Genomic DNA, 56,242 nt, shown 5'->3' with positions numbered 1-56,242 from the left:
CCGCAATTCGCGACCCATAACGCCCATACCGTCGCCGCCGTTCTGGAAATGGCCGGGGGCATCGAATACGAATTCCAGCGCCTGCATGGCATGGGCGAGCGTCTGCATGACATCGTCCTGCGCGAGAACAAGGGCCGCTGCCGCATCTATGCGCCCGTCGGTGCGCATCGCGACCTGCTGGCCTATCTGGTCCGCCGCCTGCTGGAAAACGGCGCGAACTCGTCCTTTGTGAACCAGATCGTCGACGAATCGATCTCGCCCGAGGAAGTGGCGACCGATCCGATCGCGGCTCTGGCCACGGCCCGTGCCCCGGCCAGTCTGGTTGCGCCGGACGCGATCTTTGGCAAGGGCCGCCCGAACTCGCAGGGCTTTGACCTGAGCGACCCGGCCGTTCTGGCCCATATCGATGCGGCGCGTGACGTGGCGCTGCCGGATGCCGCGCCGATCACCGTCTCGGCCGCCACCGGCGAGACTGTCGCGGTGCTGAACCCGGCAACCGGCGAGGTTGTGGCGCAGGTGCTTGAGGCCGACGCCAAGACCGCCGTGCAGGCCATTGCCGACGCCCGGATCTGGGACGCGGCCCCCGCCGAGCGCGCCGCGGTGCTGCGCCGCGCCGCCGATCTGTATGAAGATAACTTCGGCCCGATTTTTGCGGCACTTGCCCGCGAAGCTGGCAAGACCCTGCCCGACGCGGTGGGTGAGCTGCGCGAGGCCGTGGACTTCCTGCGCTACTACGCGACCGAGGGTGAGAACGTGGACCGCGCGCCGCGCGGTGCGGTCGTGGCGATCAGCCCGTGGAACTTCCCGCTGGCGATCTTCACCGGCCAGATTGCGGCTGCGCTGATGGCAGGGAACGCGGTTCTGGCGAAGCCCGCCGAGCAGACCCCGGTCATCGCCGCCATCGCCGTCCGACTGCTGCATGAGGCGGGTGTTCCCGCCGCGAGCCTGCAACTGCTGCCGGGGCAGGGCGCCTCGGTCGGTGCGGCGCTGACCTCGGATGCACGGGTCAAGGGCGTGGTCTTTACCGGCTCGACCGACACCGCCCGCATCATCGCCCGCGCCATGGCTGCCAATATGGAGCCGGGCACGCCGCTGATCGCCGAAACCGGCGGTCTGAACGCGATGATCGTCGATTCGACCGCGCTGCCGGAACAGGCGGTGCGCGATGTGGTCAACTCGGCCTTCCGCTCGGCTGGTCAGCGCTGCTCGGCGCTGCGTTGCCTGTACGTGCAAGAGGACATCGCCCCGCATCTGATCGAGATGATCAAGGGCGCGATGGATGAACTGCGCGTCGGCAACCCGTGGTCGGTCACGACCGATGTCGGCCCGGTCATTGACGCCGAAGCGCAGGAGGGCATTCGCGCCTATCTGAGCCAGAAGCGCAGCCGCGTCGCCTATGCGCTGAAGGCCCCCGAGGGCGGCCATTTCATCGCGCCGACCATGCTGACGGTGAACGGCATCGACGATCTTGAGCGCGAGATCTTCGGTCCGGTCCTGCATGTCGCGACCTTTGCCGCCGGTGAGATCCCTGCCGTCGTCGATGCGATCAACGCGCGCGGCTATGGCCTGACGTTCGGCCTGCACACCCGGATCGATGCCCGCGTGCAGGAGGTCTCCGAGGCGATCCATGCCGGCAACATCTATGTCAACCGCAACCAGATCGGCGCGGTCGTCGGCTCTCAGCCCTTCGGTGGCGAGGGGCTGTCGGGCACCGGTCCCAAGGCGGGCGGTCCGCTGTACCTGCAGCGCTTCTATGCGCCCGCTTCCGCCGGTGCCGCGCCCCGTGCCGATGGCCAGTCGGTCGAGCAGTTCATGCCCGGCCCGACTGGTGAGCTGAACCGCCTGCAACTGACCGTGCGCCCGCCGGTGCTGTGCATGGGCCCGGGCAACGAGGCCCGCAAGGCGCAGGTCGCCGCAGTCGAGGCGCTGGGTGGCAAGGCCGTCGAGCTTTCGGACGGTGCAACGGTGGCCGTGCTTGCCGGGCAGCCCGACTTCTCGGCGGTGCTGTGGTGGGGCGACGTGGATACGGCGCGCGAAATTGCCCGCAAGCTCGCCGGGATGGAGGGCGCGCTGCGTCCCCTGATCTGCACCATGCCCGACCGTGCCCATGTCATGCATGAGCGCCATCTGTGCGTCGACACCACCGCCGCGGGCGGCAACGCGGCGCTTCTGGCCGGCTGATCCTTGACGGTCGCGGGCATCGCCAAGGGTGCCCGCGATTGATTGATTAAACGGGCCGCCTATCCCCACAAGGACGGGCGGCCCGATTGCATTTTGCCCGCCGCGACTGACTGGCCGAGTGTGGGGATGTGTGGCAGTTCAGCTTCGGTGCCGTCAGGTCCCCTCGCGCACGCCGGTAACGTCAGCGGCAAAGACCCCGCTATTGCCGCGCAGGACAAGGACCGCCCCCTCGGCCGAGCTTTCGACCCCTGTCACCTCGGAATAGGCCTGAACATCCGTCGTCGCGATCACCTCGCCATCGCGCAGCGATTCCAGCCGGAATTGGTAGAAACCCTCGGGCAAGGGTTCGCCATCGGCATCGCGTCCTTGCCAGTCGACCTCGCCTTCGCCGGTGCCGATGCTTTCGCGCGCGACCTCGCGGCCCGAACTGTCCAGAGTGACCAGCGTCAACGCATCCGCCGAAGCGTCGGGCGAGATTTCCAGTGTCACCGGCTCTCCATCGAACCAGACCGGGCCAGAGATGCGCACTTCGCGGCCGATCCAGTCGGCATATTGCCCCAACTGCCCGCCGCCGACGGATTGCAGCAACTGGGTCAGCAGGGTGTTGGTCTGGACCTGCTGCTCGACGCCGGAAAATGTCGCGAGCTGCGCCGCGAAATCCGAGCTGTCCATCGGGTCGAGCGGGTCCTGATTCTGCACCTGCGTCGTCAGCATGCGCAGAAAAGTCAGGTAGTCGCTGTTCGATGAGGTCGAGCCGGTGTCGGTCGTGTTTGTATGGGTCGTTGTCGGGGTGCCGGTCGTGCCGGAAACGCCGTTAACCATGCGATCTCTCCTTCAGATACGAATGTCGATCTGCCGCGCCGAGTTGCCGCGAGCCGCGGTTGGCGCGATCTCTGTCATCGGTTCAGTCAGGGACCGTTCAGCCCCGCGTCCGGCCGTATTTTCCGACCATGGATTGCGCTGGCCGCCTTCGCCTCGCTCACCAAAGGACAGCGAGGCATCGGCAAAACCTGCGTCCTTCAACTCTCGTGCCAGCATGTCGCTGTTGCGCCGCAGCAGGTCCAGCGTGTCGCGATTGTCGGCATAGACGGTGATCGCGATCGTATCCCCCGAGGATACCACCATCCGGACCTTGCCCAGCTCATCGGGGGTAAGGGTGATTTCGATCTGGTTCTGGTCAGTGGCGGGAAGCTGCTGTGCGATCTGACGCAGGATTTCGCGTGGTTCCGGAAGCGAATGGTGATGGGGCGCAGTGGATTGACCTTGTGCGGTGTCGCGCGCGCTGCGGACCGCGATTTCGGTCGGGATTTCTGTGCCCGAAATGGCGTCTGGAAGGGTGGATGCCATGGACTCGGTCGTCGTTGTGCCGGGCGGATTGGCTGGTTCGGCGCTGCGGCTCGTGCGGCCATCATCCGGTCCCAGCGTTGCCGGTTCGATGGACCGATCCGTCGCCTCTGGCAGTTCCGACGTGTCCGAAAGAGTTTCCTCAGCTACGGACGGCAATTCGGCTGTGGCTGCGCGTTGCCTGTGCGTCGTGCCGTCAGGCTGCTTATTGAAGCCTTGCGGCACGGCAGTCGGCGCAGGGGCCTGATCGGGGACCTGTCTTTTGGTCATCCCCGGCAAGGGAATAGCCGCGTCAACAGCTGACGGTGCCGCATCCTCGATCGGTGCGCCGACATTCGCGTTCAAATGACGCGCGATTGGCCAGACCACCTGATCACCATTCACTCGCACCAGATCAGGATGCGCCGCATCGCTTTCCTGGGCTGGCGTTTCACCAGAAGGTCCGACCGGCAGAACCTCCCAGTCGATCTCTCGCGGAGTTTTCTCAACGCCAAGTTGCGGGGTGGGCGCAGCTTCCTGGGTTTCCCGATCCACATTGGAACTGTTGATCTGCAGAGCCGGGAGGGTGACGGCGACTATACCCGCATCCGGTATCGGCGCTGGCGCAGCTTCGTTTTGCGATGCCGACTTGGAAGTATCCGTCATGATCGCGGCAAGGTCTTCAGGAGATCTAGACAGCACCGCAAGCTGCGGCTCGTTGTTGGCGTAGGCCGGGATAATCACGGACGGATCGGGCGCGGTCTCCATCTCGGGCTGTCTGGGTGCATCTGCCGCGTCGGCATCCTGCGCTTCGGCGGTGTCGATAGTCGTATCGTCCGGCTTCAAGTCGTGCATGGCAGTATCAAATGCAGCCAGCACGGCTTCAAATTCTGCAGACTGTCCGGGAGCCGATTCGCGACTGGCTTTCGTCATTCTCAGCGTTGCTGGAAAAAGCGCTTCGATTGCATCCGGCATGGTGTTGGTTCCTCAAATCCTGCCGTCTCTGCTTAGCAGGCATGCCTTACCAAATATTTACCGGCGTGAGGTATTCAGGTGCTCCATCTGGATGGAGGGACGAATTTGGAAATCAACTCGCTTGGCCGCGTCGCGCCAACCAGCCCCGAGCGGCAGAAGATCGTCAAGGAGGGCCTGGAAAGGGCATTTCTTAGCCAAATGCTGACGGCGATTGGCCCGCGCCCGACTGGCGGAGCCTTTGGCGGTGGGATCGGAGAGGAGCAGTTTTCCAGCATCCTCAATGATATTTACGCTGATTCTTTCGCGAAGAAGCTCGACTTGAATATTTTCGGTAAAATTGAAGGTAAAAAATGACCGCGACACATGCATTGAAATCTGCGCGCCGTTCCATTGTCGCGCTGAATCCCGCACAAGCATTGCTCGATCTGGAGTCCTTTCAAGCCGAGATTCGTGAACGCCCGCTTTCTTCGGTAGAGCTTTCACAAGCTCGGACCGAGATCGAGGAAATCTGTCATCTCGCATCCGGAGTTTCCGCAGGGATTTCGTCCGCGCTTTCGCTGATCAAGGAATTGCGATCTCTGTCTCGTGGCTGTGACGTCTATGGCAAGGATGGCAAGCGTCTGAGTTGTGGTCCCGTCGCGGGCGAGGCGCGAAAGTTTTGATTAAAAGGCTTGGTGAATTGAGTTTGCTGGCTTGGGACTGTTCAGCATTTATTCACCTCTGACGGGTAATTTCGTCGTCATGCTTCAGTGCATCGGGCAAAGTCCCGCAGGTCAGAATGGCCTTGTTAGTAACCGGGGGTGAAGCCCCCTGACCATGGAGTAAGACATGTCCAGCATTCTGACCAACAGCTCGGCAATGGTTGCCCTTCAGACTCTGAAAGGCATCAATTCCAACCTGGCAAAGACCCAGTCCGAGATCTCGACCGGCAAGTCGGTGAACTCGGCCAAGGACAACGCCGCCATCTGGGCGATCTCCAAGACGATGGAGGGCGACTATAACACCTACAAGACGATCCAGACCAACCTGAACGTGGCCGGTGAAACCATTGCTACGGCGCGAACCGGTGCCGAAAGCGTCCAGAAGCTTCTTGGCGAGGTGAAAGAACTCGCCAACAGTGCAGGTCGAAGCGATAACGAATTTGGTACCATTCAGGCCGAGATTGACGCGAAGCGGGCGCAGATCGCCGCAGTTGTCAAGGGGACGCAGGCGAATGGTGTCAACCTGCTCAGCACCAATGGTGTCGTCGGCGGTGCGACCTATTCGGTCCTTGGGTCGATGGACCGCAACAACACGACCGTTACTGCCTCGACCATTGATGTCACCTCGCTCGATTTCGAAGCCAGTATCGTTGGTGGCACGATCACCACGATCACTGACGCGGCATCCGCGCTGAGCGCAGTCAGTGACATCGAAGCCATGATGAAGGTCGTGATCGCCGGTACGACCAAACTTGGTTCGGCAGGCGAGCGGATTACCGACCAGGTCGATTTCGTTTCGAAACTGGCGGACTCGCTGAAGCTGGCTTCGGGCTCGCTGGTCGATGCCGACATGGAAGAGGCCTCGGCCCGCCTGCAGGCCCTGCAGACGCAGCAGCAGCTGGGCATTCAGGCCCTGTCGATCGCGAACCAGGCGCCGTCGTCGATCATGTCGCTGTTCCGCGGCTGATGAAGCCGGGCTCGAGGGTGAAATAGTTCACCCTCGAGCCTGAATTTGTGTCCAGTTTTGGCTCGGGAACACATGTTGCACGCGATCAAGCCCGTTTCAGGTAAAGCCTATTCCAACCCGGTCACCAAAGGTGCAAGGGACGTCGAATACGACGTGCTATCCCAGGTTACGCGATTGCTTATGCAAGCGCCGCGGCAGTGCCACGACGTTGAGACGATCCGCGCGGTGGCGCGAAATAATGAACTTTGGACCGTGTTGGCCTCGGCTTTGGCCGACCCCGCCAATCTACTGGAAGGCGAGGTGAAAAGCGGTCTGCTATCGCTTGCCGGATACGCGCTGAAACATGGTCAGCTCGTTCTCGCCGGGAAGGGCGCGACCGATGTTCTTATCGATATCAACATGTCGGTGATGAAGGGCCTTCGTGGCGCAGGTGCTGCATGAGCGGGCTTGTGTTGAAGCTGGCACCCCGAGAACGCGTCCTCATCAACGGTGCCGTCCTCGAAAATGGCGATAAGCGCGCGCGGATTTCGATCATTTCACCCAACGCAAACGTTCTGCGCTTACGCGACGCGCTACATCCCGATGACGCAAACACGCCCGTCAGGCGAGTATGTTACATTTGCCAACTTCTGATTTCTGGGGATGCCGAGGAACAGCAAGGCAGGCAGCAGGTTCTGCACGGCATCGAACAGCTTGAGAGCGTCTTTCTGGATACCGGCAGCAATGATCTGCTCGGTCGGGCCAGAAGCTTTGTCAACGATGGGAATTACTATCAAGCCACGAAACAGTTGCGTCGTCTGCTACTAACCGAGGCATATCTGCTGGGGGTGGGTCGTTAATGTCTTATACGGTTCAGGTCGGTTCTGGCGGGTATCTGGGCTGGAAGTTTCTCCAACGTACCGAGGCGAGTCAGCGGGAAATTTTCAACAAGAGCCCAGATGTTGCAGCGGCCCGGGAAAATTTCGTCAAGAAAATGCCAAATGTAAAAAGTGCGGATCAGTTGGTTTCGAATTACCGCCTCCTGACAGTCGCACTTCGTGCTTTCGGCTTGGAAGGGGACGTCAACAATCGATCATTCATCAAGAGAGTCCTTGAAGCTGACCGCAATGATGACAAAAGTGTGGTAAATCGATTATCTGATAAGAGGTACCTCGCGATAAATGAGGCATTCTCGAGTTTGAGAAATGGAACCTCAATTGATGGCTCTCAATTGAGCGACATCTCGTCCAAATTCGAAGGCATGGCCTTCGAAAGAAATATCGGTGAACGACATTCCGAGATCGAGATAGCACTGAACGCACAGCGGGAACTCGCGACCATAGCCAAAAGCGATAGCAGTGAGATGACCAAGTGGTATAAGGTGCTGTCGTCAAAGCCATTACGGAAGTTGTTTGAGGGGGCGTTTGGTTTTGGAAATACCATCGGAAACCTACCTATTGAGCGGCAGGTTGATGAGATGAAGAAATCTCTTAGCAAGGTAACTGGTTGGAGCGATATTGGGCGTTTCGCGGAAAGTGAGAACGTGGACAAGGTTGTTTCGAGATATTTGATAAGATCTGCGACTGATACGGGTGGATATTTCAATAAATATTCCACTGCCTTAAGTTTGCTTGGTGGGTGATTAATGTCTTGAAGGTTATCTGAATTGTGGTGCTGAGATACCCATCTTGGGATCTTGTGGCGCTGAATTTTTTCGGGTATCTTCGGGGCCGCTGGCTGACTTCGCTTCATGATTTCTAACTCCAAATAGGAGCCTTGTAGCCGATAGCGCCGTGAGGTGGTCATCATGGTAGATGCGATCATAGTGAGAGGTTGACCTGGATTTTCGTCCAGTTTTCCGCTTCGCTCAGTTCTGGCATGGGTTTCATGTCAGGTGACGGCTTTCAGGAGTTGGTCGAGGGTATCCTGGGCCTTAGTCGGCGTCAGCAACCCATGCGATGAGTGCGGGCGTGTTTCGTTGTAATAGCTGATCCAGACCGCCATCCTCATCTCGGACCTCCGAGCCGGCCTCGACGGCGTCCAGATAGACGCGTTCGTACTTCGCTTCGCGAACCTTCGGTTCAACGACCGCCACTGCCTTTCGATCATTCGGTTGTCGATCCAGCGACTGCGATCGTCCATCGAGATCCGTACCTTGGCGTCCAGCAGCGCCTCGGTGAACGCGGTGCCGGTGAATTGGGAGCCCTGATCGGAATTGAAGATCTCGGGCGTGCCATATTTGGCCAGCGCCTCCTTCAGAGCAAGCAATCGATCCGGCGGATCGATTGGAGCGAACAACGCCTCCATGGCGTTCGAAAGCCGCAAACTCAGCAGCGGTTGTGGCAGTCTATGATGGCGACCACGTAAGGAAATAAGCCATCGAGGTGCCATCGCGTCGAGTCCGATGGCGAATGCGACGCATGGGGAGTAAGGCATTGAACGCGGTCCGTCCGGGAGAGATGCCGAACGCTGATGTCGGGGCGGCAGACCTGATTGGGGCGGGTGATGGCCAAGCCCTTCGTAAGGTGAGCCGTCAGGCCGCCACTGGTGCAAGGCCGACGGCGAACGGATAGCATCTTATGCTCCCGGTGCTTCTTGCTGGCCCTCGGCTCCTGATAGATTGGAACCGGACGCTTAGGCGGCCCCACAGGGGGCGCGGTCGCCCTTCGCCATCAGCCTCATCAGCCGACGGACCCGATCGCCCGCATCGATGGCGTGGCAGGCCATTGGGCGCGAACCATGATCCATGGCGTCCCAAGGAGTTGCCGGTCGGTAATCGTCATGCAGGCCAGGTGCCGTGCGCTTTCTCCGCGTGACTGATCGTAAAGCCCGGAGCGCGCCGGGGACAGCAGGCCGGATGGTCGCCGGACACTGCGATCGGCGTGATCCTGCTTCACCGCCTTTTGCCGCCAGTACCGAGAATGAGGCTGGGGGCTGCCGACAAGAGATCCCGCTCGATGCCAAGCTGGCCGATCCTGGCATGCAGCTTCTCGACTTCCTTCTCGGAGAGCTGCGGCGCGGGGGGCGAGACATAACCAAAAGCCGCGGACATGTTTTCGGTCGCGGTGCGTTTCCAGCCGCTGATCATCGTCGGATGGATGTCGTTGAACGGCTCTCTCGGATCGTCTCCCACTGGGCGCGGAACGGTGGCGCCTTGATGAGCGACCGTCCGCAGTTCAGCCGTCGTCAACTCTTCGCGGATGGCCTCCACGACCACCTGCGCTTTGAACTCTGTAGAAGATCGCTTGCGTTACGCTAAAGCTGAGCGATTGGTCCGAAATCCCGCGATCACATCTGGTAGCCGCAGGACGAAGCGGCCTGAGCTGCATCAGCAAGCTTCCTCAATGATGTTGGGGACTGCTATCCAGACAAGCCACACTGGTACACGCTAGACATTGCAGATGGGACGGCCGGAGGGGCGTCCTGCAAAAACGCGCAGCGAGCCGGTCGAAAGGCTCTATGCTGGCGTGGCTATGGAGTAAATCGCATGAAGGATGATTCCGGTCCCAACCGACCAACTGACCTGACCGACAAGGTCCGGGCATCCGATCTGCCGCTATCCGATAAAACGCCAGCCGCCATGGCGTTCATTGTCGGGGTGGATGGGCCGTCATATCGGCCGGTTGGGGCGTGCATGGTGCTTGACGGGGATGGCGGTTGGCGGGGGTCGCTTTCGTCGGGCTGCATCGATCGGGACATCGGGCATCATGCGGCAGAGGTGGCGCGTTCGGGGCAATCTCGGCTTTTGCGGTATGGGGCTGGCTCGCCGTTTCGGGATTTGGAACTGCCCTGTGGCGGGGGGCTGGATATCCGCATCCTGCCCGCGCCTTCGCTTGATATTGTTGCCCGGCTGGCGGCGGATATGGCCGCTCGCAGGCCGCTGCGACTTTGGATCGGCAAAGAGTTGCGGCTGATTGCGGGCGAAAAGGGCGCACTGGAACTGTCCGTCCTGCCCGACCCGCGCTTTGCCGTCTTTGGCAAGGGCCCAGAGGCTTTGGCCTTTGCCCGGATGACCTCGGGCGCGGGCTATGACACCACTCTGGCCTCGCCCGATCCTGAGACGCTGGCCGGGGTCGGCGCGGGGGCGGTGACGGTCAGGCTGGGTGGTGCGGCCAGCCTCAAGCTGGTGCCGGTCGATGCCTATACGGCAGGAGTCGTCTTTTTCCACGACCATGATGATGAGCCCGCGATCCTGCGCCAGCTTCTTGCGGGACCGGCCTTTTACATCGGGGCGCAGGGCAGCCGCCGGGCGGCGGCGCATCGGCTGGAGGTGCTGCGCGGCATGGGCGTCTCCGAGCATCAGCTGGCGCGGTTACGCGGTCCGATCGGGCTGATCCCCTCGACCCGCGATCCGCGGACGCTGGCGGCCTCGGTTCTGGCCGAAGTTCTGGCCGAGGCCAGCAAGCAGTGAGACTGGCCATCATCGTGCTGGCGGCGGGTCGCTCGCGCCGTTTTGGCAGCCGCGACAAGCTGCGGGTGCCGCTGGAGGGGCGGCCGGTTGCTCAGCATGTCGTGCGGCTGCTGCGGGGCCAGCCTGCCGCTATCCGCATCGTCGTTCTGCGCGATCGGTGGCTGGCGGGGATGTTCCGTGGCTTTCGGGTGGTCAGGATCGACAGGGCCGCGCAGGGTCTGAGCCTTGCTGCCGGGCTGCGCGAGGCCAAGCGCGCCGGGGCAAGCCATGCGCTGGTGCTGCTGGCCGACATGCCCCGGGTGGCGCGTGCCGATCTGCGGCGCATCCTGCATGGCGCCTTGACCCATCCGGCGATGGCCAGAGCCAAAACCCCCATGCCGCCCGCCCTGATCCCGCGCCACCTGTTCCCGCTGGCGCTGGCCAATCGGCGTGATCAGGGTGCGGGGGCGATCCTGCGACAACGACCCGACCTGATCCTGCACGAATTGGCCGAGGCGCATCTGGTCGATATCGACCGCCCGCAGGATCTGGTCCGGCTTAGGCCCAAGGCGATTGCAGCAGGTTCAGCGGAATCTTGAGGTAACTGCGCCCATTCGATTCCGGCTGCGGCATGCGCCCGGCATTGGTGTTGATCTGCAAGGCCTGCAGGATCAGGCGGGGCATCGGCAGGCTGCGGTCGCGGGCCTCACGCGCGGCGACGAAATCCGCCTCGGTCAGCAGGCGCGAGATGTGGATATTGGTGGTCTTCTGCTCGGCCACGGTCGCTTCCCACGCGGCGGCACGGCCCCCCGCACAATAGTCGTGGCCGGTGAACAGGCGGGTATCGTCCGGCAGGGACAGGATCGCCTGGATCGAATGCCACAGCGCATGGGCGCTGCCGCCGGGAAAATCCGCCCGGGCCGAGCCGCTGTCGGGCATGAACAGCGTGTCATGGATAAAGGCCGCATCACCGATGACATAGGTGACCGAGGCCAGCGTATGCCCCGGCGAATGCATCACCCGCACCGGGATATGGCCCAGCATGAAGGTTTCGCCATCAGCGAAAAGCCGGTCCCACTGGCTGCCGTCATCGGGGAAATCCGGCCAGTTGTAGAAATCCTTCCACAGCTTCTGGACGCCCACGACCTTTTCCCCGATCGCGGTCGGCGCACCGGTCCGATGCTTGAGATAATCGGCGGCCGAGAAGTGGTCCGCATGCGGATGGGTGTCCAGAATCCATTTCAGCTGGTAGCCGCGCTCCTCGATGAAGCGCAGCAGCCGGTCGGCCTCGATCGTGGCGGTCGCGCCGGATTTCTCATCGAAATCCAGCACCGGATCGATGATCGCGCAATGCTTCGTTTCCGGGCAAGCGACGACATACTGAACCGATCCGGTGTGCTTCTCATAGAAGCCTGTCACTTCGGGGGCGAGATTCATGGAATAATATTCTCCGCGCAAGAAAAGTTCTGCGATTCCGTTCTGATTACCGCCGATTCCGCAGGAATTTGCAACGGGTGGAACGGGGCAGCCGAAGCCGCCCCGGCCAAAGTCACTCGATCTCGATCAGCAGGTCCTTGGCGTCGATCTGCTGGCCGGGGGCGACATGCAGGGCCTTGACCACGCCGTCGCGGTCGGCATGCAGGCCGGTTTCCATCTTCATCGCCTCGATGGTCAGCAGCAGATCGCCGGGATGGACCTTTTGCCCGACCGTCACCGCGACCGAGGCGACGACGCCGGGCATCGGCGCGCCGACATGGCCGTCATTGGTCGCGTCGGCCTTGGGCCGGGCAAAGGTCTGGGACTTCACCAGACGGTTCGGCACGCGGATGACGCGAGGCTGGCCGTTGAGTTCGAAGAACACCTTCACATCGCCCTTTTCATCCGTCTCGCTCAGCGTCAGCAGACGGATTTCCAGCGTCTTGCCGGGGTCGATCTCGGCCTCGATCTCATCCCCCGGCTCCATCCCGTAAAAGAAGGTGCGGGTGGGCAGGGTGCGGACCGGGCCATAGGTTTCGTGCCGGGTCCGGTAATCGGTAAAGACCTTGGGATACATCAGGTAGCCATTCAGGTCCTCGTCATCGACCGGCTGGTCGCCCAGATCGGCCGAGAGCTTGGCCCGCACCGCTTCCAGATCGACGGGCGGCATCGAGGCACCGGGCCGCGTGGTCAGCGGTGCCTCGCCCTTCAGGACCTTGCGTTGCAACGCCTCTGGCCAGCCGCCGGGGGGCTGCCCCAGATTGCCCTTCAGCATGTCGACGACGCTGTCGGGGAAGGCGACCTCGATGGCCGGGTCCTCGACCTGCGCGCGGGTCAGGTTCTGCGCCACCATCATCAGTGCCATGTCGCCCACCACCTTGGACGAGGGCGTGACCTTGACGATGTCGCCAAACATCCGGTTCACCTCGGCATAGGTCTGGGCGATCTCGTGCCAACGTTCCTCAAGGCCCAAGGACCGCGCCTGTGCTTTCAGGTTGGTGAACTGGCCACCGGGCATTTCATGCAGATAGACCTCAGACGCCGGGGCCTGCAGCCCGGATTCAAAGGCCGCATATTGGGCGCGCACAGCCTCCCAATAGTTCGAGATTTCGCGGATTGCGCTGATATCCAAACCGGTATCGCGGTCGGTATGGCGCAGGGCCTCGACGATGGAGCCCAGCGTCGGCTGGCTGGTATTCCCCGACAACGCATCCATCGCGCAATCGACCGCATCGACGCCCGCCGCTGCGGCGGCCAGAATGGTCGCGCCGCCAATGCCGCCGGTGTCATGGGTGTGGAAATGGATCGGCAGGCCGACTTCATCCTTGAGCGCCTTGACCAGCAGCGTGGCCGAGGCGGGTTTCAGCAGCCCCGCCATGTCTTTCAGCCCCAGCACATGCGCGCCCGCATCGCGCAGTGCCTGACCCATGCCGACATAATATTTCAGGTCATATTTGGCGCGCTCGGGGTCGAGAATGTCGCCGGTATAGCAGATCGTGCCTTCGCAAATCTTGCCGGATTCCACGACCGCATCCATGGCGACGCGCATATTCTCGACCCAGTTCAGGCTGTCAAAGACGCGGAAGACATCGATGCCGGTGACTGCGGCCTGTTTGACGAAAGCCTGCACCACATTGTCGGGATAGTTCGTGTAGCCGACGCCATTGCTGGCACGCAGCAGCATCTGGGTCATCAGGTTCGGCATCCTTGCCCGGATGTCGCGCAGCCGCTGCCACGGGCATTCCTGCAAGAAGCGATAGGCTACGTCGAAGGTCGCGCCGCCCCAGCACTCGACGCTGAACAGGCCCGGCAGGTTCGCGGCATAGCTGGGCGCGACCCGGATCATGTCGATCGAGCGCATCCGCGTCGCGAGCAAGCTTTGGTGCCCGTCCCGCATCGAGGTGTCGGTGATCAGCAGTTGTTTCTGGGCCAGCATCCAGTCGGCGACGGCCTTGGCGCCCTTTTCGTCCAGCAATTGCCGGGTGCCGGGGGCAGGTTCAACGCGGGCCTTCGGCGGGACGGGGGTTTTCGCCTCGGCCGCGGGCAGGGCGCGGCCCGCTGTCTCGGGGTGACCGTTGACGCTGATATCGGCGATATAGGTCAGGATGCGCGTCGCCCGGTCGCGGCGCTTCTGGAAGGCGAACAGGTCCGGCGTCGTGTCGATGAACTTGGTCGTATAGGTGTCGTCAAGGAAGGTCGGGTGCTTGAGCAGGTTGATGACGAATTCGATATTCGTCGCCACCCCGCGCACCCGGAATTCGCGCAAAGCCCGGTCCATCCGCGCGATGGCCTTTTCCGGGGTCTGGGCATGGGCAGTCACCTTGACCAGCAGTGAATCGTAATAGCGGGTGATGACGCCGCCGGAATAGGCCGTGCCGCCATCCAGCCGGATGCCATTGCCGGTGGCGCTGCGATAGGCGGTGATGCGGCCATAATCGGGGATGAAATTGTTCAGCGGGTCCTCGGTCGTGACCCGGCATTGCAGGGCATGACCGTTCAGATGCACGTCCGCTTGGCTGGGCACGCCGGTGGCATCGGCCAGCGTCGCGCCCTCGGCGATCTGGATCTGGGACTGCACGATGTCGATGCCGGTGACCTCCTCGGTCACGGTATGTTCGACCTGCACGCGCGGGTTCACCTCGATGAAGTAGAAGGACTGGCTGTCCATATCCATCAGGAATTCGACGGTGCCTGCGTTCTGATAGCCGACGGCGCGACCGATCTTCAGCGCCAGCTCGCAGACCTCGGCGCGCTGTTCGGGGGTGAGATAGGGGGCAGGGGCGCGTTCGACCACCTTTTGGTTCCGGCGCTGCACGGTGCAGTCGCGTTCATAGAGGTGATACAACCCGCCATGGCTGTCGCCCAGCAACTGCACCTCGACATGGCGGGCGCGCAGGATCATCTTTTCCAGATAACCCTCGCCATTGCCAAAGGCGGCCTCGGCCTCGCGCCGGCCCTCGCGGACCTTTTCGGGCAGTTCCTCGGGGTTGTTGATGGGGCGCATGCCGCGCCCGCCGCCGCCCCATGACGCCTTCAGCATCAGCGGATAGCCGATTTCGGCGGCCTCAAGTTTGATGGCATCCATATCATCGCCCAGCACCTCGGTCGCCGGGATGACCGGGACGCCCGCCTTGATGGCGACGCGGCGCGCACTGGCCTTGTCGCCAAGGGCGCGCATCGTGTCCGCAGTGGGGCCGATGAACGTGATCCCGGCAGCCGTACAGGCATCGACGAAATCTGGATTCTCCGACAGCAACCCGTAGCCCGGATGGATGGCGTCGGCGCCGGATTCGCGGGCCACCCGGATGATCTCGGGGATGGACAGATAGGCCGCGACCGGGCCCAGCCCCTCGCCGATGCGGTAAGCCTCATCCGCCTTGAAGCGGTGCAGGCCCAGCTTGTCCTCCTCGGCGTAGATGGCGACGGTTTTCTTGCCCAGCTCGTTCGCAGCGCGCATGACGCGGATCGCGATTTCGCCGCGGTTGGCGACCAGAATCTTGTTGAACATTGTCTCTCCCCCGGTTTCCCGATGGAAGGATATGCTAGTCATGCTGCAATGCAGCGCAAGTGTCCTTTGTAACGTCGGTACGAAGGTCTGACCTAACGTCTTTCCTGAAAGAAGGATTGCAGCAGATCGCGCGACTCGGCGGCAGAGATGCCGTCAAAGACCTCAGGGCGATGATGGCATTGCGGATGGTCGAAGACCCGCGCCCCGTGCCGCACGCCGCCCATGCGCGGATCGTCGGCCCCGTAATAGATGACAGCAATGCGCGCGGCAGAGATCGCGGCGGCGCACATCGGGCAGGGTTCCAGCGTCACCCACAGCCGCGCGCCGGGCAGCCGTTCCGAGCCCAGCAGTCGGCAAGCCTCGCGGATGGCAAGGATCTCGGCATGGGCGGTGGGGTCGGACAGCTCGCGCGTGCGGTTGCCGGCACGGGACAGGATGCGACCGGTCGCGTCGGTCAGGATCGCACCCACCGGAACCTCGCCGCGGGCAGCGGCGGCGCGGGCCTGATCCATTGCCGCGGACATATGTGACGTGAACTCCATGCCGGTTTCTGGCGCGACTTGATGCCGCGTGCAAGAACCGCTTTCCATATTGTGCGTTATGGCGTAGACGCCCGCTTTTGCTACCGCAGAGATGCGCAGGAGATCGCCATGACCGATACGCCCGACACCCCCGAAACCGAATCCCCGAAACCCGAGGGCGACCGCATCGCCAAGGTGATGGCACGCGTGGGCGTGGCCAGCCGCCGCGAGGCCGAGCGCATGATCCTTGAGGGTCGCGTCACCGTCAACGGCAAGAAGATCGACAGCCCCGCGCTGGACGTTCTGCCCGGCGACCGCATTGCCGTCGATGGCAAGAAGCTGGACGAGCCGCAAGAGACGCGCCTGTGGATGTATTACAAGCCGGTCGGGCTGGTGACCACCGAGGCCGATGAGAAGGGCCGTCAGACCGTCTTTGACGCGCTGCCGCGCGACCTGCCGCGGGTGATGACCGTCGGCCGCCTTGACCTGAATTCCGAAGGCCTGCTGCTGCTGACCAATGATGGTGAGCTGAAGCGCCGGCTGGAACTGCCGACGACCGGCTGGCTGCGCCGCTACCGCGTGCGCGTCAACGGCACGCCGAACGACCTGACCTTCGCGCCCCTGCGCCGGGGTGTCACCATCGACGGCGAGGATTTCGCGCCGATGGAGATCAAGCTCGACAGCCAGCAGGGCGCGAACGCATGGCTGACCATCGGCATCCGCGAGGGCAAGAACCGCGAGATTCGTCGTGCCATGTCCCATATCGGCCTGATCGTGAACCGGCTGATCCGCATCGGCTATGGCCCCTTCAAGCTGACCGGCATGGAGGAGAACGAGGTCCGTGAGATCAAGCGCAAGGTCCTGCGCGATCAGCTGGGCGGGTTGCTGACCGGCGAACTGGAAGAAAAACCCCGCAGCTTCCGCGAGCGCGGCGCGGCGCGCGACGATGAGGGCGGCGAAAGCTACCGCAAGCCCTATGCCCGTCGCGACGACGGCGACCGCAAACCGTTCGCGCGTCGCGAAGATGGCGACCGGAACCCCTACGCCAAGCGTGAGGACGGTGACCGTAAGCCCTTTGCCCGTCGCGAAGATGGTGATCGCAAACCGTTCGCGCGTCGCGAGGATGGCGACCGGAAACCCTACGCCAAGCGTGAGGACGGCGATCGTAAACCCTATGCCCGTCGCGAAGACGGTGACCGCAAACCTTACGCGCGCCGCGAAGATGGCGACCGGAAACCCTACGCCAAGCGTGAGGACGGCGATCGTAAGCCCTATGCCCGCCGCGAGAACGGTGACCGCAAACCTTACGCACGCCGCGAAGATGGCGACCGCAAGCCCTACGCTAAACGTGAGGACGGCGACCGTAAGCCCTACGCCCGTCGCGAAGACGGTGATCGCAAACCTTACGCGCGTCGCGAGGATGGCGACCGCAAACCTTACGCGCGCCGCGAAGATGGCGACCGCAAGCCTTACGCCAAGCGTGAGGACGGCGACCGCAAGCCCTACGCCAAGCGCGAAGACGGTGACCGCAAGCCCTACGCCAAACGTGAGGATGGCGACCGTAAGCCCTATGCCCGCCGCGAAGACGGTGATCGCAAACCTTACGCGCGCCGCGAAGATGGCGACCGCAAGCCTTACGCCAAACGTGAGGACGGCGACCGTAAGCCCTTCGCCCGTCGCGAAGATGGTGATCGTAAACCCTTCGCCAAGCGTGAAGGCGGTGACCGCAAGCCCTTTGGCAAGCCGGAAGCGCGTGATGGCAAGCCCGGTGGCAAGCCCTTCGGCAAACCCGGCGGCAAGCCGTTTGGTAAGCCGGGCGGTGGTCACGGTCCGAAGCCCGGTCCTCGCCCGGATCGCGCGCCCGGCAAAGGGCCGCGCCCCGCAGGCAAGGGTCCGCGTCACGGCTGATCCGGCAATGGAACGACAAAAGGGCGCGGTTCAACCGCGCCCTTTTTGAATCCGGTTGGTCGGGACGAACCCGACCGCGATCTTACTTCGTCAGGATCAGCTTGCCGGCGCGGGTGATGCGCAGGTTGTAGACCTGATCGCCCAGAACGATCAGCGCCTGGTTTCCACCGGCGGTCAGGGCTTCGGCGTCATATTGGGGCAGGCGCTGCAGTGCGGTCACACCGGGGCGCGTGAATTCGGCGGGGCGGGTCGCAGTCATGTCCAGATCCTCGTTGAGCGGTCGCGGTGGATGCAACCTGACAAAATTGCTCGGGCATGTCAAAGGAAAATAGTCGGGTATTTTCCTTACCGCAGATTTCGTGCCCCGGATGCCTCATTTTCCCGACAGGCAATCGGCCAGCGCGGTTCCGAGGCTCTGCAGTATCCCGCCATAAAGGCCCGCGCCCAGTTCCAGCTTGGTCCCCTCGGGGTCCAGCGGCGCGCCCAGACGCGTGCTGGTGCCTTCGATCGCCACCTGCAGCAGTTTCGGATCGTGGTTCGCCTCGGGGAAGGCGCAGACGGCTTGCTCGGACGCGATCTGCTGGCGGATGTCCTTCAACCGTGCCGCCGAGGGTGCCGAGGCATCGCCAAGGCTGACGGCAATGCCGGGCTCCAGCCCGTAATGCGCGGTGAAATAGCCATAGGCATCGTGAAAGACGACGAATTTCTGACTTTTGACCGGGGTCAGCGCCTGAGCCAACTGAGCGTCAAGCGCGCCGATTGCAGCAACCCCGGCCTCGGCATTGGCGCGGTAGGTCGCGGCGTTTTCGGGATCGCGCGTGGACAGCGCCTCGGCAATGGCGGAAAGCCAAAGCTGACCGTTCGCCGGGTCCAGCCAGGCATGCGGATCGGTGCCGGAATGGTCATGGCCTTCGTGACCGGCCTCGTCCCCCGAATGGTCGTGGTCGTGGTCGTGGTCGTGGTCGTGGTCGTGGTCGTGGTCGTGGTCGTGGTCGTGTGCCTCGGCCGCGCCATATTCCCGCAGCTTCGTCCCCGACACCTGCAGCAGCGGCATCGAAACCGCTGCGTCCAAGCCCTCGACCGGTCGCGACAGCCACGGGCTGAGTTCCGGCCCGATCCAGACCAGCAGCCCGGCGGATTGCAGATTGCGGGCCTGGCTGGGACGAAGCTGGTAGTTATGCGGATCGCCGCCATTGCCCAGCAGCACCTCGGGCTGACCCAGATCGCCCAGCACCTGCTGCACCAACGCCCCGACGGCGGGAATGTCGGTGACGACGGTCGGCACCTCGGCGCGGGCGGGCAACGACATCAGCAGCGCCGCGCCCGAGGCAAGCAGCGACAGGCGAAGGGAGTTCTTGCGGGTCATTCTTGGGCTCTCTCTTGCGAAATCGGCGCTTTTATTTATGTTATATCGTAACGCGTCAAGTGAATTGTGATATTATAACAGATGAGCCAGCACACCCATCCGAAATCGCCGCAGGACCCGTTCCACGCCCATGACCATACCCATTGCGCCGAAAGCGTGCTGCGCCGGGCCGAGGATCAGGCGCAGGAAGAGGGCGTCCGCCTGACTCCGGTCCGCCGCCGGGTGCTGGAAATCCTGCTGGAATCGCATCGCGCTATGGGGGCCTATGAGGTGCTGGAGCGCTTGGCGGCCGAGGGTTTTGGTAAGCAGCCTCCAGTCGCCTATCGCGCGCTGGATTTTCTGGTCGAACAAGGTTTGGCGCATCGCGTGCGCCGCTTGAATGCCTATGCCGCCTGCCTGTCGAACCAGCGTGACCATGCCCCGGCCTTCCTGATCTGCCGCGGGTGCGAACAGGTGGCCGAGGCCGAGACTCCGGAACTGCGCGCCGCCATGCTGGCGCTGGCCGCCGCGCATGACTTCACCATCGAACGCAGCACGGTCGAGATCCTCGGCCTGTGCGGGCGTTGCGCCGCCGCCGACGCCGCCGAAAAGGCCAAGGCATGAGCGCGCTGATCCGCGCTCAGAACCTGTCGGTCAATCATCCCGGCGCAGATCGCCCGGTAATCTCGCAGATCGACATGCATATCGACCCGGCCGAGATCGTCACGGTCGTCGGCCCCAACGGTTCGGGCAAATCGACGCTGGTTCGGGCGTTGCTGGGGCAGGTGGCGCTGTCCTCGGGCCGGGTCGATCGGCTGTCCGGGCTGCGCATCGGCTATGTCCCGCAGCGCGTCCATATCGAGCGGGCCATGCCGATGACCGTGCGGCGCTTTCTTTCGCTGCCGCAGCGCGTCGGAGATGCGCAGGCGGCGCAGGTATTGGAGCGGACCGGGGTGCCGGGACTGGAAAAGCGCCAGATCGTGTCGCTCTCGGGCGGGCAGTTCCAGCGCGTGCTGTTGGCGCGGGCGTTGCTGAATGCGCCGCAGCTGCTGGTGCTGGATGAACCAACGCAGGGGCTGGATCAGCCCGGCATCGTCGCCTTCTACAAGCTGATCGAGGAGGTCCGCGCCGAGACGGGTGCCGCCGTTCTGATGGTCAGCCATGATCTGCTGGTGGTGATGCGGGCCTCGGACCGGGTGGTGTGCCTGAACGGTCATGTCTGCTGTCAGGGCACGCCGCAGGCGGTCAGCGCGGCCCCGGCCTATCGCGCGCTGTTCGGTGCCGAATCGCAGGGGACGCTGGCGCTTTATCGCCATCATCACGACCATGACCACGACCATGTCGAACCCGGCCACGACCATGACCATGTGCATGGACCCGGCTGCGCACACGACCATTCCAAAGGCTGATCCATGCTTGACGATTTCATGATCCGCGCGCTGCTGGCGGGGCTGGGCCTTGTGCTGGCGACGGGGACGCTGGGCTCCATCGTGGTCTGGCGGCGCATGGCCTATTTCGGGGACTCGACGGCGCATGCGGCGATTCTGGGCGTGGCCTTAAGCTTTGCCTTCGCGCTGCCCTTCTATCTGGGCACCTTGGCGGTCGCGGTGGCGATGGCGCTGGCGGTGGCCTGGCTGAGCGCAAGGGGGCAGGGGGTCGATACCGTTCTGGGGGTGATCTCGCATTCGGCGCTGGCCGCGGGCCTGGTCGCGGTCAGTTTCGTGCCGTCACTGCGCGTGAATCTGGAAAGCTACCTGTTCGGAGATATTCTTGCCGTCAGCCGCGCCGATCTTATCTGGATCTGGAGCGGGGCCATTCTGGTTCTTGGCCTGTTGATCTGGCGTTGGCAAAGGGTTGTCACCGCCTCGGTCAATGAGGAATTGGCGCTGGCCTCGGGGATAAGTCCCGAGCGCGAAAGGCTTATCCTGTCGCTGGCGCTGGCAATTGTGGTGGCCATTGCGATTCGGATCGTCGGCGCGCTGCTGATTTCCGCTTTGCTGATCATCCCGGCGGCGGCAGCACGGGGATTCTCAAGAACGCCCGAGCAGATGGCTGGTTCCGCCACCTTGATCGGTGCGTTAGCAGTGATTTGCGGCCTTTGGGGCAGCCTGACCTTTGATACCCCGGCTGGGGCCTCGATCGTGGTTATTTCCGCAGCGTTTTATGCTTTGTCTCTAGTATTTTACGGCAAAGAATGATCAAATGTCGCCGTTCTCGCATGCGCGGGAACCGGCCAGCTCACAGGCAGCTTGCCGCCTGACCAGAAATGTGTTGGCTATTATGCAACAGTCGAATTCAGCCCGGATTGCGGCCTTTCGAGATCACTTTCCAAGCCATTGGCTTTATGCGACTGTTGCACCGATGTTGCTGGATAACGGCAGCTTTCAAAGTACTTGAACGGAGCATGATCATGACCAAAATTGCTACCTTCGCCCTGGCCCTGGGCCTGACGGCATCGTCCGCTCTCGCCGGTGGCTACGTCGCCCCCGTCGTCGACGTTGAGCCGGTTGTTGTTGACGAGAAGCCCGCGTCGTCGAACGCTGGCCTCGTTGTTCCGGCTCTGCTGCTGCTCGGCGTTATCGCCGCTGTCGCTTCGGACGACGACGACGACGACGACACCAACTAATCTTCCGCAAGGAAGTTTGGTTTATGGGCTGGCCTCCGGGTCAGCCCATTTCATTTTCGGCATCATTATATTTCTACCTCGCGCGAGTTGCGGTTTCTTCGTTTTATAAATACCCCGCCACGCGATTCAGCCGCGCATTCACCGGCCAATAAAAAAGCCCGCGTCGCCGCGGGCCTTTCTTTTTCCGATTTGCAAAGCCTCAGGGGCGCAATTCCTGAATAGTCGCATAGCCCAGATCCGGCCCGATCCACTGGCGCGAAACGGTGACCCGTCCGCCCTGCGAGATGTAGCTGTTCTGGATCTCCAGCGGGCCGTTCTTGCAGTCCTCGATCATCACACCGGGTTTCGGTCCCGGCCCGATGCTGCATTCCAGCTTCAGCGGCCGCTCCAGCCCGTCTCCGGTCCAGTAGCGCATGGTCCGGTTGGCCTGCCCGCTGCGCCCCGAGCGGATCAGCGCCGAGGATTGCGCCATCTCGGCGACCGACAGGTCGTGGCCAAGGCCACGTGTGCCCGCCAGCATGCCGTCGCGCAGGATCAGGGCCTGCTCGTTCTCGGTCATGTAGGTGCGCTGGCCTGCATTCTCGCCGGTCATGGCCAGAACCTGGGTGGTGCCTGCACGTTCCAGCCCGACCATGATCAGCGGCCCCTTGTTGACGCGTAGCGCCGTGGCGGCCATCTGGCCGGGATCGGCCTTGGCGACGACCTCGGCTTCGGCGCGACCCCGCTGGGCCACGCTCTGCCGCGCTGCTTCGGCCAGCAGACCGGGGATCGAGCCCTCCTCGCTGTCGACATTGCCGCAGGCGCCGAGCATGGCGATCAGGGCGCCTCCCAGCATGAAGCGCATCTTCGTCCCGGTCATCGCCAGAACCTCCCCCAACCTTGATAGAGTTTGCCGGCCTGGCTGTCGCGGACCTTGTCGTAAAGCCGCTCTTCGACGCGCAGTTTGCTGCCGCCATCGCGCGAGAGCGAGCGGATGTCGCCGCCGACGCGACGCAGCGAGGGTTCGCCCGTGCCCCAGCCCAGCGGGATCGAGATGCTGACGCCCTTGTCGAACGAGCCTTCGCCGAATTCCTCGTCGCTCAGGTCGGTCTTGCTGGCCCAGGCGCCGACGCGCCACCCATTGGCGAACTCACGCTCGACGGTGATCGTCGCGCCCTTGTCGCCGGCCAGGTACTGGCCCACGTCCAACTGCCCGCGAATGCCATAGCCGAAGGTGTAATAGGCCGACAGGTGGCCGGTAGTGACCTCGTAGTCGCGGAAGCCGAAGACATCGCGGAAGTCACGCTTCTTGACGCGGTTCAGTTCGGCCCCGATCGCCAGGTTCGAATTGGTCGGCCACCACAGCACCTCGGTCGAGACGCCGCCATAGGCGCGTTCGATCAGGCCGGTGGTCACACGGGTATAGACCGTCTCGGTGGGCTTGGCATACCAGCTCAGGGTCAGGCGCGGGATGGTCGGGCTGGAATTTCCCGCATACATCCGGCTGTCCGAGCGGACGCGCGGCACACCGTTTTCGTCGTAATCGGTGTCCATGTCTTCGTATTCTTCGACCGTCAGGTTGCCGGGGGCTTCCTGCTTGGTCGTGCCCAGCACGCGCTGGCGGACCGTGCCGGCCAGAACAAGGCCCGGAACGAATTCATATTCCGCCACGGCCTCGGCGCCGACCTCATAGCGGAAGGGCTCGTCCGGGTCGAAGATCGAGGTCGACAGATAGGGTTTCAGCGCCCAACGGAAGCGCGGGAACAGCCCGTCGGTATAGGTCAGGTCGCCCGGACGCGGATCGGCGTCCGAGATCACCGCGACATTGGCGATCTGGCTGGCCTCGCTGTTTTCCAGACGCTCGACATCGGCGCGGCGCAGCGTGACCGAGCTGGTCGGCAGCCCGTCCTCGGAGGTGGTGATGACCAGCGTTTCGACCGAAGGCGGCAGTGCACGCGTCATCAGGCGCGCGGTGCGGCCGATGGCTTGCGAACCCTGCATGTAGCGGCGGTTGCGGATGCGGACCTCGGCGCGGTTGGCCGAAAGCGACATCGATTCCAGCGTCTGGCCTTCTTTGTCCAGCGCATCGCTCAGCACTTTCTGGATCGCGGGCTGCGCCGTCGGGTCGGCGGACCATGCGCCCGACCAGCCATCCGGATCGGCCGAGGGGGCGGCGCGCGGACGCACCGGCGCCGGGGCCTTTTCGATCCCCGAAGGATAGGGGGCCTGGCTGGAATTCATCGCGACCGAGAATTGCAGCCCGACATGATTCCCGCCCAGCAGGTAGCCGGTGACCTGATAGTTCTCGCCCAGCTGATAGCTGGCGCTGAGGTTGATGTTGTTCTTCAGCTCATCCTTGTCGCTCAGCCAGACACCGCGCGGGCATTCCTCGGCGATGCCGGTCTCGCAGGCATAGATGTCGTTGGAATATTCCGCGGTCAAAGCCAGCTTTTCGTTGGCCTGCCAGGTGGCGCTGATGAAGGGCGCGACCTCGCCCTTGAACCACTGATCGACATTGGGCTTGCCGCCCTCTTCGGTATCGGGGCCGGGGCGGTCGCCGAAGGGGCTGCCAAGGCCGCCATCCTGCGCCAGACGCCCCCAGCCCAGACCGGCGCTGACGCGCAGGCGCGGGTTGATCGTCTTGGTCGCGACCAGATATTCGGCGCTGTAGAAACCCGTGCCCATGAAGTCCTGCAGGCCGACCGCCATCGCGGGCATCCAGCCGTTCGGGTCTTCGTCAAGGAACTGGAAGCGCAGGTCGAAGCTGCGGTCCCAGATATGGTCGCGCGTTTCCGAGTTGCCGTTGGGTCGCGAGTCAAAACGCGCGTAACGCAGGGCCACGGTCAGGCGCGGCAGGATCTGGAAGACCAGCGCGTTCTTGCGCGACAGGTCGGAATAGTTCAGCGTCGCGCCCAGCGTCGCGTCGGGCAGCATCTCGGCGGAGGGGGTGTCGATGGCACCGGGAATGCCGTAGCCGTTGATATTGGTGCCGATCATCGGATCGGCCAGGCCGGGGTTCGCCCCCAGTCCTAGAAGAAGCGCCACCGGAACGGTCGAGGCCAGCAGGCGGCGTGTCAGGGTCGAATGGGCGCGCATCGGCGGGTCCTTCTCACATGTCATCCCGCTTGGCCCAAGGCGGCGGGTCGGCAAGGCCCGCACGATGCGACATCGTACGGGCCGGAGGCTGACTTACTGGCTTGCCGCCGGAGGCGTCGGCGGCAGGATCAGCTGGGGCGCAGGAACGCCAGTGGTGCTGCCGGACGCGGGCGCGGCTGGCTCAGTGGCAGGCGCCGGGGTCGTCGCTGCCGGTTCGGGCGTCGCGGCGGGCGTCACTGCCGGGGCCGGGGTCGCGGCCGGTGCAGGCGTCGTCGTGGCCGGGGTCGGCGTGGTGGTGGTCGCCGGGGTCGTCTCGGTCACGGCGGGGGTCGCGGGCGTCGTCACGGCCGGGGTGGCGGCTGCCGGGGTCACGGCAGGCTCAGCCGGTTTCGCGGCGGGCTTGGGCTTCGCGGTCGATTTCGGCTTAGGCTTCGCGGCGGAGGCGGTCACCTGCGCCTTGGGCATGGTGTCGGTCGCGGTGGCGCAGCCGGTCATGCGCTGGGTGCCGACGCGCAGCTTGGCGGTAAAGGGCGTGCTGCCTTCGCCGGTCTTGCACTCGGCGGCCTGAATGTTCAGCGCGAAGACCGAACCGTTCATCGTGCCGATGAATTCGACGCCACGGTTGTAGGACATGCGGCGCACGCTCACGGCGGTCGATTTCGCGCCGGGGCGTTCATAGACGGCGCGCTCGCCCGCGGCGGTCACCGTCCAACCCGAACCCGAGGCGCGGAACATCTTGGTCGCCATCGTGCTCGACTCGGCGGTGGCGCGGGGCGTGCCCTCGGCTCCGACTTCGATCGGCGAGTCGATCGGTGACACCGCAGGCGGGGCTGCGGGGGTCGGCGCGGTGGGTTCTGCGGGGGGCGTCTTGTCCTGGAAAGGCAGCTCGCCACATGCGGTCACGGCCACCGTCATCGCCAGTACGGCAAAAGCCGAACGGAATTTCATCTGCTCTGTCCCGGTTCCTTGGAGTTTTGCTTTGCATAATCGCTACAGGAACCCCCCGCTTTCGGCAAGCGTCCAGCGCCGGACCGGGCCTTCACGACCCGGTCTCAGCGAAGTTTTGCGCGCTTTTTGCCTCAGCAGTTCGGGACGTTGACGGCCAGACCGCCCAAAGAGGTCTCCTTGTACTTCTCGCTCATGTCCTGCCCGGTCTGGCGCATGGTCTCGATCGCGGCGTCGAGCGGCACGAAATGCTTGCCGTCGCCACGAAGAGCAAGGCTGGCCGCCGAGACCGCCTTGATCGCGCCCAGACCGTTTCGTTCGATGCAGGGCACCTGCACCAGCCCGCGCACCGGATCGCAGGTCATGCCCAGATGATGCTCCAGCGCGATTTCGGCGGCGTTCTCGACCTGCTCGGGGCTGCCCCCCAGCACCGCGCACAGGCCCGCCGCCGCCATGGCGCTGGCCGAGCCGACCTCGGCCTGACAACCGCATTCCGCCCCCGAGATCGAGGCATTGTGCTTGATCAGCCCGCCGATCGCGGATGCGGTCAGCATGAACTCGTCCAGTTGCCGTTCCGAGGCGCCTGGCACATGGTCCAGCCAATAGCGGATCACTGCCGGGACGACGCCCGCCGCGCCATTCGTCGGCGCGGTGACGACTTGCCCACCGGCGGCGTTTTCCTCATTCACGGCCATGGCATAGATCGACATCCAGTCGTTGATGACATGGGGCGCCTTCATGTTCAGCCCGGCCTCAGCCTTCAGCGCGTCATGGATCGCGCTGGCGCGGCGGCGGATCGACAGCCCGCCGGGCAGGGTGCCGCCGGTGGCAAGGCCGCGATCCATACAGTCGCGCATTACCTGCCAGATCCGGGCAATTCCGGCTGAAATCTGGGCATCGCTGCGGTGGGTGCGTTCATTCTCGCGCTTGAGGGTGGCGATGGATTTGCCTGATTTTTCGGCCATATCCAGCATCTCGGCGGCGGTGGCAAAGGGCCATGGCACGCGCGGCGCATCGTCGCTGCGGGTATCGTCGCCTTTCGCGGCCAATTCGGCCTCGGTCAGGACAAATCCGCCACCGATCGAGTAATAAACCTCGCGAGAGATCACGTCGCCCTGCGCGTCCGTGGCCATCAGCACCATGCCATTGGCATGACCCGGCAAAGCGCGGTCGAAATCGAAGATCAGGTCGCGTTCGGGATCAAAGGCCAGATCGCCCAGCCCGGCGGGCGAGAGCACGCGGGTTTCGCGGTTCAGGGCCAGCGCGGCTTCGGCGGCTTCGGCATCCAGCGTTTCGGGAAGAAATCCCGCCAGTCCAAGGATGGTGGCGCGATCGGTCGCATGGCCCTTGCCGGTAAAGGCCAGACTGCCATGCAGGCTGGCGCGCAGGCCATGGGCGCGGAACGGCTGGGCGCGCAGCGCTTCAAGGAAGCGTCCGCCCGCGACCATCGGCCCCATGGTGTGCGACGAGGACGGGCCGACCCCGATCTTGAAGATGTCGAAGACCGACAGGAACATGCGTGATACCCTTGTTACTGGATCTCACACTTAAACCCGGCAGGGGCATCGTTCCAGTGGCGCTGCGACCAAGCTTGGGGAGGAGTGCGACATTTGACGAAACCGCCTCTGCCCTATATTCGGTCATCAAGCCTGTTTCTTGAGCAAACTTCGCGTGGCGTGAACCGCCCGCCGAAAAGGCAACCGCCCCATTCTTTCGCATCTGCGCGCCCCGTCATACGAGTTTCCCATGAGTCTGCCCGAACCCATCATCCTTGGCGATACGCGACTTGGCCCGCCGGTCTTTCTGGCGCCGATGGCCGGGATCACCGATCTGCCCTTCCGTCGCGCCGTCGCGCGCCATGGCGGGGCCGGGCTGATGGTCAGCGAGATGGTCGCCTCGACCGAGATGGTGACGCCGCGTCCCTCGACCCGGATGGCGGTGCGCGCCAAGGCCATGACCGAGGGCACCTTGCCGGTTTCCGTCCAGATTGCCGGGCGCGAGGCGGGGGCGATGGCCGAAACCGCCCGGATCGTTGCGGGCATGGGCGCGCGGATCATCGACATCAACATGGGTTGCCCGGCCAAGAAGGTGACGGGCGGTCTGTCCGGCGCCGCCCTGATGCGCGATCTGGATCATGCGCTGGAACTGGTCGAGGCGGTGGTGGGCGCGGTCCCCGACCTGCCGGTGACGCTGAAGATGCGGCTGGGTTGGGACGAGGATTGCATCAACGCCCCTGAACTTGCCGCCCGCGCCAGCGCGGCGGGCGTCCGCATGCTGACGGTGCATGGCCGCACCCGCGCGCAATTCTATACCGGCCACGCCGATTGGAGCCGCATTCGCAAGGTCGCGAACCTTTCCGACCGTCCGCCGCTGGTCGCCAATGGCGATGTGGTGGACGCGGCCAGCGCCCGTGCCGCGCTGGAGCAGTCCGGCGCGGATGCGGTCATGGTCGGGCGCGGGGCGCAGGGCGCGCCGTGGAAGCTGGCGCAGATCGCGCATGAGCTATGGGGCACGCCCGCGCCGGTAATCCCGCAGGGCGCGGCGCTGGCCGATGCGATCAGCGAACATTACCTCGACATCCTGTCGCTTTACGGCGCCGAACTGGGACTGCGCGTCGCCCGCAAGCATCTGGGCTGGTATGCCGAGGCCAATGGCGCGGAAAACCGTGCCGAACTTCTGCGCGCCCCCACGCCCGAGGCGGCGCTGGCCGCGATCCGCGCGGGCTTTGCCGGGGCCGAGCAGACCGATCTTCCTTCGGAGTATCCTTCATGAAATCCCGCGCCCCGGTCGTGCCCGACGATGAGCCGATCCCCGGCTTCATCCCTGCCGATGTCGGTCCGAACTGGTCGGCGCTGCCGATGCCCGCCGTGATCGTCGATGCGCAAGGCCGGATCGCCGCGCTGAACGATCTGGCAGAGTCCTTTCTGAACGTCTCGCGTCGTTCGGCGCTGGGGCATCACCTTGAAGGCCCGGACATGCTCAAGCGGCTGCGGATCGTGCCGCCGATGTCCGACATCCTCGACAAGATGCGCGAGGGGCATGACGCGCTGAACCGCTCCTCGGTGCGGTTCGAGATCGGCGACCGGCTGGGTGGCCATGTCGAACGCATTGCCACCATCTATGCCGGTCCCGTGCCCAGCCCGGCGGGCGGCGTGGTCTTCATGATGGCGCCCAGCGAAAGCTCGACCCGGCTGGGGCAGGGGCGGGCGGTGCGCTCGGCCGCGCGCTCGGCCATCGGCATGTCCGAGATGCTGGCGCATGAGATCAAGAACCCGCTGGCCGGCATTCGTGGTGCGGCGCAGCTGATCGGGATGAACCTTGCCCCCGAGGATCGCGATCTGGCCGACCTGATCGTGGCGGAATCGCGCCGCATCGTCGAATTGCTGGATCAGGTGGAACGCTTTGGCGACACCTCGGCCCCGAAACTGACCGAGGTCAACATTCATGACGTGCTGGAGCGGGTGCGCCGCTCGGCCGCCGTGGGCTTTGGCAAGGGACTGCGGATCGTGCCGGATTACGACCCGTCGCTGCCACCCGCGCTGGCCGATAACGACCAGCTGGTGCAGGTATGCCTGAATCTGGTCAAGAACGCCGCCGAGGCGATCAAGCGGACCGGGCGCGAGACCGGGACCATTCGCATGCGCAGTTCGTATGACGGCACCTTGCGCATGGCCCCGACCGAGGCCGAGCCGCATGGCCGCAGCCTGCCCCTGCAGATCGAGATCGAAGATGACGGCCCCGGCATTCCGGAAGCCATCGCCGATCAGGTGTTTGAGCCCTTCGTCTCGGGGCGCGAGAACGGCACCGGCCTTGGGCTGGCGCTGGTTTCCAAGATCATTACCGACCACGGCGCATGGATCGCAGTCGAATCCCGCCCCGGCCGCACGATTTTCCGCATTTCACTTCCCAAAGCCTGAGGTAATCCATGGACGGAACCGTTCTGATCGCAGATGACGACCGCACCATCCGCACCGTTTTGACCCAGGCGTTGACCCGAGCCGGTTGCCGCGTCCATGCCACCGGCTCGCTGGCGCAGCTGCTGCGCTGGGTCGAGGAAGGCCGGGGCGATCTGGTCATCACCGATGTGATGATGCCCGACGGCAATGGCATCGACATGATCCCCGCGATCCGCAAGGCGCGGCCCGACCTGCCGGTGATCGTGATCTCGGCCCAGAACACCATCGTGACCGCGATCCGCGCGACCGAGGCGGCGGCCTTTGACTACCTGCCCAAGCCCTTCGATCTGCCCGACCTGATGGTGCGGGCCGGGCAGGCGCTGTCGCGCCGCGCCCGCAAGTCGGAACCGGCCCCGGTCGGCATCCCCTCGCCGGAAAACACCACCGACCCGACCTTGCCGCTGATCGGTCATGCGCCCGCGATGCAGAACCTGTTCCGCATGGTCGCGCGCGTGCTGAATGCCGATCTGCCGGTGATGATCGCGGGCGAGGCGGGCGTCGGCAAGACCGTGATCGCACGGTCCTTCCACGACCTGTCCGACCGCCGCGAAGCCGGGTTGGCGGTGCTGACCTCGGCCGATCTGTCCGAGGAAGCCATCCACCGCGCCGCCGAGCGCGCCAATGGCGGCACCCTGCTGATCGAGGATCCTTCGGGCTTTGGCTCCGCCGCGCAGGCCCGGTTGATCGGGCTGATCGAGGCTTGGGAGGTCGGCCCCGGCCGCAACCAGATGCCGCGGCTGGTCTCTACCACCGGGGCCGATCCGCAATCCGACGTCGCGGGCGGACGGCTGCGGGCAGACCTGTATTACCGGCTGGCCGGGGTGACGATCACCGTGCCGCCGCTGCGGTCGCGCGTCGACGACATCCCGCCGCTGGCCCGTCACCTGCTGGCCCGCGCCGCGGCACAGGGCTTGCCGCAGCGCAGCCTGTCCGAAGGGGCGACGGCGCTGATCCGTTCCTATCCTTTCCCCGGCAACGTGCGCGAGTTGGAAAACCTGATGCGCCGTCTGGCCCTGACCGCCGCCGGGGCCGAGATCGCCGAGGCCGAGGCCCGTGCCGCCCTGTCCGAATCAGTGACCTTGGGCGCGACTGCGGCCACGACTGCGGCAGCGCCGCCACGCCCTGTCGCGGTGCCCAATGCCACCGCGCCAAGCGCCGCCCCGGTCACGGCCATGGCTGAGCCGGCGAATGCGCGCCTGTCGCAATCGGTGGAAATGCACCTGCAGCGTTATTTCGATCTGCATGGCGACCAGCTGCCTCCGCCCGGCCTATATGACCGGATTCTCCGGGAAATTGAAAAGCCCTTGCTGGAAATCGCGCTGGACGCGACAGGCGGCAATCAGCTGAGATGTGCCGATCTGCTTGGCATCAATCGCAATACCCTGCGCAAGAAGCTGACTGACCTGAATATCGAGGTGACACGACGCCGCAAGCTGATGTAAAACGGCCACAGATGGCCGTACGAGAGTCTCGCAGCGGCCACAGGAACGCCACGGAACAGTGGCGAAACCATGAGGGCGGGCGAGTTGGCGGGAACGCTGTCCAGGGGTACATGGGAACGCGTCGTGCGTTTGCGGCGGATGCGTCGCGTTCGAAACGTGGCAACGCTGGGTCTGGCGGTCTTGGGGCCGCTTCTGGCCGGGTTGACCTTTGTCGTCATGGGGCCATTGGCCGGGGTCGAGTCGGGTAGCACCCTGCTGCGGCTGGTGCTGCTGGCCGACCTGATCTACCTGATTGTCCTGATCGGCATGGTCGTTGCCCGCATGACCGCGATTGTCGCGGCGCGGCGGCGGTCGGCGGTGGGATCGCGTCTGCATCTCCGGCTGGTCGGCGTCTTTGCCACCATCGCCCTTGTGCCAACGGTTCTGGTCGCGCTGTTTGCTGGTCTGACGGTCAATATCGGGCTTGAGGGCTGGTTCTCGAACCGGGTGCAGCAGGTGGTGACCAGTTCACTGTCGGCTGCCGAAGCCTATCAGGAAGAACACCGCCGCGATCTGACCAGCGACGCCAAGCTGCTGGCCGGGGCGCTGGTGCAGGCGGCACGCCAGAACCCGATGCTGGACGATGGCGAATTGCGGCTGCTGCTGGGGCAGGGGCAGGCGCTGATCCAGCGCGGGCTGCGCGAGGCCTATGTCATCGACGGGCGCGGCACCATCCGCGCGCGGGGCGAGCGCAGCTATCAGTTCTGGTATGAGCAGCCCTCGCAGACGCAGTTCGACCAGGCGCAAAGTCAGGGGCTGGTGCTGATCCAGGACTGGCAGAATGACGAATTCCGTGCGCTGGTGCCGCTGGTGCCCTTGGCCGACCGCTACCTGTATGTGACCCGCGATGTCGATGGCAAGCTGCTGGGCCTGCTGGACGATACCCGCCAAAGCGTCGGCGAATATCAGCGGCTGGAACAGGAACGCGGCCGGGTGCTGCTGGAATTTTCGCTGCTTTATCTGGGTTTTGCGCTGTTGCTGGTCGCGGCAGCGATGTGGCTGGGCCTGTGGTTCGCCGATCGCCTTTCTCGGCCGATCGGGCGACTGGCCGAGGCTTCCGAACAGGTCGGCAAGGGCAATCTGGACCTGCAGATCCCCGAGGCCGACACCGGCGACGAAATCCAGACCCTGGGCGAAAGCTTCAACCGGATGACCCGGCAGCTGAAGACCCAGCGCGAAGAGCTGGTGGAAAGCTACCGTCTTGCCGACGACCAGCGCCGGTTGTTCGATTCTGTGCTGTCCTCGGTCACGGCGGGCGTGATCGGGCTGGATGCGGCCGGAGAGATCGACTTCTTCAACCGTTCCGCCACCCGGCTTCTGGGGCTGGACCCGAACTTGGCGCATGACCGCTTGCTATGGGACGCCGTACCGGAGTTTGCGCAGCTTTTCGACCGGCTGGGCCAGTCGGTCAATGAATCGGTGCAGGACGAGATCCGCCTGAACCGCGAGGGCCGCGTCGAAAGCCTGTTGGTGCGCATGGCGATCCGGCGCGGTGCGGCGGGCGGGCTGGAAGGTTACGTGGTCGCGCTGGATGACGTGACCGATCTGGTCTCGGCACAGCGGATGGCGGCATGGGGCGATGTCGCCCGCCGCGTCGCGCATGAGATCAAGAACCCGCTGACCCCGATCCAGCTGTCGGCCGAGCGTCTGAAACGCAAGTTCGGCCCCATTGCCGGCGACGAACGCGAGGCGCTCGAGCAATATACCGAAGTCATCATCCGCCAGACCAACGACCTGCGCCGGATCGTGGACGAATTCTCGCGCTTCGCCCGCATGCCCGAACCCGACCGCAAAGAAACCGATATCGCAAGGCTGCTGCGCGACAGCGAGTTGATGCAGCGCGATGCGTTGCAGGGCGCGCTGGTCTCGGACATCCCGGATGAGCCGGTGATCGTCGATGCCGATGCGGGCATGATGCGGCAGGTCTTTACCAATCTGCTGAAAAACGCGGGCGAGGCGCTGGATGAACTGCGCTCCGCCCCGCCCGAAGGCTGGACCCCGGAAGTGCGGGTCGAGCTGAAAACCGCGCCGGATGCGGTGACGATCCGGATCATCGACAACGGCCCCGGTCTGCCCGAGGACCGTTCCAGACTGTTCGAACCCTACGTGACCATGAAACAGGGCGGCACCGGGCTGGGCCTGCCCATCGTCAAAAAAATCGTCGAGGAACACGGCGGACAACTGACCCTGACCGACGCGCCGGGACAGCGCGGCGCGATGGCCCAGATCCGCCTGCCTCGCGAAAGACAGCCCGTGCGCCTGACGGCGCGGCGCCAGAAACTAGAGCAGGACCACGTGAAATGACCGACATCCTCATCGTTGACGACGAAAAAGACATTCGCGAATTGATCTCGGACATCCTGCGGGATGAGGGTTACTCGACACGACTGGCCGCCAATTCCGACCAGGCCGTGGCCGAGATCAATGTCGCCGAACCTGCGCTGATGATCCTCGATATCTGGCTGAAGGACAGCAAGATGGACGGGATCGACATCCTCAAGCAGGTCAAGCGCAACAATCCTGACGTGCCCGTGGTGATCATCTCGGGGCATGGCAATATCGAGATCGCGGTCGCCGCGATTAAACAGGGGGCCTACGATTTCATCGAAAAGCCCTTCAACATCGACCAGCTTCTGGTGGTGATCCGGCGCGCGATGGAAACCTCGCGCCTGCGCCGCGAGAACTCGACCCTGCGCCGCGGCGAGGCCCGCGCCGCCGAGATGCTGGGCAATTCGGCGGCGTTCCGACGCTTGCGCGAACAGCTGGACAAGGTCTCGAAGTCGAACGGCCGGGTGATGCTGACGGGCGAACCGGGTGCGGGCAAGGAAATGTCCGCGCGCTACATCCACGCCCATAGCCCGCGCGGCCGTTCTCCCTTCATCGCGGTGCCCTGCGCCACGATCGAGCCCGACCGCATGGAGGAAGTCCTGTTCGGGCGCGAAACCAGCGAACGCGGCATCGAGACCGGGCTTCTGGAACAGGCCCATGGCGGGGTGATCTATTTCGACGAGGTCGCCGATATGCCCTTGGGCACGCAGACCAAGATCCTGCGCGTCCTGACCGAACAGCAGTTCCAGCGCGCAGGCGGCACCGACAAGGTGCGCGTGGATCTGCGGGTGATCTCTTCGACCAATCGCGATCTGGCGGTCGAGATCGCCACCGGTCGCTTCCGGCAGGAGCTTTACGACCGCCTGAACGTCGTGCCGGTTGCCATCCCCTCGCTGGCAGAACGTCGCGACGATATCCACCATCTGGCCAGCTATTTCATCGAGCAGTTCCACGCGACCCAGGGCCTGCCCCAACGCGGGCTGCCCGAGGAAACCGTGGCCGCCCTGCAATCGATGTCCTGGCCCGGTAATATCCGGCAATTGCGCAACGTGATCGAACGTGTCCTGATCCTTGGCGATGGCACCGGACCGATCCAGCCCTCGGAACTGGAAAGCCAGGGCGCGATGGATGGTTCGGGCGAGGCCTTGGCGCTTGGCCCCCAGATCACCAGCCTGGCGCTGCGCGAGGCGCGCGAGCTGTTCGAGCGCGAATACCTGCTGGCGCAGATCAACCGCTTCGGCGGCAATATCAGCCGCACCGCGCAATTCGTCGGCATGGAGCGCTCGGCCCTGCATCGCAAATTGAAGTCGCTGGGTGTCGTCGGCGGCGTCCGGGTCGAGGAAGAGCTGATGGGCAAGTAACGCCCGAATTGCCATGCTGCGCGGGTGGCACGCGCAGCATGGGTATTTGTGAAACGAAGAGTTCGCAGGCTCGCGCCCGAATTTCACCGGTTCGGGATCGGCGGCGACGCGCCCAGTGGCTTTCTTCGTTTCTTAAATACCCATCGCGACATGGCGGGCAGGCGTGGCGCTGCGGCACGGGTCGCGGGATTTGCGACGGGTGTTTTTTGCTGTATCCGCAAGGGGACCGGCGGGGTAGGATCGCCGGTGCGGCGTAAACATCCATGAGGCGGCGATGAAAATAATCATTTGCGGGGCAGGGCAGGTCGGCTGGCATATCGCGCGCCACCTTGCCGGCGAACGCAATGATGTCACCATCATCGACACCAATGCCGAGTTGATCCGCCGTGCCACCGACGCGCTGGATGTGCAGGGCGTCACCGGCTTTGCCAGCCATCCCGATGTGCTGGACCGGGCCGGGGCGCGGGATGCCGACCTGATCATCGCCGCGACCTATTCGGATGAGGTGAACATGGTCACCTGCCAAGTCGCGCATTCGGTCTTTCAGGTGCCACGCAAGATCGCGCGGTTGCGGTCCAGTGCCTATCTGGATGCGATCTATTCCGATCTTTACCGCACCGATCACCTGCCGATCGACGTGGTGATCAGCCCCGAGCGCGAGGTGGCGCGCGCCGCCTTGCAGCGTCTGTCCGCACCCTCGACCTTCGATGCCGAGACCTTCCTGAACGGGCGGCTGCATCTGCTGGGGATCTCGCTCGACCCCGACAGCCCGGTGCTGAACACGCCTTTGCGCCAGTTGACCGAGATGTTTTCCAGTCTCAGCGCCATCGTTGCGGGCGTGCGGCGGGGCGGCAAGCTGTTTGCGCCCGAACCAGGCGATCAGCTGTTCGAGGGCGACCAGATCTATGTCTTTACCCTTAGTCAGGACGTCCCGCGCACGCTGGAAATCTTTGGCAAGCCCTCGGCCCGGCAGGAAAGCGTCGTCATCATCGGTGCGGGCAATGTCGGGCTGGCTGTGGCGCAGGCGCTTGAGGCCAGTCCCGAGCGTGTCCGCGTCAAGGTGATCGAGCGTGACCGCGCCCGCGCCGAGGATGCGGCCGATGCCCTGAACCGGACCATCGTGCTGAATGGCGACGGGCTGGCGGCGGAACTGCTGGAGGAGGCGGCCGTGCCGCGCGCCGATGCGGTTTTGGCCGTCACCGATGACGATAAGACCAATATCCTTGCCGCCGTCCGCGCCAAGCAGGCGGGGGCGAAGCTGGCGATATCTCTGGTGAATGATCCGACGCTGATGTCGATGATGGACACGCTGGATATCGACGCCTTCATCAACCCGCGCGCCAGCACGGTGTCGACGATCCTGCGCCATATCCGTCATGGTCGGGTGCGCGACATCTATTCGATCGGCGATGCCGAGGCCGAGGTGATCGAGGCGCAGGTGCTGTCGACCTCGCCCATGGCCGGACGTCCGATCCGGGACATCGAGTTTCCCGAAGGCGCGCTTCTGGGCGCGGTGCTGAAGGGCGACAAGGTGGTCAAGCCCACCGGCGATCTGCGCATCGAAGAGGGCAATATCATCATCATCTTTGCCCTTGCCAAGGACGTCCCCGAGGTCGAGCGCCTGTTGCAGGTCTCGATCGACTTCTTCTGAGGCCGCGTGATGGGTTTTCTGGTCCGCCTGCCACTTCTGGTGATCCTGGCGGGGATCGTGTCGCTGGCGATGTTGTTGCCCGGCGGCTATGCCCATGTGCTGAACCAGCACGATCTGGGTTCGGCTTTCATGAGCAGCGGCGCGGTGTTTCTGGTCCTGTCGGCGCTGCTGGGCATTGCCACGGCGGGCGATCCGCAACGCTCGCGACCGCGCAGCGTGCTGCTGACCATGCTGGGGGCGCTGACGCTGCTCCCCGCAATGATGGCGGTGCCGTTCCTGCTGGGCCTGCCCGATACCGGCTTCTTCAACGCCTGGTGGGAGATGATTTCCTGCCTGACCACCACCGGCGCGACCCTTTATGCGGCCGAGTTGTTGCCCGCGCCGCTGCATCTGTGGCGTTCGCTGGTCGGCTGGATGGGCGGGCTGTTCATGCTGGTCGCCGCCGTGGCCTTGCTGGCGCCGCTGCGGGTCGGGGGCTTCGAGATCCTCGCCTCGCCCTATGGCCGCAGCGAGCGGTTCGAACGGTTGCCGCGTTCCGACAAGCAGGGCGGGGCGGTCATGCCTTATATGACCGAATCCAGCCTGCGGAGGGGAATGGCTGATCCGGCCAGCCGGGCGATGCGCGCCTTTCGCGAGGCATTTCCGGTTTATGCCGGGCTGACGCTGGCGATGTGGACGCTGTTGCTGATCCTGGGCGAAAGCGGCTTTCTGGCACTGACGCGGGCGATGGGAACGCTGTCGACCAGCGGTATCAGCCCGATCAATGGCCCGGCGGCGCAATCCAGTGGCGTGGCGGGGGAAATGGTCATTTTCCTGTTCCTGATCCCGGCATTGTCGCGGCGTTTCTGGCCGGGTGGCGGCGAGTTGAAGACCTCGGACAGTTGGCTGGGCGATCCCGAATTGCGGCTGGCGGCGGGGGTGGTGCTGCTGGTCGCGGCCATGCTGTTCCTGCGCCATTTCATCGGGGCGATCGGGGTGTCGCCGACGGGCGCGCGGGGTTTGTTTGATACGCTCGACAGCGCGGTTTCGGCCGCTTGGGGCGGGATTTTCAACGGGCTGAGCTACCTGACGACGACGGGCTGGAACTCGGTCGAATGGCAGGGTGCGCGGAACTGGTCGGGGATCAGCTCTCCGGGGCTGATGCTGGCGGGGCTGGCGGTGATGGGCGGGGGCGTTGCCACCACGGCTGGCGGCGTCAAGCTGCTGCGGGTCTATGCGCTGGCCCGCCATAGCGAACGCGAGCTGGAAAAGATCGTCCACCCGGCTTCGGTGGGTGGGGGTGGGTTGATGGCGCGGCGGCTGCGGCGCGAAGGGGCCTATCTGGCCTTCATCTTCTTCATGCTGTTCGCCTGTTCGCTGGCGGCGATCGTGCTGCTGATTTCGCTGCAGCAGATCGAGTTCGACAGCGCGATCATGCTGTCGGTGGCCTCGTTGACGAATACCGGCCCGCTGGCCGGGGTGATTCCGCTGACGCCGACTTTTCAGGGCTCGGCCGGGATCGCCGGGGCACCGTGGGAGGGCTGGGCCGGGCTGCCCGGCATGACCAAGGCAGTGCTTGCCGGGGCGATGATTCTGGGCCGGATCGAGACGCTGGCATTGCTGGCATTGCTTTCGCCGGAATACTGGCGAAAATAGCTTGCATGGCGTTCATGCAACGCCACGGGGCAGATGGTCCAAGCTGTGCTTGCATGCCCCGCAAGCCTCGCCTAATTCTTGAAAAACATCGATAAGAACAAGGTGCATGGAATGGCCGGCGACAAACAGAATCTCCAGGACGCGTTTCTGAACCATGTCCGCAAGGGCAAGGTGCCGGTCACGATCTTCCTTATCAACGGCGTCAAACTGCAGGGTGTGATCACCTGGTTCGACAATTTCTGCGTGCTGCTGCGCCGCGACGGCCAGTCGCAGCTGGTTTACAAGCATGCGATCTCGACCATCATGCCGGGTCAGCCGATCAGCCTTTACGATGGTGAGGACTGATTGGCAGATCCGACCGAGACCCGCGAACGCCCCACACGAGCCTATGTGATCCACCCGGATCTGGGGAATTCGCGGACGCGCCGCTCGCCCGAGTTGGCGCTTGAAGAAGCCGTGGCACTTGCCCATGCGCTGCCTGCCATCGACATGGCCGGGGCCGAGGTTGCGAAACTGCGCAACCCCGACGCCGGCATGCTGTTTTCGAAAGGAAAGCGGCAGGAGATTGGCGAACACATCAAGGCCGCGGCCGAGGGTGAGGGAGCCGAGCTGGTGCTGATCGACGGGCCGGTGACGCCGGTCCAGCAGCGCAATCTGGAAAAGGAATGGGGCGTCAAGATCCTCGACCGGACCGGCCTGATCCTTGAGATCTTTGCCGACCGGGCGCATACGCGCGAGGGCGTGTTGCAGGTGGAACTGGCGGCGCTGGCTTATCAGCGGACGCGGTTGGTTCGCGCCTGGACCCACCTTGAGCGTCAGCGGGGTGGGTTGGGTTTTGTCGGCGGTCCGGGTGAAACCCAGATCGAGGCCGACCGCCGGGCCATTGATGAGCAGGTGATCCGCCTGCGTCGTCAGCTTGAGCGTGTGGTCAAGACCCGCGAATTGCACCGCAAGGCGCGCGCCAAGGTGCCCTATCCGATCGTCGCGCTGGTGGGATACACCAACGCCGGGAAATCCACGCTGTTCAATCGTCTGACCGGGGCCGAGGTTCTGGCCAAGGACCAGCTTTTCGCGACGCTGGACCCGACCATGCGGCAAATGTCGCTGCCGGGCGGTCGCAAGGTGATCCTCTCGGATACGGTGGGGTTCATCAGCGACCTGCCGCATGAACTGGTCGCAGCCTTCCGCGCCACGCTGGAGGAAGTGCTGGCCGCCGACCTGATCCTGCATGTCCGCGACATCAGCCATCCCGAAACCACCGAGCAGGCGGGCGACGTGGCCGATATCCTTGGCAGCCTTGGCGTCGAGGAGGACGTGGCGCAGATCGAGGTCTGGAACAAGATCGACGCCCTGCCCACCGAGACCCGCGAGGCCTTGCAGCGTGCCGATTCCCGCACCGAAGGCGCGCAGGCGATCAGCGCGCTGACCGGCGAGGGGCTGGACGAATTGCTGGCCCTGGTCGAGGGCAAGCTGGCCGAGACATTGGACGAGCCGCGCGAGCTGGTCACGCTGCAACTGGCCCATTCGGATGGGCGGCGGCGAGCATGGCTGCATCGTCAGGGCATCGTGCAATCCGAGGATATCGGTGAGGATGGCGTGGCTGTGAGCGTCAGCTGGACCGCACGGCAGAAGGCGCAGTTCGAGGCGCTTTGACCTGCGGCGCTGGTGCTGTTGTGTCGCCGTTGCTGGGGTATTTGAAAAACGAAGAAAAATGGGGTCGCGCCGGATGGGCGCGGCCCCTGTTCGTTTCAGGCCGGGAGTGCGGCCAGTTCATGCGCCCAGGGCGGGTTTGCTCCGGGGCGCGACACGGTGATCGCGGCAGCGCGGGTGCCATTGTTCAGGGCGCTGAGCAGGGTCTGGGGCGAAAGATTGGCCAGCCCCTCGCGGCTAAGCGCGCCATCGGACTGAAGCGAGGCGAGGACGCCTGCGTTGAACGTATCGCCCGCACCGATCGTATCCGCGACCTCGACGCGGGTGGCGGGGGCGCTGACCGGCTCGCCCGCCCAATAGGCGCGGGCGCCTGCGGCTCCGCCGGTTTGCAGGACCAGCGTGACGCCGCGGGCCAGAAGATTGCTCGCGGCCTGTTCAAAGCTGACGCCCGGCATCAGCCATTCGAGGTCATCGGCCGAAAGTTTGACGATATCGGCCATGCCGATCAGCCGGTCCAGACGGGCGCGGTAGCTGTCAGCATCCGCGATGAAGAAGGGACGGATATTGGGGTCGAGCATCACCGGGACGCGGTTTTTCAGCCGGATGGCCAGTTCCTCGACAGCGGCACCGCAGGGATCGGGGACAAGGCTGATGCCGCCGATGAACAGCGCCGAAACCTCATCGGGGATTTGCGGCAGGTCAGCCGGGGCAAGCATCCGCCCCGCCGAGCCCTCGTCATAGAAGGAATAGCGCGCCTCTCCGCCGATCAGGGTGACGAAGGCCAAGGTGGTCAGCCGGTCGGAACGGGGGCAAAGCGTGGTGTCGACCGCGGCATCGGCCAGCGGGCGCAACAGCAGTTCGCCGAACGGATCGCGCGAAATCGGCCACAGATAGGCGGTGGGGGCACCGATCCGGCCCAGGGCGATTGCGGTATTATAGACCGCGCCGCCTGGCAGGGGGCGGAAGCCCGCGCCCTCGGGGACCATGTCGATCAGCGATTCGCCTGCACACAGGATCATACCTGTCCTCCCATTCCATGCCGCGTTTCATGCGGTCATGGAGGGTGATAGCGGTAACTGGTGCCGCTGTTAAGATCGACCTGATAGCTTGATCCGCCGATCTGCACATAACCGCCCTGCTCGTTCAGCCAAAGCAGGCCCATCAGCAGGGCCAGGGCCAAAAGCACGGCGAAGGCGATCTTCCAGACCGAATAGGGCCGCTCGCCCTGCACCCGTCCCGACTGGCCGTTGACGACGAAGCGGTAGCTTTTGCCGTTATAGCGATAGGCTGCGGTCCAGATCGGCAGCAGGATATGCTTGAAGGTCTCATCGGCATGGGCGGTGCGGATCTGTGCGACCTGCTGCTCATTGCCGCCGATGGCGCGGCGCACATCCATGACGATCACGCCCGCCATTTCCTGCCGCGCGATCTCATGCCCCGAGGCGAGGGGGATGGTGTAGCCCTCGGCGGTGAAACCCGCGAGATATTCGGGCTGGTAGGTTTGCAGATGCGACAGATCCCAAGGGGTCAAAGCATCGGTGATGCGGCGCGGCAGCGAACTGGCCGCCAGCACCAGCACATCGTTGAAGTTGCGCGCGACCTGGCCCGAGACCGGCGTCCAGCGGGTCCGGCGGACCTGACGCGCGACCTGCTGCCTGCGGCCGTTGATCTCCTCGGTGACCCAGACGGTTTCGTAATACCAATCGCCGCGTGCGCCGGAATAGGCCGAGCGGGTGTCCGCGTCGAAGGTCCAGAAGGGGGAATAGACCCCGGTCATCCGGCGCCCGCGTCGGGCATAGGCGGTCAGCCCCGAGGGGGCGAACCAAAGGCCTTTCATCCAGCTTTCCAGCGCGGATTTGGCCTGATCCTCGGTAATGATAAAGGGCAGCACGCCTTGCGGTTTCAGCAGCCGCGTCGTGCCGGTATCGGTCACCACCGCCGTGGCGCAGAAGGGGCAGCTTGAGGCGTGGCTGTCGGAGGTGACCTCCAGCTTTGCGCCGCAATTCGGGCAGGACAGGGTGCGGACGGTCTGGGTCAGGTCGCTGTCGCGGTCGATGCGCAGCCCGTGTTCCAGCGGCAACTCCTGCAACTGGGGGGCCTTGTGGCTGGCATCCCATTGCAGGGCGCGGCCCGTGGCGGGGTCGCGCAGGATGATCTGATCGGCCTCGACGCCGCCGCGCACCTGACGGCTGGGCGCGCGGGCGGGGCCGGGGCCGATATCCTGTTCATGCCCGCAATAGGGGCAGGTCAGGCGCTGCTGGCCGGGCGAGAATTCAAGGCTCGCGCCGCAATTCTCGCAGGGATAGCGGTATTCTGACGGAGGGGTCGGCATTCAGGCGCGCTCAGCCGTCCTGCTTGGGCAGCGGCGGCGGTGGGGGCGGCGGCGAGACGGTGAAAAGCTGCGCGAGTTCCGCGACATCGTCGGCGGATTTCCAGCCGTCCTGTCCCGGCGTCCAGACCATGGTATCGCGGGTGAATTTCCCCTCGCGGACCAGCCGTCCCAGATGGGCGCGACCGTAAGGGCCGTCGGCCTGACCGTCCACGGCGATATGCCAAACGGTTTCGGGATGCAGCGGTGGCGGGGTCTGCGGAGCGGCTTGCTGCGGGGCACCCCAAGGGCCGCGACCGGCGCTGGCCATCGCCGCCCCCATGCCAGCACCCAGACCCGCGCCAAGCCCCGCGCCCATGCCGCCGGGCTGGTTCGAGGCGTTCAGCATTGCCTCGGACGCGGCATATTGGCCGAAGCGGTTCAGATCGCCCACGATTCCCATCGAGGTGCGCTTGTCGAGCATCTTTTCCACCTCATCGGGCAGGGAGATGTTCTCAATGTAGAACTCGGGGATTGTCAGGCCGTATTCGGCCACGGTCGGGCTGATCGCCTTGGCCACCAGCTTGCCGAACTGGTCGGTATTGGCCGCCATGTCGAGGACCGGGATGCCCGAGCCCGCGATCATCCGCGAGAATTCCTGCACGATGATATTGCGCAGCTGGAAGGTGATCTCGTCCTTGGTGAATTCGCCGTCCGTTCCTACGATTTCCAGCATGAACTTGCCGGGATCGGTGACGCGCATGGAATAGGTGCCAAAGGCGCGCAGGCGCACCGTGCCGAATTCCGGGTCGCGCGCGATCACCGGGTTCTTGGTGCCCCATTTCAGGTCGTTGAAGCGGGTGGTGTTGACGTAATAGATTTCCGACTTGAACGGGCTGCGGAAGCCGTGGTCCCAGTGCTGCAGCCGGGTCAGGATCGGCAGGTTGTTGGTTTCCAGCATGTAAAGGCCGGGGCCGAAGACATCCGCCAATTGGCCTTCATGGATGAAGACTGCGGCCTGTCCTTCGCGCACGGTGAGTTTCGCGCCGTATTTGATCGCCTTGCCCACGGTCGGGAAGCGATAGACCATCGTGTCGCGCGTATCGTCGGTCCATTCGATGATGTCGATGAACTCGCCGCCGAAGATATCGAGGATACTCATTGACCAAGCCTTTCACGCTGCTGCGGTGAACCGGATGTCTGCCGGTCCGATAGTGCCTTGGCCCAAACTCGCGTCAAGGCCTTGCGGTTGCGCGGCAAGTTGTCACGTGCTGGTCGCCAACAGCTCGCGCGCGATTTCAAGGACGATGGGGCGGGCCTCGGCCTCGGCCATGCCGGGGCGCAGGCGGGGGTCGTAGAGGATCTTGAGCAGCAATTCGTCATGATGGGTCAGATAGGCGAATTCCTCATCATCGTTGAAAAGCGAGGGGCGGACCAAGCGGCTGTCATTGGCAAGGCCCAGCCCCTGGGCGACTTCCTCATGGATGCAGGAGCGGCGCAGGCGTGGCGGGGTTTCCGAGCGGATCAGCACCACCGCCTGATCATAGGTGGTCATGTCGCCGCGCGAATAGGCGAAGACCGTGCAGTAATTCTGCGGCGCAAGGTTCGACAACGCGGCCACGTCGCTGTCGGGGATGCCGGGCACCAGCGCGGCAAGACGGGGGCCGATGGCGCGGCGCTCATCCTCGTTCAGGATCAGGACGGTGACATTGCCGGTATCCGCGCCCAAGCTGACGCTGTGGCCGGTCGCGGCCTGCAGGCGCGCGGCGTAGCTTGAGATATCCGAGCGGTCGCGGGCGCGCTGGGCCGAAGACACCGAGTCGCCAAACTCGATACGCAGGCGCACCGGCTGCGCCCAGCGGCGCAGAGGGGCGGGCGTCGCGCGCGAAATCAGCCTTTCGCCGTCGCGGGTATATTCATCATACAGCGCGATCAGCACGAAATCGTCGGTCAGACGTTCCGGCGTCAACTGGATGTCCGAGCCGTCATCGGTGCGCAGCAATCCGCGCGACAGCAGCGTTTCCTCGACCCCCTTGAGGTAGTCGCGCATGTTGCGGCTGGCCGGACTGTCGGCGGCGACGCTGGCCGCGACATTGGTGGCGCGGGCCTTTTGGGCGCGCGCCTCTCGCAAGGCGGCTTGATCCGCCACCGGGCGGTCGGGGCGCCGCTTTGGGGCCTCGGCGCTGATGGGCGGTTCGGGCGGCGGCGCGGGTGGCGTCTCGACGCAGGAGGACAGGAATGCGACCGCCATGCAGGCCAGAGCGGTTCGCGATGCCAAGGAAGAGGTGATGAAATCCGTATTGGCCTGTCTTGTCACGATTACCCCGATGCGGTGCCGGTCTGTGGCTGGGTCGGGCGCTGCGTGGCACTGGCCGCGGCAAGCGTCCGGCGGAGTTCGCCTTCCATATGGGTCAGCTCTTCTTCGGCGGCGGCGCGGCGGGCCTTGCCTTCGTCGGCGATGCGCAGGCTGTCCTCGATGGTGGCGATCAGCTCGGCATTGGCGTCGCGGATGGATTCGATGTCAAAGACGCCGCGCTCGGTCTGGGTGCGGATTTCCTGATTGGCCTGACGCAGATTCTTGGCGTTGGCGGTCAGCAGGTCGTTGGTCAGGTCGTTGGCGTCCTTGACCGCTCGGGCGGCCTCGGCGCTGCGGCGGATGGTGACGGCCTGCGCCAGCTGGGTTTCCCACAGCGGCACGGTGTTCACCAGCGTCGAATTGATCTTGGTGATCAGCGACTTGTCGTTTTCCTGCACCAGCCGGATCGAGGGCAGGGACTGCATCGTCACCTGCCGGGTCAGCTTCAGGTCATGGACGCGGCGCTCCAGATCGTCGCGGGCCGAGCGCAGGTCGCGCAGTTCCTGTGCGGCCATGACCTTCTGTTCCTCGGGAGCGGCCTCGACCGCGGCTTCCTTGGCGGGAATGTCGGTCTTGTCGATCAGGGCCAGCTTTTCTTCGCCGGCAGCGATGTAAAGCGCCAGTTCGTCGTAGAAGTTCAGCGTGCGGTCATAAAGCACGTCGAGAGAGCGGATATCCTTGAGCAGTCGGTGCTGGTGGCTGTCCAGATCGGCGGTGATCTTGTCGATCTGGCCCTGCACTTCCTCATAATTGGCGACGAATTTGGCGAAGGGGGCGGCGCGGCCGGTCAGGCGCTCCCACCAGCTGCGCTCGCGGCGCACGTCAAGTTCGCTGACCGAGAAGCCGCGAATGGTCGTCACGATGTCGCGCAGGGATTCGCCGGCGGGGCCGATATCCTTGTTCTTCACATCGGCCAGCATCTCTTGGCTGATTTCCTGCAGTTCATTCTGGGCACGGGCCCCGAAATGCACGATCGAGCTGGTATCCTTCAGGTCGATTTCCGCGATGCGCTTGCGGATTTCCTCGGCCGTTGTGCCCTGTGCCTGGGCCAGAGCCGGGGGGGCGGGATGGGGATCGGGCAGCACCACCGAGGTCACGGTTCTGATTTCGTCCAATGCGGCTTCTGCGCTGGCCTTGGTCTGGGTCGTCATCCGTCGTCCTTTCGGTTTCTCATGCAGGACCTGCCGAAAATGATAGGCCCTTTTCGGGGTTGTTCAATGCCGTCCGGGCGACGACTGGGGGAAAAGGACGCGCGCCCAATTCGCAGGCGCAACGCGCTGAAATGCGGCATGGTTGCCATGACGTTGCGCCATGGTCACGCGACGTGTAGAACCTGACCGATTATAAGAAGGTTAAGGAGCCGTCTATGCGCAGAGTTGTCGTCACCGGCCTTGGGATGGTCACGCCGCTGGCCTCGGGGGTCGAGGAGACCTGGAAGCGCCTTCTGGCGGGAGAATCCGGAGCCGGACCCATTACGCGGTTCGATGCAAAAGATGTTACGACCAAATATGCCTGCGAAATTCCCTTTGGCGACGGCACGGACGGCACGTTCAACCCGGACGAGTGGATGGAGCCGAAGGACCGTCGCAAGGTCGATGACTTCATCCTGTACGGCATGGCTGCCGCGACGCAGGCGGTGAAGGATTCCGGCTGGGAGCCGCAGACCACCGAGGATTTCGAACGCACCGGCGTCATGATCGGCGCGGGGATCGGCGGTCTGGCCTCGATCGCGGAAACCGCGGTGCTGATCAAGGAACGCGGGCCGAAGCGGGTTTCGCCCTTCTTCATTCCCGGCGCGCTGATCAACCTTGTCTCGGGTCAGGTCTCGATCCGTTTCGGCTTCAAGGGTCCGAACCACGCGGTGGTCACCGCCTGCTCGACCGGGGCGCATGCCATCGGTGATGCGGCGCGGCTGATCGGCTTTGGCGATGCCGACGTGATGATCGCGGGCGGCGCGGAAAGCCCGATCTGCGAGATCGGCGTGGCGGGCTTCAACGCCTGCAAGGCGCTCAGCACCAAGCGCGAGAACGATCCCAAATCGGCCAGCCGTCCCTGGGACGAGGACCGCGACGGCTTCGTCATGGGCGAAGGCGCGGGCGTTGTCGTCCTTGAGGAATACGAGCACGCGAAAGCGCGCGGCGCGAAAATCTATGCCGAGGTGCTGGGTTACGGCATGTCGGGCGACGCCTATCACATCACCGCCCCCAGCGAGGATGGCGATGGCGGTTTCCGCAGCATGACCAATGCGTTGAAGCGCGCGGGGATCACGGCGGCGGATCTGGATTACATCAACGCGCATGGTACTTCGACCATGGCCGACGTGATCGAGCTGGGCGCGGTCGAGCGTCTGCTGGGCGATGCGGCGGGGAATGTCGTCATGTCCTCGACCAAGTCGTCGATCGGTCACCTGCTGGGTGCAGCGGGCGCGGTCGAGGCGATCTTCTGCATTCTGGCGATCCGTGACCAGATCTGCCCGCCGACGATCAACCTGGACAATCCGGCCCGCGAAACCAAGATCGATCTGGCCGCCAATGCGGCGGTGCGCCGCAAGGTGGACTATATCCTGTCCAACAGCTTCGGCTTTGGCGGGACCAATGCCAGCCTGGTGATGGGGCGCGTCAAGGAATGATCTGGCGCCATATCGTTTCGAACTTCCTGACGCTGCTGATCGTGATCCTGATCGCGATCGCGGCGGCGGTTGCCTGGGCCAAGCATCAGTATTTTGCCCCCGGACCCAGCGCCACGGCGCAATGCGTGCGTGTCGCTCCGGGCGCGAGTCTGTCCGAGGTCAGCGACCAGCTGGTTCAGCAGGGGGTCGTCTCGAATGGCTATATCTTCCGGGCGGGCACGGATTATCTGGGCAAGTCGCGCGGGCTGAAATACGGCTCGCATCTGGTGCCGCCCGGTTCCAGCATGGAGCAGGTGGTCGATCTTCTGTCCTCGGGCGGGGCTTCGACCTGCGGGGTTGAACTGGTGTTGCGCGTCGGCGTGCGCGAGAATTCCGTCATCCTGCGCGATCTGGACCCGGCAACGGGCCAGATGACCGAGCAGGCGAAGTACAACCCGGCCACCGAACCCGCCCCCGAAGCGGTCGCCGCCGCTGAAAAGGCCGCCGATTCGCGTCTGCGAATCACCGTGGCCGAGGGCGTGACCAGCTGGCAGATCGTCGAGGCGCTGAAGCAGGCGCCCTATATGTCGGGCAATATCGCCAAGGTTCCCGCCGAGGGAACGCTTGCGCCCGACACTTATGACATCCAGCAGGGCGCGGACCGGGCGCAGCTGATCGCCGAAATGGAGAAGCGGCAGTCGAACTTCCTTGCCGCGGCATGGGAAAAGCGCGCAGCGGATGTGCCCTACAAGACGCCGCAGGAAGCGCTGACCATGGCCTCGATCATCGAGAAGGAAACCGCCGTTCCCGACGAGCGCCGGGTCGTGGCCAGCGTATTCGTGAACCGGTTGGGCCGCGGCATGCGGCTGGAGACCGACCCCACCGTGATCTATGGCATCACCAAGGGCGAGGGCGTTCTGGATCGTGGCCTGCGCGGATCGGAACTGCGCCGGCGCACGCCCTATAACACCTATGTCATTCAGGGCCTGCCGCCGGGACCGATCGCCAATCCGGGCAAGGCCTCGATCGAGGCGGCGCTGGACCCCGAGGAGACGGAATACGTGTTCTTTGTCGCCGATGGCACGGGCGGACATGCCTTTGCCCGCACGCTGCAGGAGCATAACGAGAATGTCGCGCGCTGGCGGGTCATCGAGCGCGAGCGCGGGCAGCAGATTTCCCCGGTTCAGGGCAACTAGATTCGGGTGTCGCGGGGGCGATTCCGCCCCCGTTGCGCGCGGCGAACGCATGGGTGTTGCGCAGGGCAATTCATTGTTTCGCAAGGAAAATTAGCGAATAGTGAATGCAACCTTGGGTTTATCGTTGACTTGGCGAACGCCCTAAGGTAGAAAGTATACATGCTGGGAGAAATGGGCAAGCGGCCGGGTCGATGACCTGGGCCGCTTTTTTCATGTCTCGCTCGTGCGGACAGCACACGAGGGCAGGGCGGTACACGATGACGATGAACTTCGATCCGGGGCCGGGCGCTCCGGAAGGGCCTTACGTGCCCGGCGTCGATCTGGCGTCTGACACGGATGTTCTGGAGATCGCGGACGGGATCTTTCGATCCTATGCGGTGGATCTGCACAAGCTGCGCCTGAAGATCCAGGCGGGTGAAACCGATGAGTTGAAGGAATCCGGCAGACTGGCTCGCGACCTGAGGGCCGCGGCCCATATGGTGCTGGAGGAAAGGGGCAAGGTTGACAAGCTTCGCAAGGACGCTGCCGGAAATGTCGGTGCAGGCGCACTCGACCTTGCCGCGGCACGAGATGAAATCGGGCGCAGGCTGGCTCGCTTGCGCGGGGCAGCAGGAGGTTGACGACTTCCTTGGCGGGCTCAGTGACAATGCCTTGGCGGCGCTGCCATGGATATTTGATTTCTGGGCCCTGCCGCACCAGCTGCCCCCCGAGGGCGACTGGAAGACATGGGTGATCATGGGTGGACGCGGCGCGGGCAAGACCCGCGCCGGGTCGGAATGGGTGCGCGCCCAAGTCGAGGGCGCGACGCCCGAAGCGTCGGGTCGCGCACAGAGGGTGGCGCTGGTCAGCGAGACCTTTGATCAGGCCCGCGACGTCATGGTCTTTGGCGATTCAGGCATTCTGGCCTGTTCGCCGCCTGACCGCCGCCCGGTATGGGAAGCCGGGCGGCGCAGGCTGGTCTGGCCGAATGGTGCGACCGCGCAGGTGTTCTCGGCCCATGAACCCGAGGCGCTGCGCGGTCCGCAATTCGATGCGGCCTGGGTCGATGAACTGGCCAAGTGGAAGAAGGCCGAGGACAGCTGGGATATGCTGCAATTCGCGCTGCGGCTGGGTGAGCATCCACAGCAGGTCGTCACCACCACGCCGCGCAATGTGGCGGTGCTGAAGCGGATTCTGGGCAATGCCTCGACCGTAACGACGCATGCACCGACGGAAGCGAACCGCGCCTATCTGGCCGAGAGCTTTCTGGCCGAGGTCGAGAGCCGTTATGCCGGGACACGGCTGGGGCGGCAGGAATTGGAGGGCCTGCTGCTGGACGATGTCGAGGGTGCGCTGTGGACGACCCAGACCATCGAGGCGTGTCGGCTGGATGCCGCGCCGCGCCTGTCCCGGATCGTCGTCGCGGTCGATCCGGCGGTGACGGGCGGGGCAGGCGCGGACGAATGCGGGATCGTGGTGGCGGGCGTCATGGCCGAGGGGCCGGTGACATCATGGCGGGGCTATGTGCTGGAGGATGCCACCATCCGGGGCGGGCCGACCGACTGGGCGCGGGCCGCCATTGCCGCGATGGACCGGCATGGCGCCGAGCGGTTGGTGGCCGAGGTGAACCAAGGCGGCGATCTGGTCAAGAGCGTGATCCGGCAGATTGATCCTCTGGTGCCGTTCCGGGCGCTGAGGGCGGGGCGGGGCAAAGGGCTGCGTGCCGAGCCGGTCGCTGCGCTTTACGAGCAGGGGCGCATCCATCACCTGCGCGGGCTTGGCACGTTGGAGGACCAGATGTGTCGCATGACCGTGCGGGGCTATGAGGGCAAGGGCTCGCCCGACCGGCTGGATGCGCTGGTCTGGGCAATCCATGAGCTGATGATCGAACCAGCAGCCAGTTATCGTCGTCCGCAGGTGCGAGGGCTGTAGTTCTGCCGGGGGCTGGGGCCCTGTGGGTTAGTTGCACGAGACAAAAGACGGGTCGCGAGAGCGGCCCTTTTTTCTTGGGATTTCAGGAGGAGCCGATGGCATTTCCCTGGTTCGGGCGGGCCGCTGCCGCCCCCGTTGAAGTCGAGAAGAAGGCCAGCGCGACCGGGAAGGTGGTCGCCCTGGCCGCCGGTTCCGGTCGGGTGGTCTGGTCGCCCCGGGATACGGTGTCGCTGACCCGGTCGGGTTTCGTGAACAACCCGGTGGGCTTTCGTGCCGTGCGGCTGATCGCCGAGGCGGCAGCGGCGGTACCGCTGATCTGTCAGGACCGAGAGCGGCGCTATGACATGCATCCGGTGCTGGACCTGCTGCGACGGCCGAATGCCGGGCAGGGCCGGGCTGAGCTGTTCGAGGCGCTGATCGGACAGATCCTGCTGTCGGGCAGCGGCTATCTGGAAGCCGTGGGCGAAGGGGCGAAGGGGTTGCCGGCCGAGCTGCATGTGCTGCGCTCGGATCGGATGTCGATCGTTCCGGGGGCCGATGGTTGGCCGGTCGCCTATGAATATGGCGTCGGCGGGCGGAGCTATCGGTTTGACATGACCGGCAGTCCCGATCCGATCTGCCATATCCGCAGTTTTCATCCGCTGGATGACCATTACGGGCTGTCGCCGATGCAGGCAGCGGCCATTGCGGTCGATGTCCATAACAGCGCCTCGGGCTGGTCCAAGGCGCTGCTGGACAATGCGGCGCGGCCCTCGGGGGCGATCATCTACAAGGGGGCGGATGGGCAGGGCAGCCTGTCGCCGGACCAGTATGATCGGCTGGTGACCGAGATGGAGATGCATCATCAGGGCGCGCGCAATGCCGGGCGGCCGATGCTGCTGGAAGGCGGGCTGGACTGGAAGCCGATGGGGTTCAGCCCCAGCGACATGGAGTTTCAGGAAACCAAGCAGGCCGCCGCGCGCGAGATTGCGCAGGCCTTCGGTGTGCCCCCCATGCTGCTGGGGATCCCCGGCGAGGCGACCTATGCCAATTACGCCGAGGCGCACCGGGCCTTCTATCGGCTGACGGTGCTGCCGCTGGTGTCGCGGGTGGCCAGTGCGCTGGCCTGGTGGCTGAGCGAACATCTGGGCGCCGAAGTCGATCTGCGGGCCGATCCCGATCAGGTTCCGGCGCTGGCCGAAGAGCGCGACCAGCAATGGCGGCGTATCGGCGAGGCGGCGTTCCTGACCGAGGCCGAGAAGCGCGTGGCGCTGGGCCTGCCTCCGCTTGCGATGGAGGGGTGAATGGAGGGCTCGCGTTTCGTCAAGGAGCCCTTCGACTGGCACGACCAGCGCATCGATACGCAGGACCGGATCATGGCGCTGCAATTCGGGCAGGTCGAGCGCCGGGTGGAGCGGATCGAGGCGCTGATCGAGGGATTGGAGCGGCGGTTGTGGATGACGGTCTATGGCGTCGTGGCCGTGATCCTGACCCAGGCGGTGCAGTCGATCCTGCAATTCGGACCGAAAGGAGGGTGACTTGGAATCAATTAGTTACGGGATAGAGCTGAAGTACGCAGCTGGCGCGCAGATCGTCAGCGACGGGGCGCAGATCGAGGGCTATGCCAGCCTGTTCGGGCTGACCGACCAAGGTGGCGACATCGTCCAGAAGGGCGCCTATGCGGCCAGTCTGAAGCGGCTGGCGGCGCGGGGCGACAAGGTTCGGATGCTGTGGCAGCACGATCCGACGCGGCCCATCGGCGTCTGGGACGAGATCCGCGAGGATGAGAAGGGCCTGTGGGTCAAGGGGCGGCTTCTGCCTGAGATCGCACAGGCCCGCGAGGCGGCGGCGCTGATTGCCGCGGGCGCGATCGACGGGCTGTCGATCGGCTATCGCACCATTTCCGCAGAGCGCGACGGCAAGGGCCGCCGCCTGCTGAGCGAGGTCGAGCTGTGGGAGGTGTCGCTGGTCACCTTCCCGATGCTGGCCGAGGCCAAGGTCGGCCGCAAATCCGACCGGGCTCTTGAGATGGCGGCGGCGTTCCGCGCCGCGACCATGGCGCTGCGCGCCGAATGAGGTTCATCGCAACGGAGGGGACCATGACCGAGGCGAAAGCCGCGGCCGGGGCGGACATGCCCGGCGACCTGGGAAGCGAAATGCTGGGGTTCGTTAATGAACTCAAGGCATTCCGCACGGATATTCAGAAACGACTGGAAGCACAGGAAGAACGTATGACCATGCTGGACCGCAAAACCATCCTGCGCTCGCGCGCGCCCCTCTCGGTCGAGGCCGATGCCGGTGCGCCGCATCAGAAGGCGTTCGACGCCTATATCCGCCACGGCGACGACGACGCGCTGCGTGGCCTGCCGATGGAAGGCAAGGCCATGTCCACCACCAGCGACGGTGGTTTCCTTGCCGCGCCGACCGTGGCGCTGCAGGTGCAGGAGGCGCTGAACGTCACTGCCTCGCTGCGTCGCGTCGCCAATGTCGTGACCGTGGAATCGGCCAATTTCGAGATGCTGGTCGATATGGGCGACATCGCCAGCGGCTGGTCGACCGAGGCCACCGCGCAGGCCGAAACCGGCACCTCGACCGTGCAGCGTGTGGTCATCCCGGTGCACGAACTGTCGGCCATGCCCAAGGCCAGCCAGCGCCTGCTGGATGACGCGGCCTTCGATGTCGAGACTTGGCTGGCCGGTCGCATCGCCGAGAAATTCGCCCGTGCCGAAGCCACCGCCTTTATCAGCGGCGACGGGGTCAACAAGCCCAAGGGTTTTCTGACTCATGCCCGCGCGGCCAATGCCTCGGCGACGAATGTGCAGATCGGCACGATCCCTTCGGGTGCGACCGGCGATTTCGCGGCGACCAATCCGGCCAATGCGCTGATTGATCTGGTCTATGCGCTGTCCGCGCAGTTCCGGGCCAATGCGAACTTCGTGATGAACTCGAAGACTGCAGCAGCGGTGCGCAAGATGCGCGACACCGATGGTCGTTTCCTGTGGTCGGACTCGCTGGCGATGGGGCAGCCTCCGCAGCTGCTGGGCTATCCGGTGCTGCTGTGTGAGGACATGCCCGACATTGCCAGCGGTTCGGCCTCGATCGCGTTCGGCGACTTCACCTCGGCCTACACGATCGTCGAGCGGCCTGACCTGCGGGTGCTGCGCGATCCCTTCTCGGCCAAGCCGCATGTCCTGTTCTATGCGACCAAACGCGTCGGCGGCGGTGTGACCGATGCCCGCGCAATCAAGCTGATGATCTTCGGCTGATCTGAGGCCGGAGGGGGCCGCGCATCGCCTGTCCACTTGACCGGCTGAGCAACTGTCCGCGCGCGCGAGAGTGGATCTGCGCGGCCCCGATCTGAATCCGAAGATTTCCGCGCAGCACGAGAGGCGAGGTTCCAAGATGATGCTTGTGGAGTTGACGGCCCCGGCGGCGGATGTGCTGCCGGTGGCGGAGTTGCGCGATCACCTGCGGCTGGGGTCGGGCTTCGACATCGCGGCTGATCCGGCCGAGACGGCGGCGCTTGCAGGGTTCCTGCGCGCGGCCATCGCCACGATCGAAGCGCGCACGGGCAAGGTGCTGCTGTCGCGGCAGTTCCGATTGCGGCTGGACGACTGGCGCGACCCCGAGGGCCAGCCCTTGCCGCTGGCTCCGGTGGCTTCGGTCGATCAGGTCGAGATCGACAATGGCACCGGGAAAGTCACCGTGCTTGATCCGGCGGGTTGGCGTCTGCTGCCCGACATGCAGCGTCCGCTGCTGATCCCGCGATCAGCCTTTCTGCCGGTCATTCCCGATGCGGGCTTTGTGACGATCACGTTCCGTGCCGGTTTCGGTCTGGCCTGGAGTGCGGTTCCCGCCGATCTGGCGCAGGCGGTGCTTCTGCTGGCGGCGCGCTATTACGAAGATCGGAGCTTCGAGGGTTCGCAGGCGGCCATGCCATTCGGTGTCAGTGCGCTGATCGAACGCTGGCGCGCGGTCCGGGTGCTGGGAGGGCGCGGCAAGTTGCGCGGACGGGCATGAAGGCCCCGCGTCTGACGATCCCGCTGGAACTTGAGGCGCAAGAGCGCGTGCCCGACGGCATGGGTGGCTTTGTTCATGGCTGGAAGCGGGTCGGTCGGATCTGGGCCGAGATGCGCGTGGGCTCCGGTGGGGAACAGTCCTATGGCCTTGGCGCGCAAAGCGTTGTCGTCTGGCGGATTACCGTCCGGGCTGCGCGGGCGGGCGATTCACGACGACCGGGGGCGGGGCAGCGACTGTCCCTGGGCGCGGGTGCCGCCCGGCGAAGCTTTCGCATCGAGGCCGTGGCCGAGACCGACCCCGGTCAGCGCTATCTGATCTGTTACGCGAAAGAGGAGGTGGCGGCATGAGCTTTGCGGCTTCGGTTGCGCTTCAGGCCGCCGTCTATCAGGCGCTGCGGCAGCATGAGGCGCTGGGCCAACTTGTCGGCGATGCGATCTATGATGCGCTGCCGGTCGAGGCGCCTTCTGGAACGCATGTCGCGCTGGGTCAGGATGATGTCCGCGACGCGGGTGACGCGACGGGGGCGGGGTCGGCTCATGACTTCACCGTTTCGGTCCTGTCAGGGGCCGGGGCTGGCTTTAGCGAGGTCAAGATGGCTGCGGCTGCCGTGACGGATGCGCTGGAAGGCGCGGCGCTTGCTCTGGGCCGGGGGCATCTGGTCGGCCTGTGGTTTCTGCGGTCCCGCGCGAAGCGGACTGAAAACGGCGCTGGACGGCGGGTCGACCTGACCTTTCGCGCGCGCATTGATCTGGGTTGAGGAGAAACGACATGGCGGTGCAGCAAGGACGCGACCTGCTGATCAAGATGGACATGACCGGCGACGGGCATTTCGAAACGGTCGCGGGTCTGCGCGCGACGCGGATTTCCTTCAATGCCGAGACGGTGGATGTCACCAGCATCGAAAGCGAAGGCCGTTGGCGCGAGCTTCTGGGAGGTGCCGGGGTGCGTTCGGCCTCGATCTCGGGGTCGGGGGTGTTTCGGGATGGCACGACCGATGAGCGCGCGCGGCAGGTGTTTTTCGACGGTGAGGTTCCGCGCTTTCAGGTGGTGATCCCGGATTTTGGCAATGTCGAGGGACCGTTCCAGATCACCAGTCTTGAATATTCCGGCAATTATAATGGCGAGGCGACTTATGAGATTTCCCTGGCAAGCGCCGGCGCGCTCAGCTTCGTCTCGCTCTGACATGGTGAACCCCTGGGCGGGTGAGGTCGAGATCTGGCTGGACGGTGCGGCCCATTCGGCGAAGCTAACGCTGGGCGCCTTGGCCGAGCTTGAGGAGACGCTGGGGGCCAGCAGCATGATCGCGCTGATCGAGCGGTTTGAGGGCGGGTCCTTTTCCAGCCGCGACGTGATGGCGGTGCTGGTTGCGGGTCTGCGCGGGGGTGGCTGGGCGGGCGGCATGGATGAGTTTCTTGCCGCCGAATTGCGGGGTGGACCGGTTCAGGCGGCGCATCTGGCGGCGCAGCTGCTGGGACGCGCCTTTCGTTCCGATGGCGTCTGAGGATGCGTGGGCTTGATTGGCCCGGTCTCATGAAGATGGGGATGGGGCCGGAACGGATGGGCGGTCTTGGGCTGACACCTGCGATGTTCTGGTCCCTGACGCCTGCGGAACTGGCCTTGATGCTGGGGTTCGAAGCCAGCGTCACTGCCGGCATGACGCGGGACCGCCTGGCGGAGCTTGCAGCGCGTTATCCCGATGCGCCGCGCTCGCCGGGCGGAAATAGCTGACAGTTCAAAGGAGTGCCGGTGGTGAATCTGGGGGAAGACGACGGCAGCTCGTATGAGCGTGCCATAAGCGACAGTGGACAGGTGACGGCGGCATTCGAGCAGGAGCTGAGCCGCCTGCGCGAATCCATACTGTTTACCGGCCGCGAGGTGAACT

At 64.5% G+C, this 56,242-nt stretch carries 56 protein-coding genes (2 of these 56 cut by a window edge); 38 read left to right on the top strand and 18 right to left on the bottom strand.

Features of this window, described 5'->3' with window-relative positions:
* Nucleotides 1-2,181, top strand: the 3' portion of a protein-coding gene (gene putA / locus IB235_RS02295; protein WP_192335306.1) for a bifunctional proline dehydrogenase/L-glutamate gamma-semialdehyde dehydrogenase PutA. 1,173 nt of this gene lie to the left of the window's left edge; the window shows 2,181 of its 3,354 coding nt (coding positions 1,174-3,354); the start codon falls outside the window, past its left edge; the stop codon is at nucleotides 2,179-2,181.
* 153 nt (nucleotides 2,182-2,334) lie between these two features.
* Here putA and IB235_RS02290 read toward each other — a convergent pair whose 3' ends face one another.
* On the bottom strand, nucleotides 2,335-3,003 hold the full coding sequence (locus tag IB235_RS02290; RefSeq protein ID WP_192335304.1) for a flagellar hook capping FlgD N-terminal domain-containing protein: 669 nt from the start codon (nucleotides 3,001-3,003) through the stop codon (nucleotides 2,335-2,337).
* A gap of 12 nt (nucleotides 3,004-3,015) precedes the next feature.
* Nucleotides 3,016-4,479, bottom strand: coding sequence for a flagellar hook-length control protein FliK (locus tag IB235_RS02285; RefSeq protein ID WP_192335302.1), 1,464 nt, complete (start codon nucleotides 4,477-4,479; stop codon nucleotides 3,016-3,018).
* Nucleotides 4,480-4,557: 78 nt separating this feature from the next.
* Between IB235_RS02285 and IB235_RS02280 the strand changes: the two genes are divergently transcribed.
* The 6 genes from IB235_RS02280 (at nucleotide 4,558) to IB235_RS02255 (ending at nucleotide 7,768) form a co-directional block, all read left to right on the top strand.
* Nucleotides 4,558-4,833: a flagellar biosynthesis protein FlgJ gene (locus IB235_RS02280; protein WP_192335927.1), complete on the top strand. Its 276-nt coding sequence runs from the start codon at nucleotides 4,558-4,560 to the stop codon at nucleotides 4,831-4,833.
* The gene (locus IB235_RS02275) at nucleotides 4,830-5,141 is read left to right on the top strand and encodes a hypothetical protein (protein ID WP_192335300.1); all 312 of its coding nucleotides are present in this window, start codon (nucleotides 4,830-4,832) and stop codon (nucleotides 5,139-5,141) included. The genes IB235_RS02280 and IB235_RS02275 overlap by 4 nt, the downstream gene beginning before the upstream one ends.
* 166 nt (nucleotides 5,142-5,307) lie before the next feature.
* Nucleotides 5,308-6,147, top strand: coding sequence for a flagellin (locus IB235_RS02270; protein ID WP_192335298.1), 840 nt, complete (start codon nucleotides 5,308-5,310; stop codon nucleotides 6,145-6,147).
* A 72-nt stretch (nucleotides 6,148-6,219) separates the two neighbouring features.
* Entirely contained in the window at nucleotides 6,220-6,588 is a 369-nt protein-coding gene (locus IB235_RS02265) for a flagellar biosynthesis regulator FlaF (protein WP_192335296.1), read from the top strand.
* On the top strand, nucleotides 6,585-6,986 hold the full coding sequence (gene flbT, locus IB235_RS02260) for a flagellar biosynthesis repressor FlbT (protein ID WP_155037984.1): 402 nt from the start codon (nucleotides 6,585-6,587) through the stop codon (nucleotides 6,984-6,986). The genes IB235_RS02265 and flbT overlap by 4 nt, the downstream gene beginning before the upstream one ends.
* Entirely contained in the window at nucleotides 6,986-7,768 is a 783-nt protein-coding gene (locus IB235_RS02255; protein ID WP_192335294.1) for a DUF1217 domain-containing protein, read from the top strand. The genes flbT and IB235_RS02255 overlap by 1 nt, the downstream gene beginning before the upstream one ends.
* 248 nt (nucleotides 7,769-8,016) lie before the next feature.
* Here the strand turns inward: IB235_RS02255 and IB235_RS02250 are convergent, their stop codons facing one another.
* Complete coding sequence (locus IB235_RS02250) at nucleotides 8,017-8,433, bottom strand: integrase core domain-containing protein (RefSeq protein WP_192335292.1); 417 nt, start codon at nucleotides 8,431-8,433, stop codon at nucleotides 8,017-8,019.
* A gap of 586 nt (nucleotides 8,434-9,019) precedes the next feature.
* Nucleotides 9,020-9,337: a hypothetical protein gene (locus IB235_RS02245; protein ID WP_192335290.1), complete on the bottom strand. Its 318-nt coding sequence runs from the start codon at nucleotides 9,335-9,337 to the stop codon at nucleotides 9,020-9,022.
* A gap of 276 nt (nucleotides 9,338-9,613) precedes the next feature.
* Between IB235_RS02245 and IB235_RS02240 the strand changes: the two genes are divergently transcribed.
* Nucleotides 9,614-10,537 (top strand): XdhC family protein, encoded by a 924-nt coding sequence (locus tag IB235_RS02240; protein ID WP_192335288.1) that lies wholly within the window; start codon nucleotides 9,614-9,616, stop codon nucleotides 10,535-10,537.
* Nucleotides 10,534-11,115: a nucleotidyltransferase family protein gene (locus tag IB235_RS02235; RefSeq protein WP_192335286.1), complete on the top strand. Its 582-nt coding sequence runs from the start codon at nucleotides 10,534-10,536 to the stop codon at nucleotides 11,113-11,115. The genes IB235_RS02240 and IB235_RS02235 overlap by 4 nt, the downstream gene beginning before the upstream one ends.
* Here IB235_RS02235 and IB235_RS02230 read toward each other — a convergent pair.
* The 3 genes from IB235_RS02230 to IB235_RS02220 form a co-directional block, all read right to left on the bottom strand.
* Nucleotides 11,075-11,953, bottom strand: coding sequence for an MBL fold metallo-hydrolase (locus IB235_RS02230; protein ID WP_192335284.1), 879 nt, complete (start codon nucleotides 11,951-11,953; stop codon nucleotides 11,075-11,077). The two genes, IB235_RS02235 and IB235_RS02230, sit on opposite strands and share 41 nt — an antisense overlap.
* A 112-nt stretch (nucleotides 11,954-12,065) precedes the next feature.
* Nucleotides 12,066-15,500 carry a pyruvate carboxylase gene (locus tag IB235_RS02225; RefSeq protein ID WP_192335282.1) on the bottom strand — a complete coding sequence of 1,145 codons (3,435 nt, stop codon included), beginning with the start codon at nucleotides 15,498-15,500 and terminating at the stop codon, nucleotides 12,066-12,068.
* A gap of 92 nt (nucleotides 15,501-15,592) precedes the next feature.
* On the bottom strand, nucleotides 15,593-16,042 hold the full coding sequence (locus tag IB235_RS02220) for a nucleoside deaminase (RefSeq protein ID WP_192335281.1): 450 nt from the start codon (nucleotides 16,040-16,042) through the stop codon (nucleotides 15,593-15,595).
* 108 nt (nucleotides 16,043-16,150) lie between these two features.
* On the opposite strand from IB235_RS02220, the gene IB235_RS24995 reads away from it, so the two are divergent.
* Nucleotides 16,151-17,929, top strand: a complete 1,779-nt coding sequence (locus IB235_RS24995; protein ID WP_225612021.1) for a pseudouridine synthase — start codon at nucleotides 16,151-16,153, stop codon at nucleotides 17,927-17,929.
* An 82-nt stretch (nucleotides 17,930-18,011) separates the two neighbouring features.
* Here the strand turns inward: IB235_RS24995 and hemP are convergent, their stop codons facing one another.
* On the bottom strand, nucleotides 18,012-18,188 hold the full coding sequence (gene hemP / locus IB235_RS02210) for a hemin uptake protein HemP (RefSeq protein WP_155037975.1): 177 nt from the start codon (nucleotides 18,186-18,188) through the stop codon (nucleotides 18,012-18,014).
* A 114-nt stretch (nucleotides 18,189-18,302) separates the two neighbouring features.
* Nucleotides 18,303-19,295, bottom strand: a complete 993-nt coding sequence (locus IB235_RS02205) for a zinc ABC transporter substrate-binding protein (RefSeq protein ID WP_192335280.1) — start codon at nucleotides 19,293-19,295, stop codon at nucleotides 18,303-18,305.
* 81 nt (nucleotides 19,296-19,376) lie between these two features.
* On the opposite strand from IB235_RS02205, the gene IB235_RS02200 reads away from it, so the two are divergent.
* The 4 genes from IB235_RS02200 to IB235_RS02185 all read left to right on the top strand — a co-directional run bounded on the left by IB235_RS02200 (nucleotide 19,377) and on the right by IB235_RS02185 (nucleotide 21,900).
* Nucleotides 19,377-19,898, top strand: a complete 522-nt coding sequence (locus tag IB235_RS02200) for a Fur family transcriptional regulator (RefSeq protein ID WP_192335278.1) — start codon at nucleotides 19,377-19,379, stop codon at nucleotides 19,896-19,898.
* Nucleotides 19,895-20,683: a metal ABC transporter ATP-binding protein gene (locus IB235_RS02195; protein WP_192335276.1), complete on the top strand. Its 789-nt coding sequence runs from the start codon at nucleotides 19,895-19,897 to the stop codon at nucleotides 20,681-20,683. Before IB235_RS02200 ends, IB235_RS02195 begins: the two co-directional genes overlap by 4 nt.
* Nucleotides 20,684-20,686: 3 nt before the next feature.
* Nucleotides 20,687-21,472 (top strand): iron chelate uptake ABC transporter family permease subunit, encoded by a 786-nt coding sequence (locus IB235_RS02190; protein ID WP_192335274.1) that lies wholly within the window; start codon nucleotides 20,687-20,689, stop codon nucleotides 21,470-21,472.
* Nucleotides 21,473-21,684: 212 nt separating this feature from the next.
* Entirely contained in the window at nucleotides 21,685-21,900 is a 216-nt protein-coding gene (locus IB235_RS02185; protein WP_370576806.1) for a hypothetical protein, read from the top strand.
* 199 nt (nucleotides 21,901-22,099) lie between these two features.
* Here IB235_RS02185 and IB235_RS02180 read toward each other — a convergent pair whose 3' ends face one another.
* The 4 genes from IB235_RS02180 to IB235_RS02165 all read right to left on the bottom strand — a co-directional run bounded on the left by IB235_RS02180 (nucleotide 22,100) and on the right by IB235_RS02165 (nucleotide 27,437).
* Nucleotides 22,100-22,759 (bottom strand): YjbF family lipoprotein, encoded by a 660-nt coding sequence (locus IB235_RS02180; RefSeq protein WP_192335272.1) that lies wholly within the window; start codon nucleotides 22,757-22,759, stop codon nucleotides 22,100-22,102.
* A complete protein-coding gene (locus tag IB235_RS02175) occupies nucleotides 22,756-24,975 on the bottom strand; it encodes a YjbH domain-containing protein (protein ID WP_192335270.1) in 2,220 nt (739 codons plus the stop codon). The genes IB235_RS02180 and IB235_RS02175 overlap by 4 nt, the downstream gene beginning before the upstream one ends.
* Before the next feature lie 93 nt (nucleotides 24,976-25,068).
* Nucleotides 25,069-25,923 (bottom strand): hypothetical protein, encoded by an 855-nt coding sequence (locus IB235_RS02170; protein WP_192335268.1) that lies wholly within the window; start codon nucleotides 25,921-25,923, stop codon nucleotides 25,069-25,071.
* 131 nt (nucleotides 25,924-26,054) lie between these two features.
* Nucleotides 26,055-27,437 (bottom strand): L-serine ammonia-lyase, encoded by a 1,383-nt coding sequence (locus tag IB235_RS02165; RefSeq protein ID WP_192335265.1) that lies wholly within the window; start codon nucleotides 27,435-27,437, stop codon nucleotides 26,055-26,057.
* A gap of 229 nt (nucleotides 27,438-27,666) precedes the next feature.
* Here IB235_RS02165 and dusB point away from each other — a divergent pair, with 229 nt between their 5' ends.
* From dusB to hflX, 9 genes are all read left to right on the top strand, one after another.
* Complete coding sequence (gene dusB, locus IB235_RS02160; protein WP_192335262.1) at nucleotides 27,667-28,692, top strand: tRNA dihydrouridine synthase DusB; 1,026 nt, start codon at nucleotides 27,667-27,669, stop codon at nucleotides 28,690-28,692.
* Nucleotides 28,689-29,837 carry a nitrogen regulation protein NR(II) gene (locus IB235_RS02155; protein ID WP_155037964.1) on the top strand — a complete coding sequence of 383 codons (1,149 nt, stop codon included), beginning with the start codon at nucleotides 28,689-28,691 and terminating at the stop codon, nucleotides 29,835-29,837. Before dusB ends, IB235_RS02155 begins: the two co-directional genes overlap by 4 nt.
* Nucleotides 29,838-29,845: 8 nt before the next feature.
* Entirely contained in the window at nucleotides 29,846-31,318 is a 1,473-nt protein-coding gene (locus tag IB235_RS02150) for a response regulator (protein ID WP_192335259.1), read from the top strand.
* Nucleotides 31,319-31,456: 138 nt separating this feature from the next.
* The gene (locus IB235_RS02145) at nucleotides 31,457-33,661 is read left to right on the top strand and encodes a PAS domain-containing sensor histidine kinase (protein WP_225612020.1); all 2,205 of its coding nucleotides are present in this window, start codon (nucleotides 31,457-31,459) and stop codon (nucleotides 33,659-33,661) included.
* On the top strand, nucleotides 33,658-35,046 hold the full coding sequence (locus tag IB235_RS02140; RefSeq protein ID WP_155037961.1) for a sigma-54 dependent transcriptional regulator: 1,389 nt from the start codon (nucleotides 33,658-33,660) through the stop codon (nucleotides 35,044-35,046). The genes IB235_RS02145 and IB235_RS02140 overlap by 4 nt, the downstream gene beginning before the upstream one ends.
* Before the next feature lie 274 nt (nucleotides 35,047-35,320).
* Nucleotides 35,321-36,697 (top strand): Trk system potassium transporter TrkA, encoded by a 1,377-nt coding sequence (gene trkA / locus IB235_RS02135; RefSeq protein ID WP_155037960.1) that lies wholly within the window; start codon nucleotides 35,321-35,323, stop codon nucleotides 36,695-36,697.
* Between the two features lie 9 nt (nucleotides 36,698-36,706).
* Entirely contained in the window at nucleotides 36,707-38,332 is a 1,626-nt protein-coding gene (locus tag IB235_RS02130) for a TrkH family potassium uptake protein (protein ID WP_192335256.1), read from the top strand.
* 111 nt (nucleotides 38,333-38,443) lie between these two features.
* On the top strand, nucleotides 38,444-38,677 hold the full coding sequence (hfq, locus tag IB235_RS02125) for an RNA chaperone Hfq (protein WP_017999735.1): 234 nt from the start codon (nucleotides 38,444-38,446) through the stop codon (nucleotides 38,675-38,677).
* Nucleotides 38,678-39,985, top strand: coding sequence for a GTPase HflX (hflX, locus tag IB235_RS02120; protein ID WP_192335253.1), 1,308 nt, complete (start codon nucleotides 38,678-38,680; stop codon nucleotides 39,983-39,985). It begins immediately after the preceding gene.
* Nucleotides 39,986-40,080: 95 nt separating this feature from the next.
* Here hflX and IB235_RS02115 read toward each other — a convergent pair whose 3' ends face one another.
* From IB235_RS02115 to IB235_RS02095, 5 genes are all read right to left on the bottom strand, one after another.
* Entirely contained in the window at nucleotides 40,081-41,001 is a 921-nt protein-coding gene (locus tag IB235_RS02115; protein WP_192335251.1) for a carbohydrate kinase, read from the bottom strand.
* Nucleotides 41,002-41,036: 35 nt separating this feature from the next.
* A complete protein-coding gene (locus IB235_RS02110; protein ID WP_192335248.1) occupies nucleotides 41,037-42,314 on the bottom strand; it encodes a zinc ribbon domain-containing protein in 1,278 nt (425 codons plus the stop codon).
* Nucleotides 42,315-42,324: 10 nt separating this feature from the next.
* Entirely contained in the window at nucleotides 42,325-43,452 is a 1,128-nt protein-coding gene (locus IB235_RS02105) for an SPFH domain-containing protein (RefSeq protein WP_192335245.1), read from the bottom strand.
* A 102-nt stretch (nucleotides 43,453-43,554) separates the two neighbouring features.
* Nucleotides 43,555-44,607, bottom strand: coding sequence for a DUF2927 domain-containing protein (locus IB235_RS02100; protein WP_370576802.1), 1,053 nt, complete (start codon nucleotides 44,605-44,607; stop codon nucleotides 43,555-43,557).
* Nucleotides 44,608-44,609: 2 nt separating this feature from the next.
* Nucleotides 44,610-45,797, bottom strand: a complete 1,188-nt coding sequence (locus IB235_RS02095) for a toxic anion resistance protein (RefSeq protein WP_192335243.1) — start codon at nucleotides 45,795-45,797, stop codon at nucleotides 44,610-44,612.
* A gap of 215 nt (nucleotides 45,798-46,012) precedes the next feature.
* On the opposite strand from IB235_RS02095, the gene fabF reads away from it, so the two are divergent.
* The 15 genes from fabF to IB235_RS02020 form a co-directional block, all read left to right on the top strand.
* Entirely contained in the window at nucleotides 46,013-47,275 is a 1,263-nt protein-coding gene (gene fabF, locus IB235_RS02090; RefSeq protein WP_192335240.1) for a beta-ketoacyl-ACP synthase II, read from the top strand.
* Entirely contained in the window at nucleotides 47,272-48,450 is a 1,179-nt protein-coding gene (gene mltG, locus IB235_RS02085) for an endolytic transglycosylase MltG (RefSeq protein WP_192335237.1), read from the top strand. Before fabF ends, mltG begins: the two co-directional genes overlap by 4 nt.
* 257 nt (nucleotides 48,451-48,707) lie before the next feature.
* Nucleotides 48,708-49,070 carry a permease gene (locus tag IB235_RS02080; RefSeq protein WP_192335234.1) on the top strand — a complete coding sequence of 121 codons (363 nt, stop codon included), beginning with the start codon at nucleotides 48,708-48,710 and terminating at the stop codon, nucleotides 49,068-49,070.
* On the top strand, nucleotides 49,021-50,361 hold the full coding sequence (locus IB235_RS02075; protein WP_192335904.1) for a DNA-packaging protein: 1,341 nt from the start codon (nucleotides 49,021-49,023) through the stop codon (nucleotides 50,359-50,361). The genes IB235_RS02080 and IB235_RS02075 overlap by 50 nt, the downstream gene beginning before the upstream one ends.
* Before the next feature lie 95 nt (nucleotides 50,362-50,456).
* On the top strand, nucleotides 50,457-51,644 hold the full coding sequence (locus tag IB235_RS02070) for a phage portal protein (protein ID WP_192335231.1): 1,188 nt from the start codon (nucleotides 50,457-50,459) through the stop codon (nucleotides 51,642-51,644).
* Entirely contained in the window at nucleotides 51,645-51,878 is a 234-nt protein-coding gene (locus IB235_RS02065) for a hypothetical protein (RefSeq protein WP_192335227.1), read from the top strand.
* Nucleotide 51,879: 1 nt separating this feature from the next.
* Nucleotides 51,880-52,416 carry an HK97 family phage prohead protease gene (locus IB235_RS02060; protein WP_225612019.1) on the top strand — a complete coding sequence of 179 codons (537 nt, stop codon included), beginning with the start codon at nucleotides 51,880-51,882 and terminating at the stop codon, nucleotides 52,414-52,416.
* Nucleotides 52,417-52,439: 23 nt separating this feature from the next.
* Nucleotides 52,440-53,606 carry a phage major capsid protein gene (locus IB235_RS02055; protein ID WP_192335224.1) on the top strand — a complete coding sequence of 389 codons (1,167 nt, stop codon included), beginning with the start codon at nucleotides 52,440-52,442 and terminating at the stop codon, nucleotides 53,604-53,606.
* Between the two features lie 136 nt (nucleotides 53,607-53,742).
* Complete coding sequence (locus tag IB235_RS02050; RefSeq protein ID WP_192335221.1) at nucleotides 53,743-54,360, top strand: phage head-tail connector protein; 618 nt, start codon at nucleotides 53,743-53,745, stop codon at nucleotides 54,358-54,360.
* Entirely contained in the window at nucleotides 54,357-54,707 is a 351-nt protein-coding gene (locus IB235_RS02045; RefSeq protein WP_192335218.1) for a head-tail adaptor protein, read from the top strand. The genes IB235_RS02050 and IB235_RS02045 overlap by 4 nt, the downstream gene beginning before the upstream one ends.
* Entirely contained in the window at nucleotides 54,704-55,117 is a 414-nt protein-coding gene (locus IB235_RS02040; protein WP_192335215.1) for a DUF3168 domain-containing protein, read from the top strand. The genes IB235_RS02045 and IB235_RS02040 overlap by 4 nt, the downstream gene beginning before the upstream one ends.
* 11 nt (nucleotides 55,118-55,128) lie before the next feature.
* Complete coding sequence (locus IB235_RS02035) at nucleotides 55,129-55,542, top strand: phage major tail protein, TP901-1 family (protein WP_155037943.1); 414 nt, start codon at nucleotides 55,129-55,131, stop codon at nucleotides 55,540-55,542.
* Nucleotide 55,543: 1 nt separating this feature from the next.
* On the top strand, nucleotides 55,544-55,861 hold the full coding sequence (locus IB235_RS02030) for a gene transfer agent family protein (protein WP_155037942.1): 318 nt from the start codon (nucleotides 55,544-55,546) through the stop codon (nucleotides 55,859-55,861).
* A 2-nt stretch (nucleotides 55,862-55,863) separates the two neighbouring features.
* Nucleotides 55,864-56,088 (top strand): phage tail assembly chaperone, encoded by a 225-nt coding sequence (locus IB235_RS02025; protein ID WP_192335212.1) that lies wholly within the window; start codon nucleotides 55,864-55,866, stop codon nucleotides 56,086-56,088.
* Nucleotides 56,089-56,115: 27 nt separating this feature from the next.
* Nucleotides 56,116-56,242 carry the beginning of a phage tail tape measure protein gene (locus tag IB235_RS02020; protein ID WP_225612059.1) on the top strand. Its footprint extends 512 nt past the window's final position, so only the first 127 of its 639 coding nucleotides appear in the window; it begins with the start codon at nucleotides 56,116-56,118; the stop codon falls past the right edge of the window.

This window comes from Paracoccus sp. PAR01, from assembly GCF_014851995.1.
GTDB classification, from domain to species: Bacteria; Pseudomonadota; Alphaproteobacteria; order Rhodobacterales; family Rhodobacteraceae; genus Paracoccus; species Paracoccus litorisediminis.
This window is presented reverse-complemented; position numbering and strand designations above follow the sequence as displayed.

Bases quoted from the DNA above. Each gene is read 5' to 3' on its own strand.
- IB235_RS02290 (WP_192335304.1), bottom strand. From the start codon at position 3,003: ATGGTTAACGGCGTTTCCGGCACGACCGGCACCCCGACAACGACCCAT.
- IB235_RS02285 (WP_192335302.1), bottom strand. From the start codon at position 4,479: ATGCCGGATGCAATCGAAGCGCTTTTTCCAGCAACGCTGAGAATGACG.
- IB235_RS02275 (WP_192335300.1), top strand. From the start codon at position 4,830: ATGACCGCGACACATGCATTGAAATCTGCGCGCCGTTCCATTGTCGCG.
- IB235_RS02270 (WP_192335298.1), top strand. From the start codon at position 5,308: ATGTCCAGCATTCTGACCAACAGCTCGGCAATGGTTGCCCTTCAGACT.
- IB235_RS02265 (WP_192335296.1), top strand. From the start codon at position 6,220: ATGTTGCACGCGATCAAGCCCGTTTCAGGTAAAGCCTATTCCAACCCG.
- flbT (WP_155037984.1), top strand. From the start codon at position 6,585: ATGAGCGGGCTTGTGTTGAAGCTGGCACCCCGAGAACGCGTCCTCATC.
- IB235_RS02255 (WP_192335294.1), top strand. From the start codon at position 6,986: ATGTCTTATACGGTTCAGGTCGGTTCTGGCGGGTATCTGGGCTGGAAG.
- IB235_RS02250 (WP_192335292.1), bottom strand. From the start codon at position 8,433: ATGGAGGCGTTGTTCGCTCCAATCGATCCGCCGGATCGATTGCTTGCT.
- IB235_RS02240 (WP_192335288.1), top strand. From the start codon at position 9,614: ATGAAGGATGATTCCGGTCCCAACCGACCAACTGACCTGACCGACAAG.
- IB235_RS02230 (WP_192335284.1), bottom strand. From the start codon at position 11,953: ATGAATCTCGCCCCCGAAGTGACAGGCTTCTATGAGAAGCACACCGGA.
- IB235_RS02225 (WP_192335282.1), bottom strand. From the start codon at position 15,500: ATGTTCAACAAGATTCTGGTCGCCAACCGCGGCGAAATCGCGATCCGC.
- IB235_RS02220 (WP_192335281.1), bottom strand. From the start codon at position 16,042: ATGGAGTTCACGTCACATATGTCCGCGGCAATGGATCAGGCCCGCGCC.
- IB235_RS24995 (WP_225612021.1), top strand. From the start codon at position 16,151: ATGACCGATACGCCCGACACCCCCGAAACCGAATCCCCGAAACCCGAG.
- hemP (WP_155037975.1), bottom strand. From the start codon at position 18,188: ATGACTGCGACCCGCCCCGCCGAATTCACGCGCCCCGGTGTGACCGCA.
- IB235_RS02205 (WP_192335280.1), bottom strand. From the start codon at position 19,295: ATGACCCGCAAGAACTCCCTTCGCCTGTCGCTGCTTGCCTCGGGCGCG.
- IB235_RS02200 (WP_192335278.1), top strand. From the start codon at position 19,377: ATGAGCCAGCACACCCATCCGAAATCGCCGCAGGACCCGTTCCACGCC.
- IB235_RS02195 (WP_192335276.1), top strand. From the start codon at position 19,895: ATGAGCGCGCTGATCCGCGCTCAGAACCTGTCGGTCAATCATCCCGGC.
- IB235_RS02190 (WP_192335274.1), top strand. From the start codon at position 20,687: ATGCTTGACGATTTCATGATCCGCGCGCTGCTGGCGGGGCTGGGCCTT.
- IB235_RS02185 (WP_370576806.1), top strand. From the start codon at position 21,685: ATGACCAAAATTGCTACCTTCGCCCTGGCCCTGGGCCTGACGGCATCG.
- IB235_RS02180 (WP_192335272.1), bottom strand. From the start codon at position 22,759: ATGACCGGGACGAAGATGCGCTTCATGCTGGGAGGCGCCCTGATCGCC.
- IB235_RS02175 (WP_192335270.1), bottom strand. From the start codon at position 24,975: ATGCGCGCCCATTCGACCCTGACACGCCGCCTGCTGGCCTCGACCGTT.
- IB235_RS02170 (WP_192335268.1), bottom strand. From the start codon at position 25,923: ATGAAATTCCGTTCGGCTTTTGCCGTACTGGCGATGACGGTGGCCGTG.
- IB235_RS02165 (WP_192335265.1), bottom strand. From the start codon at position 27,437: ATGTTCCTGTCGGTCTTCGACATCTTCAAGATCGGGGTCGGCCCGTCC.
- dusB (WP_192335262.1), top strand. From the start codon at position 27,667: ATGAGTCTGCCCGAACCCATCATCCTTGGCGATACGCGACTTGGCCCG.
- IB235_RS02155 (WP_155037964.1), top strand. From the start codon at position 28,689: ATGAAATCCCGCGCCCCGGTCGTGCCCGACGATGAGCCGATCCCCGGC.
- IB235_RS02150 (WP_192335259.1), top strand. From the start codon at position 29,846: ATGGACGGAACCGTTCTGATCGCAGATGACGACCGCACCATCCGCACC.
- IB235_RS02145 (WP_225612020.1), top strand. From the start codon at position 31,457: ATGCGTCGCGTTCGAAACGTGGCAACGCTGGGTCTGGCGGTCTTGGGG.
- IB235_RS02140 (WP_155037961.1), top strand. From the start codon at position 33,658: ATGACCGACATCCTCATCGTTGACGACGAAAAAGACATTCGCGAATTG.
- trkA (WP_155037960.1), top strand. From the start codon at position 35,321: ATGAAAATAATCATTTGCGGGGCAGGGCAGGTCGGCTGGCATATCGCG.
- IB235_RS02130 (WP_192335256.1), top strand. From the start codon at position 36,707: ATGGGTTTTCTGGTCCGCCTGCCACTTCTGGTGATCCTGGCGGGGATC.
- hfq (WP_017999735.1), top strand. From the start codon at position 38,444: ATGGCCGGCGACAAACAGAATCTCCAGGACGCGTTTCTGAACCATGTC.
- IB235_RS02115 (WP_192335251.1), bottom strand. From the start codon at position 41,001: ATGATCCTGTGTGCAGGCGAATCGCTGATCGACATGGTCCCCGAGGGC.
- IB235_RS02110 (WP_192335248.1), bottom strand. From the start codon at position 42,314: ATGCCGACCCCTCCGTCAGAATACCGCTATCCCTGCGAGAATTGCGGC.
- IB235_RS02105 (WP_192335245.1), bottom strand. From the start codon at position 43,452: ATGAGTATCCTCGATATCTTCGGCGGCGAGTTCATCGACATCATCGAA.
- IB235_RS02095 (WP_192335243.1), bottom strand. From the start codon at position 45,797: ATGACGACCCAGACCAAGGCCAGCGCAGAAGCCGCATTGGACGAAATC.
- fabF (WP_192335240.1), top strand. From the start codon at position 46,013: ATGCGCAGAGTTGTCGTCACCGGCCTTGGGATGGTCACGCCGCTGGCC.
- mltG (WP_192335237.1), top strand. From the start codon at position 47,272: ATGATCTGGCGCCATATCGTTTCGAACTTCCTGACGCTGCTGATCGTG.
- IB235_RS02080 (WP_192335234.1), top strand. From the start codon at position 48,708: ATGACGATGAACTTCGATCCGGGGCCGGGCGCTCCGGAAGGGCCTTAC.
- IB235_RS02075 (WP_192335904.1), top strand. From the start codon at position 49,021: ATGAAATCGGGCGCAGGCTGGCTCGCTTGCGCGGGGCAGCAGGAGGTT.
- IB235_RS02070 (WP_192335231.1), top strand. From the start codon at position 50,457: ATGGCATTTCCCTGGTTCGGGCGGGCCGCTGCCGCCCCCGTTGAAGTC.
- IB235_RS02065 (WP_192335227.1), top strand. From the start codon at position 51,645: ATGGAGGGCTCGCGTTTCGTCAAGGAGCCCTTCGACTGGCACGACCAG.
- IB235_RS02055 (WP_192335224.1), top strand. From the start codon at position 52,440: ATGACCGAGGCGAAAGCCGCGGCCGGGGCGGACATGCCCGGCGACCTG.
- IB235_RS02050 (WP_192335221.1), top strand. From the start codon at position 53,743: ATGATGCTTGTGGAGTTGACGGCCCCGGCGGCGGATGTGCTGCCGGTG.
- IB235_RS02045 (WP_192335218.1), top strand. From the start codon at position 54,357: ATGAAGGCCCCGCGTCTGACGATCCCGCTGGAACTTGAGGCGCAAGAG.
- IB235_RS02040 (WP_192335215.1), top strand. From the start codon at position 54,704: ATGAGCTTTGCGGCTTCGGTTGCGCTTCAGGCCGCCGTCTATCAGGCG.
- IB235_RS02035 (WP_155037943.1), top strand. From the start codon at position 55,129: ATGGCGGTGCAGCAAGGACGCGACCTGCTGATCAAGATGGACATGACC.
- IB235_RS02030 (WP_155037942.1), top strand. From the start codon at position 55,544: ATGGTGAACCCCTGGGCGGGTGAGGTCGAGATCTGGCTGGACGGTGCG.
- IB235_RS02025 (WP_192335212.1), top strand. From the start codon at position 55,864: ATGCGTGGGCTTGATTGGCCCGGTCTCATGAAGATGGGGATGGGGCCG.